Below are 56156 nucleotides of genomic sequence, written 5' to 3' on the forward strand. Positions count from 1 at the left end.
CTCACCTGGCCCGACCCCACCCCGCTCGACCGCTGGCACGGGTTGCACCACAAGACCCGCGCCCTCACCGCCCAGGCGAACGGCCGGCCGTTCGCCTGGGTCGACGACGAGATCACCGACGCCGACCGGACCTGGATCGCCGACCACCACCCCGGCCCCGCGCTGCCCCTCCACGTCGACCCGCGCACCGGCCTCACCGACGCCGACCTCACCACCCTCGGCGCATGGCTGCGAAAGGTCGCCTGACCCCCTCGCGTTACCGTGCGCCCCATGGTCTCCGTGCTGCTCGTCGAGGACGACCCCGTGGTGCGGTCGGCGGTCACCCGCGCGCTGACCGGGCTCGGGCACGCCGTGCTGCCGGTCGGCACCGCGCTGGAGGCGTTGCGCGCCATCACCGGCTCGTCGTTCGACCTGGTGGTGCTCGACCTCGGCCTGCCCGACGTGGACGGCGCGGACGCGTTGCGGATGATGCGCGGCCTGTGCGACGTGCCGGTGATCGTCGCCACCGCCCGCGACGACGAGACCGAGATCGTCCGCCTGCTCAACGCCGGCGCGGACGACTACCTGGTCAAGCCGTTCTCCAGCGAGCACCTGGCCGCCCGCCTCGCCGCGGTGCTCCGGCGGACCCGCAGGCAGGCGCCCGCCGAGCCGTTGCGGATCGGGCGGTTGACCGTAGACCTCGACCGGCGCGAGGCGCGGCTCGACGGGCGCGAGCTGAACCTGACGCGCAAGGAGTTCGACCTGCTCGCCTACCTCGCCGCGCGCGAGGGGCGGGTGGTGCCGCGCGCGGAGCTGCTGGCCAACCTGTGGAACCTGCCCGGCCGCCACGACGACCAGACGCTGGACGTCCACCTGTCCTGGCTGCGCCGCAAGCTCGGCGAGCGCGCCGCCCAACCCCGCTTCCTGCACACCGTGCGCGGGGTCGGGTTCAAGCTCACGGCGGCCGAGTGAGGAGGTCGCTCGCCCTGGTGTCGCTGGCGGTCACCTCGATGGTGGCGCTGGCCTTCCTGGTCCCGCTCGCCCTGGTGGTGCGCCAGCTCGCCGAGGACCGGGCACTGGCCGACGCCGAGCGGCAGGCCGGTGCCCTGGCGCCCGTGCTGGTGATCACCGCCGACCCGGCGGCCGTCGGGCAGGCCCTCACCTCCGGCGCGGGCCGGGTGGCGGTGCACCTGGCGGGCGGCGAGGTGGTCGGCGTGCCGATGGCCACCGACGAGCAGCTCAGGTCGGCCCGCGAGGACGGCCTGGCGTTCACCGGCGCCGTCCCCACCGGGCGGGTCCACCTCCAGCCGGTGTTGCTGGGGCAGGGGCGCGTCGCGGTGGTCGAGGCGTTCGTGCCCGAGGCGGAGCTGTCCCGGGGCGTGTGGCAGGCGTGGCTGGCGCTCAGCGGGGTGGCGGTCTCCCTCGTCCTGGCCTCGGTGCTGGTCGCCGACCGGCTGGGGGCCCGCGTGGTGCGCGCCGCCGCGGCCCTGGCCGACGGCGCCCGCCGGATGGGGCAGGGCGACCTGACCGCCCGCGTGCCGCCCTCCGGCCCGCCCGAGCTGGTGGACGCGGGCGGCGCGTTCAACCGCATGGCCGACCGGATCGGCCAGCTCGTGGCGGGCGAGCGGGAGCTGCTGGCCGACCTGTCCCACCGGCTGCGCACGCCGCTCACCGCGCTGCGCCTGGACTCCGAGACGCTGGGCCCCGACCCGGGCGCGAACCGCGTCCGCCAGGCCGTGCACGCGCTGGAGCGCGAGGTCAACGAGCTGATCCGGGCGGCCCGCCGCGAGCTGGACGACCCCGGTGGCAGCCGGTGCGACGCCGCGCAGGTGGTGCACGACCGGCTGGTGTTCTGGTCGGCGCTGGCCGACGACCAGCGGCGGCTGTGGAACCTGCGCGGCACCGAGCGCAGTGCGGTGGTCCCGCTGAGCCGCAGCGACCTGGCCGCCGCCATGGACGCGGTGCTGGGCAACGTCTTCCGGCACACCCCCGAGGGCACCGGGTTCGTGGTGGCGCTGTTCCACCAGCCCGACCGGGTGGTGGTCGTCATCGAGGACGAGGGGCCCGGTATCGAGGACCTGGAGGCGGCGCTGCGGCGGGGGAGCAGCGGCGCGGGCTCCACCGGCCTGGGACTGGACATCGCCCGCCGGGCCGCCGAGGCCACCGGCGGTTCGCTCGTGGTCGACCGGGGCCCGCTGGGCGGCACCCGGGTCCGCCTGCGGCTGCTGCTGGCCGACCGGACTTGATCACCGCGGCACCTTGTGCGCGCCTGATGGAAGCTTTAAATCTTCCTTAAATAAATGCCCGGTTGACATTTGTTCATTCGGCGATAGAGTTATTTTCGGAATGAGGGCAGACCGCAGCGCTCCCCTCCCTTGCCCGGTCCGCCCCGTTCCCCCTTCGGTGCGGCGGCCGCAGCGCTTACCCTGCGAAGAAGCGCTTGAGCGGCCGCCGCGCCCGAACATTTCCGCCGAATGCAGACGAGGTTTTCCCCGTGTCGCGCAAGAGCCGAGTGCTGCCCGTCGCCGCCATCCTCGCCGGCCTGGCCCTGACCGGGTGCGAACACCCGGACGGAATGGCCCTGGTCACCCTCGGCGCCACCGCGGCGGGCACCACCCCGCCCGCACCGGTCGACGCCCTGCCGGCCGGCACCACCACGACGACCGGAACGACCACGACCGGGGCCACGACCACGACCGCGGTCACGACGACGGCCACGACCACCACCGCCGCCGAGCCGACGGCCCGGTCCGAGGCGCAACCGCAGGCCCAACCGCCCCGGCCGCAGACCCAGGTCCAGCAGCCCGAGCAGCAGGCCCAGCCCGAACCGGCCGCCCCGACCAAGACCGACGTGGAGGTCGCCGAGGAGCGGGTGTTCGAGCTGACCAACGCCGAGCGGGCCGCGCAGGGCTGCCCCACGCTGGCCGCCGACGACCGGCTGGACGCGGCCGCCCGCGCGCACAGCGCCGACATGGCCGCGCAGAACTACTTCGACCACGTCTCCCGGGACGGCCGCTCGTTCGTCGACCGGGTCAAGGCGGCCGGCTACCCCAGCCCCGGCGCCGAGAACATCGCCGCCGGCCAGCGCACGCCCGAGGCCGTGGTGAAGGGGTGGATGGAGTCGCCGGGCCACCGCGCGAACATCCTCAACTGCAAGCTCAAGGCACTGGGCGTGGGCATGGCCCGCGGCGGCTCCTACGGCATCTACTGGACTCAGAACTTCGGCTGGTGATCCCGGCCGGCGGGCAGCTCGTCCAGGATCAGCACGGTGTGGCTGGAGGTCACGTCCGGCATGGTCTGCAACCGCGACAGCACCAGGTCGCGCAGGCTGTGCGCGTCCGGCGCCCGCACCAGCAGCACCAGGTCGTAGTCGCCGGAGACCAGGGCGCCGTGCCACACCTCGGGGATCTCCATCACCCGCTGCCGCACCGCCTTCCACGAGTGCTGGCTGATCTTGAGGTAGACGTAGGCGGAGATGCCGAAGCCGTAGCGCTCGGGGTCGACCACCGCCGCGTACCCGGTGAGCACGCCGTCCCGGTGCAGCCGCTCCACCCGCGAGTACGCCCCGGCGCGCGAGATGTGCAGCCGCTCGGCCAGCGCCCGCATGGACAGCCTGCCGTCCGCGCGCAGCTCCTCCACGATGCGCCGGTCCAGCTCGTCCAGGGGTGCCGATCGTCCAGCCTTCGCCGCCATGCGGCCGACCCTAACCCGTCCGCACGACCGTTCGTCCAGGAAAACGGCCGAGATCTGGATCATTGGCCGGTGTGACGCGGACCATGTCCCTCCATCCCGCCACCCCTGGGACGAGGAGGTACCGATGGCCCGCACCCGCGTGCCCGAGCGGACGTTGCTGCCCGGCGAGGAACCGCTCTCGCTGCTGCGCGAGGACGGCACACCGGTCGACGACGCGCCCCTGGCGATGCCCGACGACGACGTGCTCGTCGAGCTGCACCGGCGCATGGTCATCGGCCGCCGCTTCGACACCCAGGCCACCGCGCTGACCAGGCAGGGCAGGCTGGCCGTCTACCCGTCGTCGCGCGGCCAGGAGGCGTGCGAGGTCGGCGCGGTGCTGGCGCTGCGCGAGCAGGACTGGCTGTTCCCCACCTACCGCGACTCGGTCGCCCTGGTCACCAGGGGTGTGGACCCGGCCGGGACGCTCACCCTGCTCCAGGGCGGCTGGCACCTCGGCTACGACCCGTACGAGCACCGCGTCGGCCCGCAGTGCACCCCGCTGGCCACCAACACCCTGCACGCGGTCGGCTTCGCGCACGCGGCCCGGCTCAAGGGCGAGGACACCGCCGCGCTGGTGTTCGTCGGCGACGGCGCCACCTCCGAGGGCGACACGCACGAGGCGCTGAACTTCGCGGGCGTGTGGCGGGCACCGGTGGTGTTCCTGGTGCAGAACAACGGCTACGCGATCAGCGTGCCGATGTCCAAGCAGAACGCCGCGCCGTCGCTGGCCCACAAGGGCATCGGGTACGGCGTGCCGTCCGTGCTGGTGGACGGCAACGACGTGGCCGCCGTGTACGCGGTGGTGCGCGAGGCCCTGCACGCCGGCGGCCCGACGCTGATCGAGGCCCGCACCTACCGGATCGAGGCGCACACCAACGCCGACGACGCGTCCCGCTACCGGGACGCCGCCGAGGTCGCCGCCTGGCTCGACCGCGACCCGGTCGACCGGATCGAGACCTACCTGACCTCGCGCGGCCTGCTCGACCAGGCGCGCCGCGAGGCGGTGGCCGCCGAGGCCGAGCGGTTCGCCGCGTGGACGCGGGCGCAGCTGAACACCGACGTCGTGCCCGACCCCGACGAGCTGTTCGAGCACGTCTACGCGACCCGGCCCGCGCACCTGCGGGCCCAGGCCGCCTCGCTGCGGGAGGAACTGGCGTGACCACTGGCGCGACCACCGCCGTGTCCATGGCCGGCGCGCTGAACAGGGCGCTGGCCGACGCCCTGGAGGCCGACCCGACCGTGCTGGTGTTCGGCGAGGACGTGGGCCCGCTGGGCGGGGTGTTCCGGGTGACCGACGGCCTGGCCGCGCGGTTCGGCGACGCGCGCGTGTTCGACACGCCGCTGGCCGAGGCCGGCATCGTCGGCACCGCCATCGGCATGGCCATGAACGGCCTGCGGCCCGTGGTGGAGATGCAGTTCGACGCGTTCGCCTACCCGGCGTTCGAGCAGATCACCAGCCACCTGGCCAAGATGCGCAACCGCACCAGGGGGCGCGTCGGGCTGCCGGTGGTGATCCGGGTGCCCTACGGCGGCGGCATCGGCGGGGTCGAGCACCACTGCGACTCCTCCGAGGCGTACTACACGCACACGCCCGGCCTGCGGGTCGTCACGCCCGGCACCCCCGACGACGCCTACCGGCTGCTGCGCGACGCGATCGACTCGCCCGACCCGGTGATCTTCCTGGAGCCCAAGCGGCGCTACTGGACCAAGGGCGAGCTGAGCACCGACCCGTTCGCCTTCGACCGGGCGCTGGTGCGGCGACCCGGCCGCGACGTGACCCTGATCGCCTACGGCCCGATGGTCGCCACCGCCCTGGAGACCGCGGCGGCGGCCGAGGAGGAGGGCTGGGACGTCGAGGTGGTCGACCTGCGGACGCTGGCGCCGTTCGACGACGAGACCGTGTGCGCGTCGGTGGTCAAGACCGGCCGGGCCGTGGTGGTGCACGAGGCGCCCGGCTTCGGCGGGTACGGCGCGGAGGTCGCCGCCCGGGTCACCGAGCGGTGCTTCCACCACCTGCACGCGCCCGTGCTGCGGGTGACCGGGTTCGACATCCCGTACCCGCCGCCCAAGCTGGAGGAGCACCACCTGCCGTCGGTGGACCGCGTGCTGGACGCGATCGCCCGGCTGCAGTGGGACGACGAGGTGGTGGTCCACCGTGCCTGACTTCCGCCTGCCCGACCTGGGCGAGGGCCTCACCGAGGGCGAGATCGTCACCTGGCTGGTGTCCGTGGGCGACGCCGTGGCGATCGACCAGCCGGTGGTCGAGGTCGAGACGGCCAAGGCCGTGGTCGAGGTGCCCTGCCCCTACGAGGGCGTGGTCACCGCCCGCCACGGCGAACCGGGCGAGAAGCTCGCCGTCGGCTCGGTCCTCCTCTCCGTGACCTCTCCCACCACCACCCCCGACTCCCCTGAATCCCCCGACTCCTCGGAGTACTCCGGCAACGTCCTGATCGGCTACGGCACCTCCCACACCCCCCGCCGCCGACGCCCCCGCCGCACCCCCCACCCCGCGCGTGTCCTCCACTCCGACACCGCGAGTCCTCCACTCCAACACCGCGAGTCGACCGTTCCGGACCCCCGTGTCGAACCTCCGGCACCCCCGAGTTCCACGTTCACGACCGCTCCGGCGGTCATCTCGCCGATCGTGCGGCAGCTCGCCCGGGACAACGGGCTGGTCCTGGACCGGATCGAGGGCAGCGGGCCCGGTGGCGTGATCCGCCGGGCGGACGTCGAGCGCGAGCTGGCCAGGCGTGCCGCGGGTCCGGAGCCGGTCGCCGCGGAGTCGGCTGGTCCGGCACCGGCCACCCGTCGCATCCCGCTGCGCGGCCTGCGCGGCGCCGTGGCCGAGAAGCTGGCCACGTCGCGGCGCGAGATCCCCGAGGCCACCGTGTGGGTCGACGTCGACGCCACCGACTTCCTCGCCGCCCGCGCCGCGCTGCCCTCGGTGTCGCTGCTCGCCCTGCTGGCCCGGTTCACCGTGCTGGGCCTGAAGAAGTTCCCGGAGCTGAACTCCCGGGTCGAGGGCGACGAGGTCGTGGTCCTCGGCGAGGTGAACCTGGGCTTCGCCGCCCAGACCGACCGCGGCCTGGTGGTGCCCGTCGTCCACGGCGCGCACGCCCTGACCACCACCGAGCTGGCCACCGCCATCGCCGACCGCACCACCGCCGCCCGCGAGGGCAGGCTGTCGCCCGCCGCGCTCACCGGCGGCACCTTCACGGTCAACAACTACGGCGTGTTCGGCGTCGACGGCTCGGCCGCGATCATCAACCACCCGGAGGCGGCGATCCTCGGCATCGGCCGCATCATCGACCGGCCGTGGGCGGTGGGCGGTCAGCTCGCGGTGCGCAAGGTCGCCCAGCTCACCCTCGCCTTCGACCACCGCGTGTGCGACGGCGGCACGGCCGGCGGGTTCCTGCGGTTCGTCGCCGACTGCGTCGAATCCCCGATCACCGCCCTGGCCGACCTCTAGGTCGGCGGGATGACCTTCGGCGACGCGATGCGGCAGTGGCGGGAGTGGCAGCAGACCCCGTGGGGACGGCTCCGCTACACCCAGGCGGAGGTCAACCTGGCCCGCCACCTGCCGCCCGCTCCGTCGACCGTCCTGGACCTGGCGGGCGGCGACGGCGCGGACGCCCTGCGCCTCGCCCGGCGCGGCCACCGCGTGACCGTGGTCGACCGGTCGCCCGAGATGCCGGCCGAGGCGCGCCGGGCGTTCGCCGCCGAGGACCTGCCGCTGGAGGCGGTGCACGCCGACCTGTTCGACGAGCTGCCCGGCCGGTACGACGTGGTGCTGCTGCACAACGCCCTCCAGTACCTCGCCGACCCGGCCGCCGCCCTGCGCAAGGCGGTCTCGCACGTCGAACCCGGCGGCCTGCTGTCGGTGATCGCCATCAACCGCCACTCCGAACCCCTGCGGCCGGCCACGATGGGCTCGGACCCGGCCGCCGCGCTCGCAGCGCTGGACACCGACCAGGCCCGCACCGGCACGTTCGACCAGGCCCTCACCCTGTACTCGGCCGACCAGGTCCTGGCCTGGCTCGACGGCTGCGAACCGGTCGGCCACCACGGCATCCTCGCCACCACCGGCTACATCGCCGACAACGCCCGCAAGCACGACCCCGGGTTCTTCGCCGAGCTGGAACGCCTGGAGCTCGCCCTGGCCGACCGCGTGCCGTACCCGCCGGTCGCCCGCTTCCTCCACGTGGTGGCCCGCCGGGACGTAGGTTGACCGGTGTGAGCAAGCCCGACTACCCGGTCCGGACCCGACGCCTGGCCCTGCGCCCGTTCACCCTCGCCGACCTCGCCGCCGTGCACTCGTGGCAGTCGCGCGCCGACGTCAACCGCTACCTGTACGGCGAGGCCCGCACCCCCGAGGAGACCGCCGGGAGCCTGGTCAACAAGGCCGCCGTGACCTGGCCCGAGAAGGAGGGGCAGTACCTCTGCCTGGCCATCGAGAAGGACGGCGAGGTGATCGGCGAGTCGGTGCTCAAGTACCTCAGCCAGTACCACCGCCAGGGCGAGGTCGGCTACGTCCTCCACCCCGACCACCACGGCCACGGCTACGCCACCGAGGCCACCGCCGCGATGATCGACCTGGCCTTCGACCACCTGGGGCTGCACCGGGTCATCGCCTCGTGCGACGCGCTCAACGAGGCGTCGTGGCGGGTGATGGAGCGGTTGGGGATGCGCAAGGAGGCCCACTTCCGGCACAACGAGATCTTCAAGGGCGCGTGGGGCGACGAGTTGATCTACGCCGTCCTGGAGGACGAGTGGCGCCGGATGGCGGTAAACCGGGCGGCGGCGAACGGCGGATGATGGCTCGATGATCGAACGCTTCACCGTGGACAGCGGCGCGTACGAGCGCTGGTTGACCGACCACCAGGACCAGTACGTGATCAACGCCGAGCGCAGCCTGAACCCGGACAACCTGGTGCTGCACCGGGCGAGCTGCCCCGTCCTCGGGGGTGTGCCGGAGCAGGGCACGGGGTGGGTGGGCAGCGGGGTGAAGGTCGTCGGGACGCGGGCCGAGCTGGAGACCGCGCACCCGACCGCCCGGCCTTGTCGGTTGTGCCTATGACAGCACCGAGTTGAGGCCGTGGATGCCGAGCCTGGTCTGGTACGTCAGCTACGGGTCGAACATGCACGCCGACCGCTTCACCTGCTACCTGGCCGGCGGCACCCCGGTCGGCGCCCGGCGCCACCACCCCGGCTGTCGCGACACGACCCCACCGCGCGACACCCGGCCAATGCAAATCCCCGGCGGCGTCTACTTCGCCACCGAGTCACCGGTCTGGCTGGGCGGCCGCGCGTTCTACGACCCCGACCTGCCCGGCACGGCCGCCGTCCGCGCCTACCTGATCACGCCCTCCCAGTTCGCCGACGTCGCGGCCCAGGAGATGTACCGGGAGCCGGGCGCGGACCTCGACCTCACCGAAGTCCTCGCGCACGGCCGCGCCGGGCTGGGCGACGGCCGCTACGAGACCCTGCTGCACCTGGGCGACCACGACGGCCACCCGGCGCTCACCTTCACCGCCCCGTGGCACTCCCGGGAGGTGGAGCACACCAAGCCCTCGGGCCCCTACCTGAAGATGCTCGGCGACGGCCTGGCCGGGTCCCACGGCTGGTCGGTCCCCGACATCGCCGCCTACCTGGCCGCCGCCACGCCGTTCTGGACCGCCGAGGAGGTCGCGGAACTGCTCGAGGGCGGGCGGCCGGAGCCGCCCGCCCTCGGGGGGACCGGTCAGACCACCTCGTCGGCGACGGCCCAGAAGCCGTTCGGGGAGGTGATGTCCGGGCCGACCGGGCCCTGACCCCAGAAGTGGTCGTTGTAGTTCCACAGGTACTGGCCGTTGACGAGCTTCAGCGGGCCCATCGTGCGGGTGATCCGGCCGGCCGGCTCGTTGGCCAGCGACGCGGCCGCCCAGGCCCGCACCACGGTCAGGGCCGGGCCGGAGGCGCCGGGGAACAGGCGCTTGGCGAAGGTCAGCCCCAGGCCCTCCCCGGTGCCGCAGGCGGCGGTGGTGTGGAAGCCGTTGAGCAGGTGCAGGCCCGCGAACGCCTCGTCCCAGCGCTGGAAGTAGTCGGCGGTGCCGGTGACGTCCTGCAGCACGTTGCAGGACTCCAACTGCATCCACTCCAGGTCCCGGTTGCCCCACCGCGCGTCCTGGGGGGTGATCAGGCCGTCGTCGTGGTTGCCGTTGAACGTGAAGCCGCCGGGGCCGCCGTGGCCGCTGTACCACTGGATGTCCACGTCGTCGGTGTAGAGCGAGTCGTGGCCGCCCTTCGACGGGTCCTTGAAGTCGGACTCGTAGGCGCTGTTGCCGCGGAAGTCGAACTGGGTGGTCACGCCGTGCGCGGCGAGGGTGCTCTTGAACCCGTTGGCGCTCTTGTTGCTCGCCGTGCCGCAACCACCGGCGGTGACAGGGGTCTCGGTGCCCGCGTCGACGCGGGGGATGGTCAGCTGGCCGAACCCGCCGCCGCCGGGCGTGGTGACCGCGGTCGTGGTGCCGTCGCCGGCGAGTTCGGCGGTCCCGGTCGCGGCCAGCCCGTTGGCGTCGACGACCTGGAACACGACCCGCTCGGCGCTCGGCGCACCGTCCCGGCTGAACCGGGCGTAGCTGGTCCGCGCGCCCTCGGACTGCTCCTCGGTCAGCGCGGTGCTCGACGACGCCCAGCTCAGCTCGTAGGGCCCGGTGCCGCCGGAAACCTCGGCCGACGCCGTGACCACGCCCTGCGACAGCGTCACGGTGAACCGGCCGGACGGCCCGCTGCCCGCCACCGCGGGCACCTGCTGGAACACCTTGCCCGCGGCGCTGCCGGCGTGGCAGGTGTAGACGGGGTGGAGGGTGCGGACCGCGCCGCTGCCGCTCGCGTCCCGCGCCGTCAGCGCCGGGAACTGGTAGGCCAGCGTCGGCGGCTGCTCCTGGCGCGCGTCCGGGCCGAGCAGCGCGGCGCAGGCGCGGGTGGCCTCGTCGACGCCGATGATCGGCACCTCCGCGCCGCGCGACACCCGGCGCAGCCGGTTCGACAACTGGGTCACCTTCCCGTCCGGCCCCACCACCAGCCGCAGCCGCGCGCCCATGCCGGTGACCGGCAGCCCGCCCAGGGCGAGGTCGTAGGACACCACGGTGTCCAGCGGGTGCTTGGACCGCAGGCGCCCGTCGGCGTCGGCCAGCGACAGCACGTCGTGCGAGATCCTGGGCGTGGCGGTCAGGTCCGCGGACAGGCCGGTGAGCCGGACCAGCTCGTCGCCCCGGCGCAGCGCCTCGGCGTCGGACACCGGCCGGAGCGCTTCGAGCGCCACCGGGTCCAGCGCCTCGCCGACCGTCGCGTTGCCCGCCTCGTCCTGCCCGGTGCCGACCACCCGCGACGGCGCCGCGAGGAACCCCGTCGCGTCGACCTGCTCGAAGCCGCCGTCGGCCTGCAACCCGTCGGGGATGCCGAACGCGTCGGCGAGGCGTTGGCCCTCCGCCCGCGTCAACCCCTCCTGGGTCACCAGGTAGACCGGGAGCGAGGCCGCCCCGGCCGCCCCCGCCGCCGACTGCGTCACCGCCGCCGCGACCGACATCGTCACGGTGCACGCCAGCACCGCGCTCGTAGTCCTGCGCATCGTCCCTGCCCTTCGTCGTTCCCCTGTGGTGAACGGGGACGACGATGTCCGGGGCCGCCTGCACGGCGGTTGCACGGCGGCCACCACCCCCGTGCAACCGCCGTGCAACCGGTGTTCCCGAGGCTGTGCGGGTGCGACGGCAGGGGGTCGTCGCCGGGGAAGAGGGGGAGTTCATGCGCCTGTTTCGGATCGGGGTGCTCGCCGGGCTGGCCGCGGCGCAGGCCGTGCTGTGCACCGGCACGGCGCACGCCGCCGCGACGTCGGTCCTGGTGCGCGCGGGCCTGCTGGTCGTCCAGGCGGCGCCCGGGGTCGACAACCACGTCAGGGTCCTCGGCACCGGCTCGGTCATCCGCGTCTCGGACGTGGTCGGGCTGTCGCCGGGCCCGGGGTGCCTGCGCTCCACGGCGACGGAGGTGACCTGTTCGGTCACGGGGGTGTCGGCCGTGTGGGTCGACCTGGGCGACGGCGACGACTCCGGCTACTGGGACGGCGAGGCCGGGCTGACCATGCAGGGCGGGGCGGGCGACGACGTGCTCACCGGCGGCATGGGCGAGGACACCCTGGTGGGCGGGCCGGGCAAGGACATCCTCGTGGGGGGCATGGCGAAGGACGACCTGTCCGGCGGGACCGAGGACGACGAGCTGTACGGGCAGGAGGGCTCGGACGTCCTGCGCGGCGGCCCGGGAAACGACCACCTGGACGGCTGGGACATGCGGGACATGGCCGTCTACGACGACCACGTCGCGCGGGTGGGCGTGAACCTGTCCGGGACGGGCTACGCCGAGTCGGGGTTGACCCTCCTCCCGGAGCAGGGCGGGGAGTTGGGCGCGAACGGTCAGCTGGTCGAGGTCGACACCTACTACAACGTCATCGGCATCACGGGCGGCTCGGGGGACGACGTGCTCATCGGGATCAGCCCCGAGCCCCCGATCGGCGGGCCGGGCGACGACCTGTGCGACACCAACGCCTGGGACGGCATCGTCCTGGACAAGACGGCCTGCGCCTAGGCACAACGGGTGACGCGGCGCTGACCTGGAGGCACGATCCTCCCGCCGGTGCGGGAGGATCGTGCCGTGCACCCCGTTGCGGTTCAGGGCGAGGGCAGGAGCGCGACCGTGCGCCTGCTGGGGCCGGTGGAGGTCACCGGGCCGGGCGGGGTGCTGCGGCTGCCCGGTGCCCGGCCCCGCGCGGTGGTCGCGCTGCTCGGGCTGCGGGCGCCCGGCGTGGTGTCCCGGCCGGAACTGGTCGACGCGCTGTGGGGCGCGGACCCGCCGCCCACCGCGGTCAAGACGCTGCACAGCCACATCGCGCGGATCCGCCGGTCGCTGTCGGACCTCGGGTGCGGCGAGCTGCTGGTGACCAGGGAACCCGGCTACGCGCTCGACCTCGACCCGCCCGGCAGCGACCTCGCGGTGTTCGAGGGGCACGTCCGGGCCGGGCGGTGCGCGCTGCGCGACGGCGACGCCGCGGCGGCGGCCGGTGAGCTGCGCGCCGGGCTCGCGCTGTGGCGCGGGGACCCGCTCGCCGACTGCCCGGTGGCGGAGTGGGGGCACGCGGAGGTCGCCCGGCTGGACGAGGCCCGGGCGGCGGCCGCCGAGCTGCTGGTGGAGGCCGAGCTGGCGCTCGGCGAGCACGACGCCGCGGCGGGTGAGCTGGAGCGGTTGGTGCGGCGGTACCCGTTCCGGGAGCGGTGCTGGGAGTTCCTGGTGATCGCCCACCACCGGGGTGGGCGGCAGGGCGAGGCGCTGCGCGCCTACCGGCGGGCGCGGGAGGTGCTGCTCGACGAGCTGGGGCTGGAGCCCGGGCCGCGGCTGCGGCGGTTGGAAGCGGACGTGCTGGCCGGGGTGGCGGAGCTGGACCCGGCGACGGCGCCGCGCACCGGGTCCGGCCCCGCCACCCCGGCCGCGCCGGTCCTGTCCGCGCCGGCCACGCGCGTTCGAGGAGGGGACGCCGGGACCGCCTTGTCGGCCCGGGACGAGCGGTCCGCGATGGCGCAACCCGTCACACCCGGGTTCCCCCGGGGTGCCGCCCCCGTCCAAGGCGGCTGGACCGCCGTGGTGCCGGGCGGTCTCGTCGGGCGCGAGCGCGAGCACGCCGAGGTCCTGACCCTCCTGACGCGGTCGCGGCTGGTGACGCTGACCGGTCCCGGCGGCTGCGGCAAGACCAGCCTGGCGCTCAGCGTCACGGCCGCGCTCGCCGGGCACCGGCGGGTGGTGCCGGTCGACCTCACCCCCACCCGCGTCCCCGAGCTGGTCGCGGACGCGGTGGCCACCGCGGTCGGGGTGCCCGAGCAGCCGGGCGTCGACCGGGTGGACGGCCTGGTCGGGGCACTGGCCGCGGACTCCGCACTGATCCTGCTGGACAACTGCGAGCACCTCCTCCCGGCGTGCGTCGACCTCGTCGGCCGCCTGCTCGCGTCGTGCCCCGGCGTCGCGGTCCTGGTGACCAGCCGGGAGGCGCTGCGCGTCCCGGGCGAGGTCGCCTGCCCCGTGCCACCGCTGGCCGTGCCGGACCCGGACGTGCCGCGCTCGCTGGCCGAGCTGTCCGCCTACGACGCGGTGCGCCTGTTCCTCGACCGCGCCGCCGAGCACGGGCAGCGGTTCGGCGACGAGGACGCGGTGCCCATCGCGCGGCTCTGCGCGACCCTCGACGGCCTGCCGCTGGGCCTGGAGCTGGCCGCGGCGCGGACGCCGGTGCTCAGCCCGGCGCAGATCGCGCGGCGGCTGCGGGACCGGTTCGGGCTGCTCACCTACTCCGCGCGGACCGGGGCGCCCGCCCACCACCGCACGCTGCGGGCGGCCGTGGCGTGGAGCCACGACCTGCTCTCGCCGGACGAGGCGGCGCTGTTCGCCCGGCTCGGGGTGTTCGCCGGCGGGTTCGCGGTGGAGGCCGTCGAGGCCGTGTGGGAGGCGGACCGCGCGCTGGACGCGCTGACCGGGTTGCTGGCCAAGTCCCTGGTCCGGGTCCGGCGCGAGGAGGCGTGCCCGCGCTTCTCGGTCCTGGAGACGATCGCGGCCTACGCGGGCGAACGCCTCGCCGACGACCCGGCCGCCGAGGCCGAGGCCCGGGAGCGGCACGCCCGCCACTACGCGCGGCTCGCCGAGGAGGCGGCGGCGGACGGGACCGGCGTCCTGCTGCGCGACCTGCGCGTCGAGCACGAGAACCTGCGGCTGGCCGTGTCGTGGTTCGTCGAGGCCGCGGACCCGACCGCGGCGCTGGACCTGGCCGCGGCGCTGAGCAGGTACTGCCGCCTGCACGGCCGGTACCGGGACGGCAGGCGGTGGCTGGACCAGGCCCTCGCCGGGAGCGCGGGCGCGCCGCCCGGTCCGCGCAGCCGGGCGCTGGCCGGTGCCGCCTCGCTCGCGCTGTCCGAGTGCGACTACGCCCAGGCGTCCGCCCGCGCCGCCGAAGGGCTCGACCTCGCCGCGGCGACCGACGACCACTGGCTGGTCGGCCGGCTGCGGGTGCTGCTCGGCAACGTGGCGCGGGAGCGGGGCGAGTACGCCGAGGCGCTGCACCACTACCGGACCTGCCGGGACAGCTTCCGCGCCTGCGCGAACCGCTCGGGCATCGCCTACTCGCACCAGTTGGCCGGCGCGACCGCGTGGCTGGCGGGCGACCCGGACCCGGCCCGGGAGGAGCTGCGCGCGAGCCTGGCCGTGCTGCGCGAGCTGGACGACCGCCGCGGCGCGGCGTCCTCGCTGGCCTACCTCGGTGCGGTCGCCCTGGGCGACGGGCGGCTCGACGAGGCGCGCGAGCTGCTGGAGGAGGCGCTGGACGTGTTCGGGCAGTTCGACTTCAAGGAGGGTTTGGCCTGGGCGCTCAACCTGCTCGGCCTGGTCGAGCACCGCGCCGGCCGGCCCGGACAGGCGGACGAGCTGCTGCGGGCGAGCCTCGCCCTGCACCGCGAGCTGGGCGACCGCTGGCGGGAGGCCAGCGTGCTGGAGGCGCTGGCCGCCGTGGCGTGCGCCCTGGGCGAGGCCGACCGCGGTGCCGGGCTGGTGCACCGGGCCGAGGTGATCCGCGACGCCATCGGCGCGCCGGTGCCCGCGGTCGAACGGCCGGCGCTGGCCGAGACGCGGGCCGCGATCAGCGCGGCGGGGGCGTGACGGCGGCCGGACCCGCGAGCGCCGGGGCCGCCGGCTCGACCCCGTCGGGGATCTCGGTCGCTGCCGTGCCGGCTGACGGCTCGCCGGGGAACGCCGGCGTGGGATGGTGCGACAGGGGGTTCGCCGGGGTTGGATAACTTTACAAAAAGCTTTCGATAAAGCTAAGCTTGTCCGGTCGAAGGGGGTGCCGGTGACCGACCCGGTGGCGGACGTCGTCCGGTGGTGGGCGCGCGAGGCGCCGGAGCTGCCCGCGGAGACCATCGAGTTCACCAAGCGCGTGGCGCGGATGCACGCCCTGACCGACCGCGTCACGGTCGCCGTGCTGGTCGGGTTCGACCTCAGCCGGGCGGAGTACGACGTGCTCGGGACCCTGGTGACCGCGGGTGACGAGCGGTTGAGGCCCTCGGAGCTGTCGTCCCGGCTGCTGCTCACCACGGGCGGGCTGAGCAACGTGCTGCGGTCCTTGGAACGGCGCGGCTACGTGGCCCTGACCCCGGACCCGGCCGACGGCCGCAGCCGGCGCGTCTCGCTGACCCCCGAGGGCGCGACCGCCACCCGGCGGGTGGTCGGCGAGGTCGTCGCCGCGCAGCACGAACTGCTCGGCGGCGTCGACGCCGCCCGGATCGGGTCGGTGACGGAGAACCTGAGGGCCGTCCTGCGCCTGCTCGACACCCGTTGAGGCACTGCCCTCCCGACTCCCGGAGGTACGACATCACCCACCGGTTCACCATCACCGACGTCCACGTGTTCGCCGCCGACGGCACCTTCGGCCCGCCGACGTCGGTTGCCGTCGAGGACGGCGTGGTCGTCGATCGCGTCGACGGGGTGGAGGTCGACGGGCGGGGCGGGTACCTGCTCCCCGGCCTGATCGACACCCACGTGCACGTCGACCACCCCGACCAGCTCGCCGCCGGCCTCCGCTGGGGGGTGACGACCATGCTGGACATGGGCACCCGCCGGTGGGACGAGCTGCGCGCGCTCCGCGACGCCGACGACGACGCCCGCGCCGACCTGCGCGGCGCGTCCTCTCCCGCGTGCGCCCCCCGCGGCACGGCCGTGCGGAGGATGGGCCACCCCGCCTCCACCGCGGTCCGGGGCCCGCGGGACGCCGCCCGGTGGGTCGCCGAACGGCTGGCCCAGGACCCCGACTACCTCAAGGTCGTCCTGGAGGAGAGGCTGCCGTTCCGGCCGAAGCCGCTCGGCCCGGACACCGTCGCCGCCCTCGTGGCCCACGCGCACCGCGCGGGGAAGAAGGTCGTGGTGCACGCCGCGTCGAGCCGCGCCTACACCGTCGCGCTCGACGCGGGCGCGGACGTCATCACCCACGCGCCCATCGGGGACACCGTGACCGCCGACCTGGCCCGGCGGATCGCCGCCGCCGGCACGGCCGTGTCGCCGACCCTGGTGATGATGCGGACGATCCTGCGCACCCTCAAGCTCCCGTTCACGCCGCGGCGGTTGAACTTCGCCCACGCCGTCGCCTCCACCGCGGCCCTGCACCGGGCCGGGGCGACGATCGTCCTCGGCACGGACGCGAACGCGGACGACACCTCACCGGCCCGCGTCGCCCACGGGGTCTCCGCGCACGACGAACTCGCGCTGCTCGTCGACGCGGGGCTGAGCCCGTCCGAAGCGCTGCGCGCCGCGACCTCCCGCGCCGCCGCGGTGTTCGGGCTCGACGACCGCGGACTCATCGCCACCGGCAGGCGCGCGGACCTCCTGCTGGTCGCCCGCGACCCGACCCGGGACATCACCGCCACCCGCGACGTCGTCGGCGTGTGGAAGCGCGGTGTCGCCGCGCCCGTCCCGGGCCGCGCCTGACGGGGCGAGGGCGGCGACCCCGCCGCGGCACCAACCGGCCCCAACGCCACCGCGCGGTGTCGGACCACCGCCCACGTCACCGCCGTCAACACCTGCCTCCGCCACACCTGGAACACGCGCTAGTCCCGGTCGGGCACCGCGTCCAGGTTGCCGTCCTCGCCCACCACGCACGCGGCCGACTTCGCCGACGTCGCCAGGAACCGGCTCATGCACCGGCCGAACTGCTCGTGCCCGCGCGCGTTGGGGTGGAACGACTCCTGCAACGCGTGCTTGGCCCGCTCGGTGTCGTTCAACCCGTCGAAGTCCACGGTCAGCCGGGTGAACCACTCCTGCTCCGGCTCACCGCCGCCCGTGCACGCCTCGTGCCGCTCACCGGCCCGGGACAGGTCGAGGAACCGCGCGTCCACCGCGCCCGCGGCCCGGCGCAGCCCGGCGGACAGCTCGCTCACCGCCTGGTCCCGCACCCACTCCAGGTCACCGGTGCGCAGCGGGCAGCCCGCGAGGTTCTGCAGGTCGAACGGCAGGCCCGGGGCCACCGGCGCGGCGTAGGACTGGAGCACCAGGGTGTAGGAGCGGGGTGTGTAGCCCTCGTCCTGGAGCACCCGGCGGATGTCGCGCAGCGCCCGCTCGACCTTGGGCGCCATCCGGTCCACCCGGGACCGCCACTCGTCGGCCATGGCCTTCGAGCAGTCGGTGCGGCGCTCGATCCAGGCCCGCAGGCAGGCGCCCAGCACGTCGGCGAACCGGGGGTCGTCGTTGGCGCCGACGGCCACCACCACGGTGGTGACCCGGTACTGGCGCGCGATGTCGGCCAGCCGGCGCGCCTGGGAGCCCTCGGTGTTGCGGACCTGGTCGGTGATGCCGACCTGCTCGGCGTTGGCGCCCGAGCAGGCCAGGTTGAACACCCGGTCGACGCCCTCGACGCGCGTGTGGTGGACCGACGCCCCGGTGGACCGGTGGCACCAGTTGCCGTTCTCGCCGTCGGTGCCCGGCTCGTAGGAGCCGGCGCCCTCGCCGGACATGGTGCTGTCGCCCATGGCCACGATCGCGCGCGGCGCGTCGCGCGGCGGTCCGGGCAGGGGCGGGTAGGGGGAGTCGCTGACCACCAGCAGCAGGGCCAGCAGCGGGAGCACCAGGGCGACGGCCACGAGTCGACGCAACATCGGCCCCTATCCTACGGCGACCCGGCCCCCGGACAGGACGACGGTGCGGTCGGCCGCCCGGTGGACCTCGTCGTGGTGGGTGGCCACCAGCACGGCCGCGCCCTCGTCGGCCGCGCGCCGCAGCACCCGCACGGCCGCGGGCGTGCTGTGCCGGTCGAGGTGGGCCGTCGGCTCGTCGGCCAGCAGCACGGCGGGTGAGCAGATCGCGGCCCGCGCGAGGGCGGCGCGCTGCTGCTGCCCGAACGACACCTCGCCGGGGTAGCGGTCGGCCAGGTCGCCGATGCCCAGCTCCACCAGCAGCTCGGTCACCCGGTCCAGGTCGCCGCCGGCGCCGCCGTTCCCGGTGGGCAGGCCGAGCCGGATCGGCAGCGCCACGTTCTCGGCCAGCGTCAGCTCGCCCGCCAGGCCCAGCGCCTGCGGCAGCAGGGCGCACACCTTCCACGACGGCGGCGAGGTCAGCACCTCGCCGCACAGCTCGACCGCGCCCGCGTCGGGCCGGTCGAACCCGGCCAGCACGCTCAGCAGCGCGCTCTTGCCCGACCCGGACGGCCCGGACAGCGTCACCAGCTCACCGGCGGCCACCGCGAGGTCGACCCCGCGCAGCACCCGCACCGGTCCGCTGGGGTGCGCGAACGCCCGCTCCACCCCCACCGCGCGCAACACCGTCACGCCACCAGCCCCCCGTCCCGCAGGTCGAACCTCGTGTCCGCCAGGGCGACCAGCCGCGGGTCGTGCGAGGCGACCACCACCGGCACCCCGGCCGCGGCCAGCTCGCCCACCGTCTCCAGCACCAGGTCCGCCGAGGCCGCGTCCAGCTGCGAGGTCGGCTCGTCGGCCAGCACCACCGACGCGCCGCGCGCCAGCGCGCACCCGAACGCCAGCCGCTGCTGCTGCCCGCCGGACAGCGCCGGGACCCGCCACGTCGCCGTGCCCGGCAGGCCCAGCCGCGCCAGCAGCGCGTCGACCTCCACCGGCCGGCCCGCCGCCTGCGCCGCGGCCCGCAGGTTGTCGCCCACGTCCAGGTGCTCGACCAGGTTGTCGCCCGGGTTCTGGAACACCAGGGCCACCTCGCGCCGCCGCAGCGCCCGCCGCGCCCGGTTGGACAGCCGGGCGGTGCCCGCGCCGCGCAGCTCCACGCCGCCGGACGTGGGCCGCTCCACCAGGCTGAGCACCCGCAGCAGCGTCGACTTGCCCGACCCGGACGGGCCGGCCAGCACGGTGATCCCGGTCGCGGGCACCGCCAGCGACACGTCCGACACCGCGGTCACCTCGCCCGCGGGCGTGCGGTACCGGACGCCGACACCGGTCAACCGCAACACGTGTTCAGCCACGGATCAACTCCCCGATCCTCGCCGAGCGCACCGAGCGCACCGCGATCCACGCCGCCACCAGCACCACCAGCACACCGCCCACGACCGTGGCGCCCAGCAGCGGCACCGGGTCGGGTACCTGCGGACCGGGCGTGAGCCGCGGCGCGGGGTCCAGCCTGGGCACGGTGGCGCCGCTGCCCAGCGCGCTGGCGGTCGACCCGATCGCCACCGCGGCCGCGGCGAGCGCGCCCAGCTCCAGCAGGTGGCTGCGCAGCAGCGCGGCCGGGCGCAGGCCCATGCGGGTGCTGAAGGCGCCGGACACCGCGTTCTGCCGCCGCCGCACCTCCACCGCCAGCAGCAGCGCGATGGCCGCCACCACGGCGAGCACCGCGCCGATGGCCGTGACGAACCCGAAGGTCCACTGGATGGTCAGGAACGGCAGGCCCTGCACCGCCTTGGCCTTCTCGACCACGTTGCGGTACGGCACGCCCGCGTCCGCCAGCGCCCCGGTCAGCTCGCCCAGCGGCAGGTTCGACCACACGTACCAGGAGCCGACGTCGTCCCGGTCGGCGATCCGGTCCACCGGCACGACCCAGCCGGAGGTGCCGAGCTTGGGGAACGACGGCACGTGCGCGTCCGGGTTGAGCGGCGGCAGTCCGGGCAGGCTGATCTCGCGGCGGGGCGCGTCGCCCACCCGCAGCGGTCGGGTCAGCAGCGCGGGGTCCACCTCGAACGGGAACGCGCCGTCCCGGAACGTGCGCGGGTCCACCACCAGCGCGGTGCGGTCGTTCTGCTTGACGAAGCCGACCAGGGTGGCCCGGCCGCGCAGGGAGTCGGGCAGCTCGGTCAGCCCCGGGTCCACCTGGGCGACGCTGTTCGCGCCGGTGTACATGCCGGACTTGACCTCCAGCGCGGTCCGCTGGGACCCGGCGATGGCCGTGCCCACCGCGATGGTGCCGACGGCCAGCACGCCGACCAGCAGCACCCCGGTCACCGGGCCGGAGGCCGCGGCGAGCCGCCGGATCGCGAGCTGCGCGGCGGGCCGGGACCACAGCGACACCCGGTGCGAGGCGGCCAGCGCCCAGCGCGCCAGCCGGGCCGTCACCAGCGCCGCGGTGAGCACGACCAGCAGCGGGAACGCCAGCGCGGTCGCGTCGATGCGGGGCAGGTCGCCGATCTTCTCGGTGGTGGCCAGGCCGCTGTGCCGGACCCGGTCCCACGCCCACACCGCGAGCCCGGCGGTGCCCAGCTCCCACGGCAGGGCGGCCAGCACCCGGCGCACCCGGTCACCGCGCGCCGCCACCTGGAACAGCCGGTGCGCGCGCAGCGCGGCGGTGACCCCGGTGACCGCCAGGGCCAGCACGACCACCACCAGCACGGCCAGCGCCGCGGTCGTGGTGGTGCCCGGCGGCAGCGCCACCGACGGCGCGTAGACCGGCAGCAGCAGCCGCGCGACGCCCAGCCCGGCCACGCCGCCCACCACCAGCGGCAGGCCCAGTTCCAGCACCGCGCGCCCGCCCAGGGCCACCGGGCCGGCACCGCGCACCCACAGCAGGCGCAGCTCCCGGTGCCGCCGCTGCGCCCACTGCGCGGTCACCGTCGCGACGCCAGCCAGGCCGATGAGCAGGCTGATCAGGGTCAGGCCCAGGATCGCCGAGCGCACGTTGACCACCGTGCGCGCGGCGTTGTCCACCGGCAGCACCAGCGGCGAGACCACGCGGCCGAAGTCCTTGAGCGGTGCGATGCGCGCGGTGCCCGCGGTGAGCAGCGCCCGCGCCTCGTCCACGGTGCGCGGTTCCGCGGCGGGGAAGCGCACCGTGACGTCGGTGGGCCCGCCGACCTCCTCGGGCAGCGCGGCGAAGGACTCGAAGCTGGGCATCCACACCACCGCGGTGGACAGCTCGTCGCGGTCGAGCACGTTGGGCACCACGAAGTGGCGCTCCGAGCACCACCACGCGGGCAGCGGGTCGCGCACGTCCTCGTAGATCGCGGTCACCGGGGGCAGCCGCCCGCCCATGCCGCGCCCGCCCAGGCCGAGGCCGACGGTGTCGGCGATGCTCTTGGGCACCCACAGGCCGTCCTTGGCACCGCCTTCGAGGACTTTGAGGTGGTCGGTCGCACCGGGCCGGTAGCCGAACTTGGCGTAGGTCTGCGGCCCGCCGAAGTCGGTGCGCCGCTCCCTGGTGTAGGTGCCGATCAGCTTCGGGTGGTCCGGCACGGCGCCGTTGATCCCGGTGACCACCGCGGCGATGTCGCGGTGGTTGACAGCGCTCTCCACGGACGGGTGCAGCGCCTCCGCGCACAGCCGGTCCTGCTGGTAGTCCACCGCGGCGCTGCCGGAAGCCGCCGAGTGCATGACGGCGGCCGCGACGACGAAACCGATCAGCAGCGCGGTGACGAGGCTGACCAGGAGGGTCAGCGGGCTCGACAGCGCGGCGCGGGGGGCCGCTCTCCACGGGATCTGCACCAGCGGAGGTTAACCGGGGCGTTGGCGGTGCAGGGGGTGTTCGCGGGACTCGGGGCGGTCCCGGACAACGCCGGACAACGCCTGATCACCAGGTGTGTTGTCCGGGTCACGGCACGTTCACCGGACAACGGTCCGCGTTCCCGGGGCGGGGAGCAGGACGGCGGTGGCGAGACCGGCGCCGTCCTGCCCGCCGAGGTCACCTGCCGCGGCCGGTCTTGTCCTGCAGCTGGTCGATGAGCTGCGACGCCTCGACCTTGGTCAGGCCCTCCGGCACCTCCTCGCCGGCCTCCTGCGCCAGCGTGTGCAGGTAGGACTCCTGCGGCCCGGTCATCGGCTCGTCGCCCGTGGTCCAGTCCTCCGGGTCCTTCTCCGGCGTCCGGTTCACGTCGCGTCTCCCTTCGTTCGAACGCGAGTTCGAGGTACCCGCTGCGCGGACGGCCCAACCCACTCGTCCGTTCCGCCACCCCTGTTGACATCCCGGAGATGGTCTAGTCCAATTTCCCCACCTGGAGGCCGCCACCGCTGGGAGGGACGATGTCGCGCAGGGTTCTGTTCGCCAGGGTGGCGGCGGTGGCGGCGCTGGTGGTGGGAGCGGCGGTGGTGGGCTTCGCGCCCGCCTACGCCGCCTCGGTCACCGCGACGTTCGCCAAGACGTCGAGCTGGGACACCGGCTACACCGCGCAGTTCTCGATCCGGAACGAGACGAGCACCGCCGTCTCGGGCTGGCGGTTGGAGTTCGACCTGCCGTCGGGCACGTCGGTCGGCGCCTACTGGGACGCGTTGCAGACCAACGCGAGCGGGCACTACACGTTCACCAACCGCGACTACAACGGCAGCGTCGCGCCGGGCGCCTCGGTGACGTTCGGGTTCAACGCCACGGGTACCGCGAGCCCCGCCAACTGCCGCCTCAACGGCGCGCCGTGCACCGGGTCGACGACGACCACCACGACCACGACGACGACCACCACCACGACCACCACCACGACGACCACCGGGTCGACGACCACGACCACCACCACGCCACCGGTCGGCGGGCTGCCCAAGCGCGTCCTGGTCGGCTACCTGCACGCCAGCTTCGCCAACGGCTCCGGCTACATCCGCATGAAGGACGTCTCCGACGACTGGGACATCGTCAACCTGTCCTTCGCCGAACCCACCTCCGCCACCTCCGGCGAGCTGCGCTTCGCCCAGTGCCCGGTGGCCGAGTGCCCGAACGTCGAGTCCGAGGCCGAGTTCATCGCGGGCATCCGGGACAAGCAGGCCAAGGGCAAGAAGGTGCTGATCTCCATCGGCGGCGCCAACGGCCAGGTGCAGCTGACCACCGCGGCCGCGCGGGACGCGTTCGTGCGCTCGGCGTCGGCGATCATCGACAAGTACGGCCTCGACGGCCTGGACGTCGACTTCGAGGGCCACTCCCTGTCGCTCAACGCGGGCGACACCGACTTCCGCGCGCCCACCACCCCGGTGATCGTCAACCTGATCCAGGCGCTGAAGACCCTCAAGGCCCGCTACGGCAGCCGGTTCGTGCTCACCATGGCGCCGGAGACGTTCTTCGTCCAGGTCGGCTACCAGCACTACGGCGGCGGCAACGGCGCGGACCCGCGCGCGGGCGCGTACCTGCCGGTGATCCACGCGATGCGCGACGACCTGACGCTGCTGCACGTCCAGCACTACAACTCGGGCCCGATCACGGGCCTGGACAACCAGTACCACTTCATGGGCGGCCACGACTTCCACGTCAGCATGGCGGACATGGTGCTGGCCGGGTTCCCGGTGCGCGGTGACGCGACCAGGTTCTTCCCCGGCCTGCGGCAGGACCAGGTCGCCATCGGCCTGCCCGCGAGCGTCAACGCGGGCAACGGCTTCACCCAGGTCGCCGAGGTGCACAAGGCGCTGGACTGCCTGATGAAGGGCACCAACTGCGGCACGTACAAGCCCAGGGCGGTCTACCCGGACCTGCGCGGGCTGATGACGTGGTCGGTCAACTGGGACCGGTACAACGGGTTCGAGTTCTCCAAGTCCCACCGGGCCTACCTGCCCCGCTGAAACCGCGCCGGACCCGCCGGCGCGGCCCCACCCCGGGGCCGCGCCGGTGCCGCAGCGGGCGCGGGAGCGGTTCAACGGGATCGTGTGGTGGTTGCGCACCGGGTCGGGCCGGCGTGACGTGCCCCCCGGTGCGGGCCCTGGTCGGCCCCGTCGATCCCGTGCGCCACAGCCGGCGCGACACCGCTTCCAGAAGATCTCGCGGCTGCGCGACGAGCTGCCGGCCGGAACCGGGGACGGTGCCTGATGGCTGGTGTGATCGTGTACGAGCCCGACGACGACACGGACGTGGGGGGCCTGCCGTGGGCGATCACGTTCGCGGCGACGATCGCCGATCCGCGTGACGGGGAAGAGGTCGGCGCGGAGTGGCGCCGTCACCTGCTCCACCCCCGCCGGTACCGCCACCGTCACCGTGTCGGTCTCCCAGGTCTTCGCGGGTTCCCGCGCCCAGGGGATCGGCGGCACCGGGGCGTCGTGCGCGGACCAGCCCGCGCACTGGTCGGCATACGTGGCGGTGGTCGGCGTCTTCAGCATCGACAGGGCCGACCAGTCGGGCCGGGACTCGGACCCGGTCCGGCGCCACCCGCAACCGCGGGTTGTCCGCGGCCTGGTCGGGTGTGAGCACGAACGCCGACGGCAACCCGGCGGCGTCGACCGCGGCGTGGGTCCTGCTGCCCGGCCCAGGCGTTGAACCGCTCCCGCTCCCGCTGCGGCAACGGCCCGCCCGCCGCCACCGGCACACCCGGCCCGATCAACGCCCACTCGGCACCGGCCGGGCCGAACCGCGCCACACCCCTGTCCTGCCGGCCCCACCAGCACACCACCGGCCCCACCCAAACCCGAACCCCTAGGGCGCGGTGCGCGGCACCCGCCACCCGCTCAACCCCCGGTACCGGTGCGCGACCCCGCCGGGCAGCAGGTACTCGGCCAGCACGTTGCCGGTGCGGCGTTGCGGCAGGCCCATGTCGTGCATCAGCTCGTCCGCGCAGTGGATGTCGTAGGGCCCGAAGTCGTAGCCGCCGGAGCCCGGGAGCACCTGTTCCTGCCAGGCCAGGCGGTCGTCGACGGCCTCCCGCATCAGCGTGGGGCGCAGCTCGCCGTGGAAGTGCCGGGCGAGCCACTGCGCGCTCAGCTCCACGCCCATGATGTTGTTGAAGACCTGCCGGAACCCCACGAACCCCAGCCGGTCCACGCCGGGCGGCACGATGCCGCGGTAGAGGCGCAACCGCCCGGCGGGGTCGTGCACCCGCACCGCCGGGTCCAGGAACGGGAAGACCCTGCGGTGGCCGGTGGCGAACACGACCACGTCCGCGGCCAGCTCCTCGCCCGTGGCCAGCCGCAGCCCCCGGCCGGTGAAGCCCTCGACCGCGCTGACCCGGGCGGACAGCGTGCCGCGGCGCAGGGCCCGCACGTAGCCGCGCGGCACCACCCCGGCGTGCACCAGGTGGAAGGGGAGCGGGTGGGCCGGCCGCAGCCGCTTCGGCAGCCGGTAGAACCCCGACGAGATCAGCATGTCCTGGCTGATGAGCCACCACAGGACGCGTTTGGTCCGCGCGCTGAGGCGATCGACCCGGCGGACGCTGTTCGCGTCGTGGTAGAGGGGCAGGAGCGCTTCGCCGAGCCGGGTGAGCAGTATCCACTTGTAGCCGACCAGGCCGAGCAGGAGCCGTTCGGGGATCATCCAGTTCACCCGGCGCTGCACCAGCACGGCCGAGGACGCCTCGCGCGCGGCGCGGGTGGCCAGGTCCAGTGCGGACCTGCCGCCGCCCACGACCACCACCCGCCGCCCGGTGAACGCGCCGGCCCGCACCTCGTTGGAGTGCAGCGCGGTGCCGCGGAACGACTCGCGCCCCGGCAGGTCGGGCACGTTGGCGTGGTGGTGCGCCCCGCTGGCCACCACGACGTGGTCGAAGGTCTCCCGGCGCACCGGTGCCGCCTCGTCCCCGGCGGGCCGGAACCCGACCGACCAGCCGTGGGCGCCCACCCGCCCGGGCCCGTCCACCGGCCGCACGGAGACCACCTCCGTGCCGGGGCGGAGGCGGTCCAGCACGCCGAAGGTCCTGGCGTAGTCCTCCAGGTAGAGCTGGGTCTCCGGGGCACCGGCGAAGTGCAGGCGGTTGGGCAGGTCGGCGAACTCGAACAGGCGCGACGCGGCCTGGTTGGCCAGCCCGTCGTAGCAACCGCCCGGCGACCAGATCCCGCCGACCCACCGGTACTTGTCGATGACCGTGACGTCGAAGCCGTGCTCCAACAGCACCTTGGCGGTCACGATCCCCGCCGGTCCCGCCCCGATGACGCACGCCCGCATGGCTGCCACCCCCCTGGGGGACAGCATGCCGCACGGGCCCCGACTAGCACCCGATGCGCTTGGTGCCCAGCGCGATGTCGTCGTACCAGATGTCGTAGGAGCCCCCGTTCGGCTGGTAGAGCTGCCAGCCGATCTTGACCGTGTCGAACCGGGGGAACAGGAAGTCGACCTGGTTGCCGCCGTGGCTGCGGGTGGACACGGTCAGGTCCGGCGCGGCCGCGCCGTCGAACCACAGCTCGACCCGGTTGTCGGCGGCGTCCATCCGCCACTCGACGCACTGCCACCGGTCCGCCCGCGAGGGTGCCGACTCGCGCCAGTTCGTCCAGTCACCGGTCGGGCCGCCGTCCGCGCCGACGCCCCACAGGGCCCGGTCGAGGGTCGGCACGTACTGGCCGCCGAGGGGGCGGACGACCTCCGGGCCGTCGCCGGTGGTCTCCACGAGGGTGTAGTGCGCCCAGTCCGGCTCGGTCGGGAACCCGGCGACCTTGACCCGCACCCGGCCGTAGAAGCTGTTGCCGGGCGCGGCGAAGCCGTCGACCTTGAGGAACGCCCGGCCGTTGCCCTCGGTCCGCGCGTGCAGCACCTTCTGGCCGCGGCGGTCGCGCTCGACCTCCAGCGAGCCGTCGCGGGTGTCCACGCCCCACTTCAGGCTGGTGCCCGCGCCCGTGGGCACGCGCTGGAAGTCCTCGCAGAACAGCAGATCGGCCTTGGCGCACGTGGTGAGCCGCTGGGGCGCCGGGCCGGAGGCCGCGGCGACCGGCAGGGCGACGACCGACAGCAGGGCGGCGAGGACCGCCGAGGACAACCGCTTCCGCACGTCTGGCTCCTTCTGCGCTGAGGGGGCAGGGAAGGAACGTAGCCGTTCTGGGAACGCTCCCATACCTCCGCGCGGCGCAAAGCTCCTCGGCATCCGGAGGTAGTCAAGTTTGTCTAGTCGTGGCTAGGCTCTAGTCAAACTTGACCAGTGGAGGTTCGCATGTCCGTGACGCCCTACGTGATGGTCGACAGCGCCCGGCGGTTCGGGGAGTTCGTCCGGGACGCCTTCGGCGCCGAGGTGACCAACGTCGTGCCGCTGCCGACCGACCCGGAGCGGGTGGTGCACGCCGAGGCCCGGATCGGGGACGGGGTGCTGTTCTTCGCCGACTCCGGGGCCGACGGCTGCCGGTGCCTGCCCCCGCCCGCCGAACCGGTGCACGTCCAGCTGTGGGCGACCGTGCCCGACGCCGAGGGGACGTGGGCGCGGGCCGTCGCGGCGGGTGCCCGACCCGCCGTCGAGGTGACCGGTCAGGATGACGGCGGCAGGATGGGCGGCTTCGTCGACCCGTTCGGGACGCTGTGGTGGGTGAGCACGCCCGCCTGACGGGAGGGGTTCGCGGGATGTCGGCGGTTCGGCTGCTCGTGCTCGGCGCGGTGCGGCGGCGGGGGCGCGCCCACGGCTACCAGGTGCGGGCCGACCTGGAGTCGTGGGGCGCGCACGAGTGGTCCAACGCGGCCCCGGGGTCGGTCTACCACGCGTTGAAGGCCATGGCGGGCCAGGGGCTGCTGCTGGCCGGGGAGACCTCGCCCAGCGAGGCGGGCGGGCCGCCGCGCGTGGAGTACGAGCTGACCGGGGAGGGGGAGCGGGCCTACTTCGACCTGCTCCGCGCCGCGCTGACCAGCCGGGACCCGCGCCTGGACCTGCTCGCCGCCGCGGTCGGGCTGATCGAGGACCTGCCCCGGGCCGAGGCCGTCGAGCTGCTGCGCCGGCGGGTGCTGGTGATGGACGAGTGGCACGCGGCCGTCGCCGGGCACCTGCCGCCGGGCGCCGAACTGGACGAGTGGGGGCCGGTCGGCGAGGTGGTCGGCCTGTGGCTGCACACCGCCCGCAGCCGCGCCGAGTGGACCCACCGGTTGCTCCGGCGGCTGGAGGAGGGTGCCTACCGGATGGCGGGGGAGTGAGGCGCTTGGCGGGTGGCCGAGGCCGGGTGGGCGGGGCTGGGCCGGGCGGGTGGGGCCGGGCGGTTACTCGAACCGCGACGGGTCGCCTGCCCCGCGCCGGATCACCTCCGGCTCGCCCTGCGAGAAGTCCACGACGGTGGTCGGCTCGGTCCCGCAGTCACCCGAGTCCAGCACCGCGTCCACCACGTGGTCCAGCCGCTCCTTGATCTCCCACCCCTGCACCAGCGGCTCGTCCTGGTCGGGCAGCAGCAGCGTGCTCGACAGCAGCGGCTCGCCCAGCTCGGCCAGCAGCGCCTGGGCCACCGGGTGGTCGGGGATGCGCGCGCCCACGGTCTTCTTCTTCGGGTGCAGCAGGCGGCGCGGCACCTCGTTGGTCGCCGGCAGGATGAACGTGTAGCTGCCCGGCGTGGCCGCCTTGATCGCCCGGAACACCGCGTTGTCCACGTGCACGAACTGCCCGAGCTGCGCGAAGTCGCGGCACATGAGCGTGAAGTGGTGCTTGTCGTCGAGGTGGCGGATCTGCCGGATGCGGTCCAGCCCCTCCTTGTTGCCCAGCCGGCTGCCCAGCGCGTAGCAGGAGTCGGTCGGGTAGGCGACGAGCCCGTCCGCCTTGATCAGCGCGACCACCTGGTCGATGGCCCTGCGCTGCGGGTTGACCGGGTGCACGTCGAAGTACCTCGCCATGCCGGGAGCCTAGTCCCCCGAACGGCCGAGCCCGAGCCGCGGGTCCGGGCACGACGCCGGGCGACTCCCCACCACGGCGTGATCCCTCACCTTGGTGTCCGCCGGGACGCCGGGTTCGCGCCCCGTGACGGTCCACTCAGGGCCCTACCAAACCTCGTGCCCACTTTCGCGCGAAACAAATGCCCGGCGCGGTGATCAAGACTCTTCTCACTCTGCGACATCACCGACTAGGCCGTTAGGGTCCTCCGTTGGGCTTTGCCAGTGAATCGTACCGAGGGAACGCGACATGTTTTCGCTGATGAGTATTGTGCCGTTCTACTCAAAGTTTTTTAGTCGCCTTATCGGGCGACATTGGCTTGCCCGATCGGGGCTCGTCCTGTTGCTGGTCGTGGCGCTGGTCCCGTCGGCCGCCGCCTCCGACGAGCGCTACCCGCCGCGCGTCCAGGTGTTCGTCGCCAACAGCGGGTCCAACTCGGTCACCGTCTACGACACCCGGTTCGGCCAGGTGGTGGCCACGGTCCCGGTCGGGCCGGGGCCGGTCGGCGTGGGCGCGGCGCCGGGCACCGACCGGGTCTTCGTGACCAACGAGAAGGCCGACACCGTGTCGGTGATCAACGCGCGGACCTACGAGGTGGTGGCGACCGTGCCGGTGGGCAAGCACCCCTTCGGCGTGGCGGCCACCCCCACCCACGCCTACGTCACCAACTTCGGCTCGGACTCGGTGACCGTGTTCAACGTCGCCAACAACAAACCGGTCCGCGAGATCCCGGTCGGCCGCTTCCCGCACACCCCGGCGGTGAGCCCGGACGGCAAGCTGGTCTTCGTCACCAACAACGGCGGCCAGAACGTGACCGTCATCGACACCGACGACAACAAGCCGATCGGCACCATCCCGGTCGGCCTCTACCCGGCGGGCGTCGCCTTCAGCCCGGACGGCGAGCGCGCCTACGTGGCCAACACCGGTTCGAACACGGTGACCGTCATCGACGTCGACCGGGGCAAACCGGTCGAGACCACCGACGTCGGCCGGGCGCCGATCGGCGTCTCGGTCACCCCGGGCGGCCGGGTGCACGTGGCCAACGCGCTGGTGGACACGGTCTCGGTGCTCGGCCCGTCCGGCGACCCGGCCGGGCCGCAGGTCCCGGTGGGCGACCAGCCCGAGGGCGTGGCCGCCGCGCCGGACAACAGCTTCGTCTTCGTGACCAACGCCAAGGGCAACTCGATGTCGGTGATCGACGCGGTGACGGCGGCCGTGCTGGGCACCGTGCCCGTGGGCAACGAGCCCGAGGGGATCGCCGTCACGTCCTGACGCGCGGGTCGGTGAGCGGGATTCACGTACGGTGGGTGTCGACTGCGCCGTCCAGAGCGAGTCCGGAGCGAGGAGTGCGGATGCCCAACACCGGTCGGGTCCTGCGGACCGAGTGGATCACCCCGCGCATGGTCCGCGTGGTGCTCGGCGGCGACGGGCTGGCCGACTTCGCGACGGGCCCGCACACCGACAGCTACGTCAAGCTGCTGTTCCCGCGGGACGGCGTGACCTACCCGGAGCCGTTCGACATCGGGGTCGTCCGCGAGACCATGCCGCGCGAGCAGTGGCCCAGCACCCGCACCTACACCGTGCGCAGGTGGGACCCCGAGGCCCGCGAGCTGTGGATCGACTTCGTCGTGCACGGCGACTCGGGCCTGGCCGGCCCCTGGGCGGCCCGGGCGCGGCCCGGTGACCTCCTGCACTTCGCCGGCCCCGGCGGCGCCTACTCGCCCGACCCGGCCGCCGACTGGCACCTGATGGCCGGGGACGAGAGCGCCTGGCCCGCCATCGCGGCGGCCGTGGAGGCGCTGCCGCCGGGGGCGCGGGCCGTGGTCCTCGCCGAGGTCGGGGGCCCCGAGGACGAGCAGGCCGTGGCGACCGCGGGCGACGTGGAGCTGGTGTGGCTGCACCGGGGCGACCGGCCGCGCGGCCGACCGGTCGTCGAGGCGGTCGGCAAGCTGGACTTCCCGGACGGCCTGGTGCACGTGTTCGTGCACGGCGAGGCGAACATGGTCAAGGAGCTGCGCGGCCACCTGCGGCTGGACCGGGGCGTCCCGCGCGACCGGATGTCGATCTCCGGCTACTGGCGGCTGGGCGCGGACGAGGACGGCTGGCAGTCGTCCAAGCGGGAGTGGAACCAGCGGGTCGAGCAGGAGCAGGAGCGGGGCTAGCGCGCTCCGCCCAGCACCTCGTCCAGCCCCAGCGGCACGGCGGGCGGCAGCGGCCCGTCGGCCTGGCAGGCTTGGAGGAAGTAGGCCACCAGCCGGCGGGACGCCGCCCGCGTCACCTCCGCCGACCCGGTGCTGACGCCGCTGTTGGCCATCAGCAGCAGGACGAAGTCGTCGACCGTGAAGTCCGCGCGCAGCCTCCCGGTCGCCTGGGCGCGCCGCACCAGCTCGGCGAACGCGGCCTCGGCCCGGGCGCGCTCCTCGGTCACCGCCAGGGCGTCCGGGTGGGCGGCCAGGAACGCCGCGCCGAACCCGCGGTCGGCCGCGTGCATCGCGCACATCTCGGTGACCACCACGCAGAACCCGCGCCACGGGTCGGGGTCCTCCAGCCCCTCGTGCACGACCGCGGTGCACGAGGCGAACTGGTCCGCGAACACCTCGGTGACCAGCGCCTCCTTGGTGGGGAACCGCCGGTAGAGGGTGGCCGCGCCGACGCCCGCGCGCCGCGCGATCGTGGTCATCGGCACGTCCAGGCCCTCCGCCGCGAACGCCTCCCGCGCCGCCGCGAGCACCCGGTTGCGGTTGGCCAGGGCGTCGACGCGCAACCGGGTCGGTTCGCCGCTCATGACTCTCACTTTAGCGGAAGTGGATGACACCTTCCGCTTCTCCGGGTTAGAAGTGGAAGACAGGTTCCACTTACTGCGGAGGACGACGATGCGCGCAGCGCTCTACGACCGGTACGGCCCGCCCGAGGTGCTGTACGAGGGCACCGTGCCCGAACCCGAGGTCCCGCTGGGGCACGTGCTGGTCCGGGTGCACGCGACCAGCGTGAACGGCGGCGAGCGGCTGATGCGGTCCAGGTGGTTCGGGCCGTTGTTGGGCAGGCGGTTCCCCAAGCGCGTCGGTGTCGACCTGGCGGGCGAGGTGGTCCGCGGGCCGGGTTTCGCACCGGGCGCCCGGGTGTGGGGCTTGCTGCCGTACGGTCGGTTCGGCAGCGCCGCCGAGTTCGTGTCCGTCCACCCGCGACAGCTCGCCCCCAGCCCAGCCGGGCTGGACCTGGTCGAGGCCGCCGCCCTGCCGGCCGTCGGTACCACCGCCATCACCGCCCTGCGCGACAAGGCCCGGCTGCGGGCGGGGGAGCGGCTGCTCGTGCGCGGCGCGAGCGGTGGCGTCGGCAGCGTCGCGGTCCAGCTCGGCAAGGCGTACGGCGCGCACGTCACGGCGCTGGCGAGCGCGCGCAACCTCGACTTCGTCCGCTCGCTGGGCGCCGACGAGGCGGTCGACTACGCGGTGGACCCGGCTTCGCTGGGCCGGTTCGACGTCGTCCTGGACACCTACGGCGCCGGGGCGAGCGCTTACCGCCGGCTGCTCGCGCCCGGCGGCCGCATGGTCGGGATCGCGTTCCGGTCGGCCGGCGACATCGCCTACCTGCTGGCGTCCCAGGTGTTCGGGGCCCGGCGCGTCCGGTTCTTCAGCGGCAACCCCAAATCCGAGCTGTTCGCCGAGCTGACCGCGCTGGTCGAGCGCGGCGCCCTCCGGCCCGTGGTCGAGGCCGTGCACCCGCTCGCGCGGGTCGCCGACGCCCACCGCGCGGTGGAGGTCGGTGGCGTGCGGGGCAAGCACGTGATCCGGATCTGACCCGCCGGTGACCGGGTGATCACGGTCCGCGTCCGGTGGTAACGCGGCGTGCGAACGGCCGATGGGCATCAGGCGTACACCCGTTCGGCGTCTGGAGTGGGCAGTGGTCGAGAACTCTGCGTTCGGTTTGGTGATGTTGCCCGGTGAGGTCACCGTGACGGTGACCCGCGAGGAGCACCACCAGGGTCCGTTAAGCCGGTACGACGTGGTGCCGGGCGGTCAGCGCGGCGTGGCCGTGGAGCTGGGCTGGTGCACCATCGGCGCGGGCAAGTACCGCGGCGAGCCCGCGATCGAGGTCCGGCTGGACGGGGAGCGGGTCGGGGAGCTGACCCGCCTGATGTCCCAGCGCTACGCCGGGCTGGTCGGCCAGGTGACCGGGCAGGGCGGCAGGCCCGGGTGCGAGGCGGTGGTGCAGCGCGGCCCCAGGGGGCTGGAGGTCGTGCTGCGCCTGCCGCGCGACACCGGGGCGGTCCTGCCGGGGCCGCAGCCGACGGTCGCGTTCGCCCCCGCTCCGGCGCCCGCGGCGCCCGGGAAGTCGCGCCGTCCACTGTGGATCGCGGCGGGGATCGTGGTGATGTTCGCGTTCATCGGGGCGTTGGCGAACGACGACGAGCCGCCCGCGAACACGGCGGCCAACCTGAGCACCACGGCCGCCGCGACGACCACCACGACCCGGACGACCACCACGACGACCACGCCGCCGCCCACCACCACGACGACCACGACCACCACGACGACGACCACGCCGCCACCCCAGCCGGCTCCCCAGCCCCAGCCCCAGCCCCAGCCGCAACCTCAGCCTCAGCCTCAGCCCCAACCGCAGCCCCAGCCCCAGCCGGTGCCGCCGCCCGCCCCCAAGCCCGCGTGCGACCCCAACTACAGCGGCTGCGTGCCCATTGCCAGCGATGTCGACTGCGCGGGCGGCAGCGGTGACGGCCCGGCTTACGTCACCGGACCGGTCAACGTCATCGGCACCGACATCTACCGCCTGGACAACGACAAGGACGGCGTCGGCTGCGAGTAGGTCAGCCCACGGGCTCCTCGGCCGGCGCCGGCCGAGGAGCCAGCACGTCCGCGAACACCGCCGCCAGCACGCACAGCACCACGGGCACCGCGAACGCGACGTTGAGCGGGATCCAGTGGGTCAGGCCGCCGATCAGCGCGGGCCCGGCGAGCAGGCCCACGTAGCCGAGCCCGACGACCCGCGCCATCAGCGCCCCGGACGCCCTGGTGTCGAGGTTGCCCGCGGCGCTGAACAGCTGCGGCACGCCACCGGACAGGCCCAGGCCGAACAGCGCCCAGCCCACCAGTGCCAGCGGCAGCCACGGCGCGACCACCACCAGGGTCAGGCCGGCCGCGGCCAGCGCCGCGCCGTACCGCACGATCGCCACCGGGCCGATCAGCGCGGCGACCCGGTCGGTGGCGAACCGGCCCGCGGTCATCGCCACCGCGAACGCGCCGTAGGCGAACGCGGCGGTGCTCGTCGAGGTGCCCAGGACGTCCCGGGAGTGCAGCGCGGCCCAGTCGTTGGCCACGCCCTCGGCCAGCATCAGCGCGAACGCGATGGCGCCCAGCAGCCAGACCAGCTTGCGCGACGGCCGCACCGACGGCGCGGCCGACGTGCCCGCGGCACCGGTCCCGGGCTCGGGCCGGCCGTCGATCACGAACCGGGCGGCCAGCAGCGAGACCACCGCGCAGCCCGCGCCGCACGCGGTCAGCGACACCGCGGTCGGCACCCCGGCGGCCAGCGTGCCCGCGCCGACCAGGGCGGCCAGCGCGCCGCCGACCGACCACATGGCGTGGAAGGAGGCCATGATCGGCCGCGGGTAGGCGCGTTCCACCACCACGGCGTGCGAGTTCATCGCCACGTCGATCGTGCCGTTGCCGAAGCCGAAGAACAGCAGCGAGAGCGCCAGTGTCCACCACGAGCTCGCCAGGCCCGGCGTGCACACCGCCACGCCCAGCAGCACGCCCGCCGCGGGCAGCAGGCGCCGCTGGCCGAGGCGGTCGGCCAGCGGGCCGGCGACCTGCATGCCGACGAACGCGGCGCCGCCGAGCAGGAGCAGCAGCGCGCCCAGGGTGCTGTGCGAGATGCCGGTGGCGCGTTCGACGTTCGGGATGTGCACCACCCACAGGCCGACGGCGAACCCGTTGAGGGTGAAGTAGGTGAAGGTCGCGACGCGGGCGGCGCGCGGCAGGGGGTTGTTCATGCGGTGGTGCTCTCCTGTGCGGGTCGGGCGACGTGCACGAGCACGCCGCGCGCGGTCAGCGCGGCGCGCTGGTCCTCGGGGGCCGTGGGGTCGGTGACCACCACGTCGGGCCGGTCGGCCGGGCAGACGTGGGCCATGGCGGTGCGGTCCCACTTGGTGCCGTCGGCCAGCGCGACGACCCGGCGGGACACCGCGATCGCCTGCTGCTTGACCTCGGCGTCGGGCAGGTCGTGCGCGGTCAGCCCGCCGTCCAGGCTCAGCGCGCAGGGGCTGAGCACGGCGACGTCGAAGCGCAGGGCCCGCATCGAGGCCAGCGCCAGCGGGCCGACCAGGGCCAGCTCACCGGGGCGGGGCTCGCCGCCGGGCAGCAGCAGCCGCACGTTCGGCGCGTCGAGCAGTTCGCGCGTGGCGTGCAGGGACATCGGCATGACGGTGACGGTGCGGTCGCGCAGCAACCGCGCCAGCTCCACGGCCGTGGTGCCGCTGTCGAGCAGCACGGTCTCGCAGTCCCGGACCAGCTCCACCGCGGCGGCGGCGATCGCGCGCTTGGCGGCGACCGCGGCGGCGGCGCGCGCGGTGAAGGGGGGTTCGACGCCCGAGGGGGTCGCGGGCACCGCGCCGCCGTGCACCCGCCGCAGCACACCGCTCGCGGCGAGCAGGTCGAGGTCGCGGCGGATGGTCATCTCCGACGCCCCGGTCGCCGCGGCCAGCTCCGCCACGCCGACCTGGGTCGAGTCGCGGAGCCGGTCGACGATGACCCGGTGTCGTTCGGCGCTCTTCACCCCTGGAGTGTGACAAGAGGATGAGCGTTCGAACAAGTGAAATGTTAGAACGCTCATGAGGCGTGGTCGTGTGGGACGTGGAGCCGGAGTCCTCGGGGGCGACGGTGACGCCGACGCGATCGCCCGGTCCACCGGTGGACGCGGTGGCGCCGGGCTCGATCACCCTGCTGCACGGCGCGTACCCGGCGCGCGAGCCGACGAGGCGGGCGCGTTGATTCCGGTGTTCTTTGCAACCTCCCGGACCGCCCACGGCATTTATCGGGGTGTGGAGCCTACGAGGGGCAGGCCGGGTGTGACCGACGACACGGGGACGGGAGGGGTGTCATGAGCGGAAGAGCAGTGTGACCGACCACGATTTCCACGCCTACGTGACGGCGAGCGCCGCCATGCTCCGCCGCACCGCCCTGCGGCTCTGCGGGGACCGGCACCACGCCGACGACCTGACGCAGACCGCGCTGGCGAAGCTGTACGCGGTGTGGCCGCGGTTGGGGCGGGACGTGCAGTTGGACGCCTACGCGCGCAAGGTGCTGCTGCGGACGGTGATCGACGAGGCGCAGCGGCCGTTCCGGCGGTACGAGGCCGCGGTGGAGGTGCTGCCGCCGGTGGGCGTGTCGGCGGCTCGGGTGGAGGACGTGCTCGACGTGCGGGCCGCGCTGGTGCGGTTGCCGCCGGGGCAGCGGCGGGCCGTGGTGCTGCGGTACTGCGTGGATTTGAGCTTGGCGGAGACCGCGCGGTTGATGGGGTGTACGGAGGGGACGGTGAAGAGCCAGGCGGCCAAGGGGCTGGCGGCGCTGCGCGGGATGTTGGCGCCGGGGCGGGTTGCGGCGTGACGGTGGCGGGGTGACGGTGGCGGGGTGACGGTGGCGGGGTGACGGTGGCGGGGTGATGTGGCCGGGTGACGAGGGCGGTGTGGCGGTGATGAGGGTGTGGTGACGGGGTCCGGCGCAGCACACCGCGCGGCTCTCCGCCCCGACCTGGGCCAGCGCGCACTACGCGGCTCTCCGCTCGCCCGGGTCCGGCCCACTTCGCACAGTTCCTCACCCGACCGGGTCCGGCGCGCCCCGCGCAGCTCCCACCCGACCGGGTCCGGCGCGCCCCGCGCAACACCCCGCCCGCCCCGGTTCGGCGCGCCCCGCGCAACACCCCGCCCGCCCCGGTTCGGCGCGCACCACGCGGCTCCCCACCCGACCCAGTCCGGCGCACCCCGCGCAACACCCACCCCGCCACCGCACCCCGTCGTGCGGCCGGGGCTCGGGAGCCGTGTGACGGGCCGCACCAGGTGTGTGCCGCCCCTCCACCCCCCAACCACCGGTTGGTCTGAACGGGGCCTGGCAAGGGGCGTTCGGCGCTCCTTATCGTTCAGGCGGGTCTGGGAGCGCTCCCAGACAGTTCACGGGAGAGGCATTCTCGATGAGGAGAGTTCTCGCCGGTGCGCTCGCGACCTCGGTGGTGGCCGGGTTGGTCGCGATCGCGCAGGTCGGTTCGGGCGCCGCCGCGGCGGACGACCCGGTGGTGGTCGTCAACAGCACCTTCGAGGACGGCACGGCCCAGGGCTGGGCGCCGCGCGGCGGTGAAACGCTCTCGGTGAGCGCCGACGCGGCCCACAGCGGCACGCGGGGCCTCGCCGTCAGCGGTCGCACGCAGAACTGGGAGGGGCCGACGCTCGACCTGCTCGACGAGGTCGACAAGGGCACCCGCTACGAGCTGTCGGTCTGGGTCCGGCTCCCGGCGGGACAGGCGCCCACGCAGGCGCGCCTGTCCGTGGAGCGCCGCACCGGCGGCACCCCGTCCTACGACCAGGTGGTCGGCACCACCGACGTCACCGCGGACGCCTGGGTGAACCTCAAGGGCAGCTACACGCTCGCCACCGACGTCGAGTTCCTCACCGCCTACGTGGAGCTGACCAGCACCACCGGAGCGCTGCACGTGGACGACTTCACCCTCTCCTACACGCCGCTGCCCCCGATCCAGACCGACATCCCCGCGGTCAAGGACGTGCTGGGCGAGCACTTCGACGCCGTCGGCGCGGCGGTCGAGCCCGCGCAGCTCCTCGGCAACCACGGGCAGCTGCTCGCCAGGCACTTCAACTCCATCACCCCGGGCAACCAGCTCAAGTGGGACGCCACCGAGCCGACCGAGGGCGCGTTCCGCTTCACCGACGCCGACACCCTGGTCAACTGGGCCAAGGCCAACGGCATGGCCGTGCGCGGCCACACCCTGGTCTGGCACCAGCAGACCCCCGCGTGGGTGTTCAAGGACGCCGCGGGCGCGGACATGACCGCCACGCCGGAGAACAAGGCGCTGCTGCTGGCCCGCCTGGAGGCCCACATCCGCGCCGTGGTCGGCCGCTACGGCGCCGACATCGGCACGTGGGACGTGGTGAACGAGGTCATCGACGAGAACCAGGCCGACGGCCTGCGCCGCAGCAGGTGGTTCGAGATCACGGGCCTGGACTACCTGCGCACGGCGTTCCGCGTGGCCCGCGAGGTGGCGCCGGGCGCGGTGCTGGTGATCAACGACTACAACACCAACGTCCCGGCCAAGCGCGACAAGCTCTACGACCTGGTCGCGCGGCTGCGCTCCGAGGGCGTGCCGGTCGACGCGGTCGGGCACCAGATGCACGTCAACGTGCAGTGGCCGTCGGTCGCCGAGACCGAGGCGATGATCACCAAGTTCGCGCCGCTGGGCGTGGACCAGCAGATCACCGAGATGGACGTGTCCATCTACACCGACAACAGCCAGTCCTACCCCACGCCGCCGCGCGAGGTGCTGCTGGAGCAGGGCTACCGGTACCGCGACCTGTTCGAGGTGTTCGAGCGGCACGCCGCGTCGATCAGCTCGGTGACCCTGTGGGGCCTGGCCGACGACAACACGTGGCTGGACAGCTTCCCGGTGACCCGCAAGGACCACCCGCTGCTGTTCGACACCCGCCTGCAGGCCAAGGACGCCTACTGGGGCGTGGTGGACCCCAGCCGGATCGGCGGCCCCACCACGACCACCACGACCACCACAACGACGACGACGACGACCACCACCACCACCACCGAGCCCCCGCCCGCGACCTGCGCCGTCTCCTACGACATCGCGGGCCAGTGGCAGAACGGCTTCCAGGGCTCGGTCCGCATCACCAACCGCGGCACCGCCCCCCTCACCGCCTGGACGCTCACCTGGCACTACGGCAACGGCCAGCGGATCACCCAGCTGTGGAACGGCACCTTCCGCCAGTCCGGCCCGGAGGTCTCCGTGGGCAACGCGGCGTGGAACCCGGTGATCCCGGCGGGCGGCTCGACCTCGTTCGGCTTCCTGGGCAGCTGGACGGGCACCAACACCAAGCCGACCGCCTTCACCCTCAACGGCCTGGCCTGCCGGCTCGGCTAGGTCGTGTTTCAAAGGTGCTGACCGGCGGTGTGTCGGTGGCCGGAACGTGGCGAGGTCTCCGGTAGGTGGGTGAGCGACCAAGCAAACCCGAACACCGGAGACCTCGTGGCCGGCGTAGCGGCAGCGGGGCGGGCCGATCTGACCGACGCGCAGTGGGCGCTGTTGCAGCCGCTGTTACCTGTGGGTCGCAAGCCGGGCCGTCCGCCGAAGTGGAGCAGGCGTCAGTTGATCGACGGCATCCGGTGGCGGGTGCGCGTCGGTGCCCCGTGGCGCGACGTCCCGCCCGACCACGGGCCCTGGCAGACCGTCTACGGGTTGTTCCGCCGCTGGCAGCGGGCCGGCGTCTGGCGACACATCCTGACCGCGTTACAGGCCCGCGCCGATGCCGACGGGCTGATCGTGTGGGACGTGTCGGTCGACTCCACAATCATGCGGGCGCACCAGCACGCGGCGGGTGCGCGGAAAAGGGGGATCTGCGGGTCGAACCGCCCGACACCGACACGGGCGGGACGGAGCCGAACGATCACGGGTTGGGGCGGTCGCGGGGCGGCTGGACCAGCAAGCTGCACCTGGCCTGCGAGCAGGGCCGGCGGCCTGGTCACCGCCGGTCAGCGCGGTGACAGCCCGCAATTCGTCCCGGTGGTCGAACAGATCGCGGTGCCCTGGCACGGCGGCGGACGGGCCAGGGGCCGGCCGGACGGGTCCTGGCGGACGAGGCCAACCGCGCCTATCTGCGCGACCGCAGGATCAAGGCGACCATCGACCAGCCCGCGACCAGGCCGCCCACCGCAGGGCCAAAGGCTCCGCGGGTGGACGGCCACCCACCATCGACAGGGAGATCTACAAGCAGCGCCATGCCGTCGAGTGCGGCATCAACCTGCTCAAGCAGCACCGGGCGGTGGCCACCCGCTACGACAAACTCGCCCTCCGCTACCGGGCCACCATCGACATCGCCGCCATCAACACCTGGCTGCGCCACATCTGAAACACGACCTGGCGGTCCTGTCGGAGCGCACCCGGGGCGACCTCGGGTGTGCTCCGGCACTGCCCGGTCCGCAGTAGTGCGGCTCGGCGTGCGGGCGAACGGGTGACTTCATCCTCTCTTCGTCGCGCAGGCGGAAACCAGCGGAGGATGCTGTGCCCGTCGCCGCGGGCCGTGCGCGGGTGGTCCCCGCCGGCGACCCCTCGTGGGGGAGCCCGTACCGCCGGCCGTGCGAAGGGGGACCGTGCTCGACGCTCGCAACCACCAGGGCAAGTTCGGTGCGGACTACGTCCGGGTCCTGGCCTCGGCCGCGGGTTTGACGTGGTCCGAGGACGACGTGGACCTCGACGGGGTCGACCTGTGCATCAAGCTGCCCGGGCGCACCCCGCGCGGCTTCTCGCCGCGGATCGACGTCCAGGTCAAGACGGTGTCCCGGCTCCAGACGCGCCGGGGCGTGGTCGACTTCGACGGCCTGGACCACGTCCAGTTCAACAAGCTCGCGGGTCCGGGGTTCACCGTCCCGCGCTACCTCTTCGTCGTGCACGTCCCGCCGCACGCGGCCGAGTACGCCGACCTCAGGACCGCGGGCCTGCTGCTCCGCCACATCGGCTACTACCTCTCGCTGAGCGATCGGGAACCCCTGCCCGCGCCGACCCGGGCGCGGCGCATCCGGGTCAAGGTGCCGCTGAGCAACGTGCTGACCGCGGTGAGCCTGCGCGCGCTGGTGACCGATGGCGCCGTGGGCGCGGCGGCCCGATGACGGGGCCACCGCACGTCCGGCAGGCGACCGACTACTTGAGCGCGCGCGGGTGGGCGCCCACCGACCGCTGGCGCGGTGGCACCGTGTGGTCCTGGCGCGACTTCGACGTCCTGGTGCCGCCGGGCGACGACCTGGCGGACACCCCGCGACGGATGCGGGACCTGGTGGAGTGCGTGGCGGACGCCGAGGGGCGGACGCCGCGCGCGGTCGAGCGCGACATGGCGGTGCCCGCCGTGGACGTCGTGTCCTATCGGCTGCGGGGCAGCGGGATCGCTCTGCCCGCGGGCGTCCGCGCCGTCCGCGCGGTCCGCGACCTCGTCGCGACGTGCGCCAGGGACGTGCTGGGCGATCCCGCGGGCAGCCGGGCGCCCGCCGAGGTGCCCGCCCTGCTGGACCGGGCGCTGCTCTCGCTGGACGAAAGCGTGTTCGGCGTCGAGGTCCTGCTGCCCGTGGACGACGTGCCCGAGCCGCTGGGCCGCCTGACGGCGCTGCGGGTGCTGCGCGTCTGCGCGGTGGTGCGGCAGGCGGTGGTCGCCGCGGACGAGGTGGCGTTCGACGAGGTCTTCCGACAGGGCGTCGGCCGGGACGTCTGCGCCACCCTGGCCGACCTGGCCGGACCGCACCGCGCGGAGCCGTTCGAACTGGGCTTCCGCTGGTCGGTGCTGCGGCCCGTCGAAGGGGGAGCGACCACCGTCGAGTTCCCCGGGGGCGCCGGTGAACGCGTGTGGGCGGCGAGCAGGCGGGGGCCCGCCGGTGCACCGGTCGCGGCCGTCGTGGAGGGACCGGTGACCGGCCTGGCCGACGACGAGCACGGCGAGCGGTGGCGCATCCAGGTGCGCGGCACCCCGGTCGTCGACGGGATCGCCACCGGGCGGGAGCGGCTGGTCCCGGTGCGGTTGGACGGCGAGCGGGCCTACGGGGCGGCCCTGGAGGCGCACCGCACGGGACGGACCGTGCGGGTCTCGGGCTCGACGCACCGCACGGGCAAGGACATCGCGGTCGACCCCGGCGGGTTCACCGTGGTCGAGGACGTGGACGGGTGAGCGGAGAGGAACGGGCATGTCCGACGAACGGTTGACCCCGCGTGAACGCGCCGCCCTGCTCGTCCTCATGGCCGAGGCCCGGGAGCTGACCAATGCCCAGCTCCACGAGGTCGCGGGCTTCAAACTGGAGGGCGACTTGCGGCTGCGCCTCAATAAGCTCGGCCTGGTCACCAGCACCCTGGTGGGCCGCTCCTACGTGCACGAGCTCACCGACCAGGGCGCGGTGCGGTGCGCGGCCGAGCTGTCCGCCGAACGCCCGGCGCGGGCGGGTGCCGCGGGTGGCGCGCTCCAGGCCGTGCTCGCCGGGCTGCGTCGCCACCTCGACGACACCGGCGGTGCCCTCGCCGACCTCTTCCCGCCGAACGTCGTCGGGCGCGTGGCGGCCGCCTACGCGGCGCTGGCCCGCCGCCGGGGCGACGCCGTCGGCCTCGCCGACCTGCGGGAACGGCTCGACGACGTGCCGCGGGAGGACTTCGACCGGGCGGTGGGCGCGATGGCCCGCCGCGACGGGGTGCACCTGTGGGCCGAACCGGACCAGAAGGCGCTGACCGAGCGGGACCACCGGGCCGCGGTGGTGCTCGGCGGCACCCCGCGCCACCTGCTGGTGGTCGAGGCGCCGTGATGGACCCGGCGGCGGTGGGCCCGGGAGGGACGCACTCGGAGGGGATGGACCCGGAGCAGCGCAACGCCCTGAACGAGGTCCAGTTCAACTCGGTCCTCGCGCCCGACGACGTGTGGAGCCGGTTGGACCACCACGTCGACGGCCTCCACGTGGAGGCGGTGAGGCACCTGGAGCGGGCCGTGGCGACCGCGGCGCGCAAACCGGGCGCCAACCCGCTGGGCGTGGTGCTCCAGGGCGAGCGCGGTGTCGGCAAGACCCACATGCTCGGGTGGCTGCGGCAGCGCGTGCAGCGGGAGGGCGGGGCGTTCTTCCTGCTCAAGACGCTGGACAAGCGCTCGTTCTGGGAGGGCGCCGTGCAGGGCGTGCTGGGCAGCAAGCTGCTCACCCGCGACGGCGGCCAGCTCACCACCCTGCTCGACCGCCTCGCCGATCGCACCGGGTGCCCCGGGGAGGTGCGCATGCGGCTGCGGGGGACGCTGCCGGTGCGCAGGCAGGACGTCGACCTGCTGGTGGAACGGCTGCGCGAACTCGCGCCGGAGGTCGTGTCCAACTGCCAGGACACGCTGCGCGCCCTCGTCCTCCACCGGGCCGCCAGGGACGAGGTGAACCGGGTCGGGCACGGTTTCCTGGTGCTGGAGGACGGCATCACCGAGGCGGAGCGGGAGCAGTGGGGCTTCCGCGCCCGCGGCCGGCCGGCCCAGCTCGTGTTCGGCGACCTGTCGCGCGTCTTCGCGCTCACCGGCCCCGTGGTGGTGGCGGTCGACCAGGTCGACGGCGTGTTCAGCCAGGCTCCCGGCGAATCGGACCGGCACGCCCTGGCCGACGGCCTGGCCCACGGCCTGATGGCGCTGCGCGAGGAGGCCACCCGGACCGTGATCGTGGTCGCGTGCCTGCCCAGGACGTGGCGGCTGGTCGCCGACCACGGGGTCAACTCGGCCGGCGACCGGTTCCGGGTGCTCACCCTGTCGACGGCGATGCCCGGACCGGCCGTGGCGACCGCGATCGTGGAACGCCACCTCGGCGGCCTGTACGACGAGGTCGGCTTCACCCCGCCCCACCCGACCTGGCCGGTGCTGCCGTCGGCCTTCGAGGACCCGGAGGTGGCCCACTGCACGGCCCGCCGCCTGCTCCAGCGCGTGGAGCGGCACGTGGAGGAGTGCCTGCGGCTGGGCGAGGTGCGCGAGCTGGCCGACTTCGGCGAACCCCAGCCGGTCACCACCGCGGTCCCCACCACCGGGCCGGACGTCCTCGGCGCGCTCGACGAGGAGTTCGCCCGCCTCCGCGCGGCGGCCGACGTGGTGCGGCCGCTCGACCCGGCCGCCGAGGGCGAACGGATGCCCGCCCTGCTCGGCGCGGCCCTGCGGTGCTACGTGCTGGAACGGGGTGGCGCCGGGCAGGACCTGGCGGTCGACCCGCCGTCGGGCGTCGTGCCCGTGCTCCACGCCCGGTTGCGGCGCACGCTGGACGAGGAGGGGGAAGGGGAGGAGCACTGGAGCTTCCGGGCGATCGCCCACTCCCACCACAGCTCGGTGCTGCCCCGGTTGCAGTCGGCGTGCCTGGACGCGGAGCTGTGGCAGGAAGGCGGCAGACGGCACCTGGTGGTGCTGCGCAACATCCCGTTCTCGGCGGGGCCGAAGACCGTGGCGGCGCTGGCCGAGTTCGAGGCCGCGGGCGGGGTGTCGCTGCCGGTGTCGCAGGACGACCTGCGCACCTTCGAGGCCCTGGAGCTGATGCTGGCCCGGGCGCCGGAGGGGTTGCTCGGGTGGCTGGCGGCCCGGCTGCCCGCGAGCAGGTCCGGGCTCCTGCGGCGGGTCCTCCCCGCGCCGGTGCCCGAGGTCCCCCCTGTGCCGGAGCCCGTTCCCGCGCCCGTGGAGCCCTCCGCGCCGCGGTGGCCGGAGGCGGAGCCGGGCGACGACCGGTCCGGCCGGAACGAGGACGGGGTCCCCGCCATCACCCTGGGCGTGAACGCGGACAACGGGCGGCCGTTCACCATCCCGGTGGCGCTGCTGCGCAAGCACACCGCGGTCTTCGCCGGCACCGGGTCGGGCAAGACCGTCCTGCTCCGCCGCCTGGTCGAGGAGGTGGCGCTGCACGGGGTGTCGTCGGTCCTGATCGACACCAACAACGACCTGGCGCGCCTGGGCGACCCGTGGCCGTCGCCGCCGGTCGAGTGGGGCGGAGGAGACGCCGAGCGCGCCCGCCGCTACTTCGCCGACACCGACGTGGTGGTCTGGACGCCGTCCCGCGAGACCGGCCGACCGCTGGTGCTGACCCCGCTGCCGGACTTCGGCGGGGTGGTCGACGACCCGGACGAGTTCCGCACCGCGATCGACGCCGCGGTCGCGGGGCTCGTGCCGCGCGCGGGGCTGTCCGGCCGCAAGCTCGACACCGGCAAGGCCGTGCTCACCGAGGCGCTGGCGCACTTCGCGCGGCGCGGCGGGAGCGACCTCAAGGCCCTGGTGGCGTTCCTGGGTGACCTGCCCGAGGGCGTCAGCACGATCCGGGACTCGGCGAAGCTGGCCGCCGACATCGCCGAGGGCCTGAAGGCAGCCATGATCAACGACCCGGTCTTCGGCGGGCTCGGGGACCGCCTCGACCCGGGCGTGCTGCTCACCCCGCCGCCCGGCAGGCGGGCCAGGGTGTCGGTGATCAGCTGCGTCGGCCTGCCCAACGACGACCAGCGCCAGACCTTCGTCAACCAGCTCCAGCTCGCGCTGTTCGCCTGGGTCCGGCGCAACCCGGCGGGCGACCGGCCGCTGGGTGGCCTGCTCGTGCTGGACGAGGCCCAGACGTTCGTCCCGGCGCGCGGCACGCCCGCGTCCCGGCAGAGCACCCTGATGCTGGCCACCCAGGCGCGGAAGTACGGGCTCGGCATGGTCTACGCGACGCAGGCGCCGAAGGCGTTGCACAACCAGGTCACCGGCAACGCGGCGACGCAGTTCTTCGGCCTGCTCAACGCCTCGGCGCAGATCGATGCCGCGAAGGCGCTGGCGCGGGCCAAGGGCGGCCGGGTGGACGACATCTCCCGCCTGCCCGCCGGCCGGTTCTACGGCGCGACCGAGGGTACCGGCTTCGCGAAGCTCCGGCTGCCGATGTGCCTGAGCCACCACCCGCCCAGCGCGCTCACCGAGGACGAGGTCCTGCGGCGGGCGCGCGACGGCCGGGATCAGTCGGCGTTGGCGCCGTAGACGATGTCGACGTACTCGCGGTGCCGCTCGATGTACCCCTTGATGAACGGGCACTGCGGCAGCACCCGCAGCCCCCACTCCCGGGCCTGGTCCAGCGCGGCCCGGGCCAGGGCGCTGCCCACGCCCCTGCCCTCGAACGCCGGGTCGACCTCGGTGTGGGTGAACACGATCAGCTCCGGGGTGCGCAGGTACTCGGCCCGGCCCGCCGGCGCGCCGTCCACCACCGCGGCGAAGTACTTCTCCTCGGGCACGTCGTGCACCTCGATGGCCATCGCTACCTCCCGGTCGATCGGAGTCGAGAACGTAGCACCGGCGGCCGCGAGGTTTTCACGCGGAGTGACGAGGGTAATCGGCCGGTGACCACGACGGGGTAGCGAAGGGGGACCGACATGCGCATCCGCCTCGTGCTGGTGGCCGCGCTCTGCACCGCGGCGGGCGGCATCGCGGGCTGCGGCGGCGGGACGGACACCGCCGCGCCCGAGTCGACCACGACCTCCGAGTCCGCGGTCACCAACCGGCTGGTCGGGGTGCTCGCCACGGTCGACGACGCCGACACCGCCTTCACCTACGAGCCCGAGGCCGCGCCGGTCGGCGCCGAGCTGGAGCTGGAGGTCAGCGAGGGCGAGGGCACCACCACCGTGCGCCTGGACGCCGACCGGCTCCAGCCCGACCGCGGCTACGCCGTGCACGCCCACACCGACCCGTGCGGGAAGACCGGTGCCGACGCCGGGCCCCACTACCAGCACCAGGTCGACCCGAACGCGACGCCGGACAAGCCCTCGACCGACCCGGCCTACGCCAACCCCCGGAACGAGATCTGGCTCGACCTGAAGACCGACGGCCAGGGCAACGGCTCCGCCGAGACCACCGTGCCGTTCGACTTCGGCGACCGCGTGCCCGCCTCGATCGTGCTGCACGAGAAGCCCACCACGGCCACCGAACCGGGTCAGGCGGGCACCGCGGGCGGCCGGCTCGCCTGCTTCACCGCCCCGTTCCGCGACTGAGGCGCGCATGAGGTGGTTGCTCGTCCTCGCCCTGGTGCTGGCGGGGTGCGGACTGCCCCGTGACGTGGAGGGCACCCTGGACCGCGTCCGGGCCGGGGTGCTGCGCGCCGGCGTCACCGACAACCCGCCGTGGACGCGGGCGTGGGACGAGGCGCCCGCCGGGGTGGAGGTGGAGCTGGTGGAGCGGTTCGCCGCGGGGCTGGGTGCCCGCGTCGAGTGGCGCCCGGGCTCGGAGTCGACGCTGATGACCGCGCTGGAGGGCCGCGAGCTGGACCTGGTGGTCGGCGGGCTGGAGGAGCAGTCGCCGTGGGTCGAGCAGGCTTCGCTGACCCGCCCGTACGCCGAGCGGCACGTGTGGGCGCTGCCGCTGGGCGAGAACGCCTGGCAGGTCGAGGTGGAGGAGTTCCTGGCGACCCTGCCGGACGGCGAGGTCGAGCGGCTGCTGGACCGCGCATGAGGGTGGGCGACCGCTTCGAGCTGCCGCCGGACAAGGCGGCGCTGCACCGGCGCGCGGTGCGGCTGGAGTGGTGGACGCTCGCCTTCTTCGCCGCCGCCGTCGCGCTGCTCGCGGTCACCCTCGGGCAGTCGCAGGCGATGAAGGCCGCCTGGATCGAGGACATGCTCGGCCTGGTGCCGCCCGCCGCGTTCCTGGTCGCCGCCCGCTACCGCAACCGGCCGCCGGACGAGCGGTTCCCCTACGGCTACCACCGGTCGGTGAGCGTGGCGTTCCTGGCGGGCTCGCTGGCGCTGCTGGGCCTGGGCGGCTACGTCGTGTACGACTCGCTGTCCCGCCTGCTGGCCGGCGAGCGCCCGCCGATCGGGCTGGTCGAGGTGTTCGGCGTCCGCTTCTGGTCGGGCTGGCTGATGATCGCCGCGCTGCTGGCCACCATGGTGCCCGCCATCCTGCTGGGCCGGGTCAAGATCGGGATCGCCCGGCGGCTGCACGACAAGGTCCTCTACGCGGACGCCGAGATGAACCGCGCCGACTGGCTCACCGCGGCCGCCGCGGTGCTGGGCGTGCTCGGCATCGGCTTCGGCCTGTGGTGGGCCGACGCGGTGGCCGCGCTGGTGATCGGCGGCGACATCGTCCGCGACGGCGCGCGCACCACGCGGGACGCGGTGGCGAACCTGATGGACAGCAGGCCGCGGGTGGTCGGCGGGCGCGAGCCGCACCCGCTGCCGGACCGGCTGCTGGCCGCCGTGCTCGACCAGGACTGGGTGGCCGACGCGTGGCTGCGCGTGCGCGAGGAGGGCCACGTGTTCGTGGGTGAGCTGCTGGTCGTGCCGACGACCGACGAGGGGCTGCCGGAGCGGTTGGAGCAACTGGGGAAGTGGGCGCGGGACTTCGACTGGCGCGTGCACGACCTGGTCGTCGCCCCGGTCACCCGCATCGACCGCTGAACCCGGTGGCGCCCGCCCGGCGGACCCGGTCCCGACGAACGGCGTGGACCGGATTCGCCGGGCGGTGCGGTCGTCCGGGCCCGGACGGGCGCCACCGGGCGTGGTTCAGCGCCTGCCCAGCAGCATGGCCAGGTCCACCGCGTTCGCCATCGCCTCGGTGCCCGCGTCGTTGGGGTGCAGGTGGTCGCCGCTGTCGTAGGCCGGGTCCAGCGTGGCCGGGTCCCCCGGTACGGCGGTCGCGGCGGCGAAGTCCACCACGCCGTCGAACTCGCCGGACGTGCGGATCCAGTCGTTGAGCTCGCGCCAGGTGGCCTCGCGCTCCCCGGTCCAGATGAACGAGCCCTTGAACGGCAGCACGGTGCCGCCGTAGACCGCGACGCCCGCCGCCCGCGCCTGCCTGATCACCTCGCGGTGCCCGGCGATCAGGTCGGCCGCCGACGCGCTGTAGCCGATGTCGTTGACCGCCAGCAGCATGATCACGGCCTCCACGCCGGTCTGCGACAGCACGTCGCGCTGCACCCGGGTGACCCCGGCGACGCCCCAGTACGGCTCGTCGCGGTCGGCGATCAGCCGGTTGCCGCCCAGGCCCGCGTTCACCACCGACAGCGTCCGGCCCGGCACCGCGTCCAGCCGCCTGGCCAGGAAGTCCGGCCAGCGGCGGTTGGCGTTGCCGGTGGTGCTGGCGGTGTCGGTGATCGAGTCGCCGAACGCCACGACCGCGCCCTTCACCCGGCCCGCGGGCGCCACGTCCACCCCGTCGACCACCATCCAGCACGGCGTGTCGGCGAACCCGCCCGACAGCGCGCCGGTCCGGTCGCCCGCGGCGAGGTAGTTGCCCTGGGCGGTGAACGGGTGGTTGGTCAGCGGTCCGGTCGCCTCCGGCAGGTACGCGCTCACCAGCAGCGTGGACAGCGCCGCCACGTCGAGGCGCACCGGGTCGCTGAAGACCTCCCGGCCCACGGGCACGGTCACCTCGCGGCGACCGCCGAACGTCACCGCGCGCAAGGTGCCGGGCACGGCCGCGTCGCCGGCCGCCTGCACCGCGACGGAGGTGCGGCCCACCTTCAGCGGCTTGGTGCCGAAGGCGTTGGTCAGGCGCACCCGCGCGAACCGGCCGCCCGCGCTGGTGAACACGACGTTGCGCACGGTCTGGTCGGCCAGGCCCTCGCCGGCCGGGCACGAGTTCCACGGGACCGCGCTGCCGACCACGGGGCTCGCCGCCCACGCGGCCACCCAGCCCCGGGCGTGGGCGCCGGGTTGCGCGGCGGTGGCGGATTGCGCGCCGGTGGCGGGTTGCGCGGCGGTGGCGGATTGCGCGCCGGCGGCGGGTTGCGCGCTGGCGGCGGGTTGCGCGGCGGTGGCGGCCACCAGCGCCGCGATCAGGGCCAACTTCCCCGCGTGTCCTGCCATGACGGTCTCCTCGCCGGTCGTCGTTGGTGGCGTGGCCGACGCTGGCAGCGGTGGGTTAACCGGTCAAGCCAGTCACGACGAGCGGCGTCGAAGATGCGACGAGTGGTTGCGGCTTAACGTTCAGTATCGTGTGGCGATGCCAGCGGGATGCGGGCGCGGGCTTCGGGCAGGTCGGCGGCGGACCAGGAGACCAGCAGGTCGAGCACGCCGTCGTGGGGCGCCTCCAGGACGAAGTGCTGCGTCGTGCGGTAGGACCAGAAGCCCCCGGTGGCCTCGGCGTCCGTGAGGGTCGCCCGCACCGCCTCGTCGCCCCGGACGACCGCCAGGACCGGCTCGCCCCGGTGCGGCCGGTCGGCCGGTGGGCGCTCGGCGGGGTCGCGCCGCGCCGCCTTCCCGGCCTCGTCGCGCGCGACGCCCGTCAGGGTCGCCGACAGCAGGCCCGGTTCCACCGCGGCCAGGCGGGTCAGCACCAGCGCCGCGTCCCCGACGCGGTGCAGCACCTGCGGCGGCGCCACGCCGACCCCGGTCTCGATGGCGACGAAACCGGGGTGAGGGGCGGTGCGGGAGGTCAACCGCTCGGCCGTGGGCACGCCGGTGACCGGGGCGTCCCAGATCGACCTGGTGGCGCGTTCGACGGTGGCGCGGGACGGCAGCGGCAGGTGCACGACGGTTTCCGGGAAGCCGATCTCCGGCCAGGCGAACACCAGCGAGACGCGGTCGAACGCGGGCGGGAGCAGGAAGGTCAGGCGGTACTCGCTCCCGGTGTTGTCGTTGCGGGTGGAATTGATCCACGGGTACGCCCACCGCGCCCGCCCGGTGTCCTCCAGCACGCCCAGGCGCAGGTCCAGGCCCTCGTCCGTGTCGGGCAGCAGCACGCGCGCCGCGACCGCCGGACCGCCCCGGCCCGCGCGGATGTCCCGCTGCCGCTGCGTGGCGTCCCGCGGGTCCGGCGGCCGGCGGGCGAGCAGCTCCAGTTCCAGCCCCGACGGGCGGGACGCGCACCGCAGCACGCCCACGACCAGTTCCGGTCGCCCGATCAGCAGGCCGCCCGGGTGGGCGACGGCGCCGAGCGTTTCGATCAGTTCCCGGTCCACGGGTCCAGCTTCCTCGGGGCGGCAAGTAGTTTGGGCGGGGTGAGCGGGCGGTCGTGGTTCGGGGTCCTCCGGCTCGTGCTGCTCGTGGTGCTGGTCGCGGCGTGCGCGGTCGGGGTCGCCACCGGTGTCGTACCCGGGGTGGCCGAGCTGCGCGGTCGGGTCGACGCCGCCGGGCCGCTGGCACCGGTGGTGTTCGTCGCGCTGTGCGCGGCCGGGTCGTCGGTGCTGGTGCCCAAGCCGGTGCTCAGCGTGCTCGGCGGGGTGCTGTTCGGGCCGTGGGTCGGCGCCGGGGTGGTGGTCGTGGGCGTGACGCTGGGCGCGGTGGTGAGCTTCCTCGTGGCGCGCGGGCTCGGGCGGGACGTGGTCCGGCCGCGCGACGGCCGGTTCGCGCGGGTGGACCGGCTGCTCGAACGGCACGGGTTCGGCGCGGTGGTGGCGTTGCGGCTGCTGCCCTTGGTGCCGTTCGGGCTGGTCAACTACGTCGCCGGGCTGACCGGGCTGCGGGTGGGCGCGTTCGTGGCCGGCACCGCGGTCGGGGTGCTGCCCGCCACCGCCGTCTACACGACCACCGGGGCGTCGCTGACCACGATGACGGTCGGGCAGTGGCTGCTGGCGGGCGCGGCGATGGCGCTGCCGGCGGTGGCGGGGTTCGCGGTGCTGCGGGTCAGGCGGGCGCGGTGACCGTGCCTTGGGGCGGCCGTGGGACGGGTGGACCGGGTCAGAGGAGCGCGGTGACCGCCTCGACCACGGCCGGGCCGTCGAGCAGCACCCGGTCGTTGTGGTCGGCCCCGGGCACCTCCACCGCCCGCCCGCCGGCCGCCGCGGCGACCGCGCGGCTCTGCTCCGGCGGGACGACCGAGTCGGCCGAGCCGTAGACGACCGTCACCGGCGCGGTGGTGCGGGCCACGTGCTCGGCGGTCGGGAAGCGGTCCAGCAGCAGCCACCGCACCGGCAGGAACGGGTAGTGCCGCCGGCCCACCGCGGCCAGGTCGGTGAACGGCGAGCGCAGCACCAGCCCGGCCGGCGGGTGCGCCGCGGCCAGTTCGGCGGCCACCGCCGAACCCAGGCTCTCGCCGAAGTACAGCAGCGGCAGGTCGGTCTCGGCGAGCAGGAAGTCCCGGGCGGCGCGGGCGTCGAGGGCCAGCCCCCGCTCGGTGGGCGCGCCCGGGTTGCCGCCGTAACCCCGGTAGTCCGCCAGCAGCACCGACAGGCCGCGGGCGGTGAGGGCGGCGGCCAGCGGGGCGCGCAGCGAGCGGTTGCCCGCGTTGCCGGGGGTCACCAGCACGGCGGCCCTCGCGCCGGGCGCGGGGAAGTACCAGGCGGACAGGCGCAGGCCGTCGGCGGTGGTGAGGGTCACGTCGCGACCGCCGGGCAGCACGTCGGCCGCCGGCGGCACCGGGCCGCCCGCGGGCAGGAAGACCAGTTTCCGTTGGAACGCGAACGCGCCGCCCAGCACCACGGCCACGATGGTGGCCGCCGCGGCGAGGCCGAGCAACACCCGTCTGCGCATGTCGCCATCATCGGGGTCGGCGCCGGGCACCGTGAGTTAGGTTGTCGCCATGGTGATCGCGGGTTCCGCCGCCGACGTGGAGCCCAGGTGGGCCGAATGGCGCAGGCCGCTGCCCAGCCGCGCCCAGCAGCGGCGCGACTGGTGGCTGGGGCTGGGCACGGTGGTCGGCGGGCTCGCGACGACCGCGCTGGTCAACAGCATCGGCGCGCAGGCGTTCAGCGAGCCGCCCCCGTTCGGCGAGCAGCTGTTCTGGAACGCGGTGGTCACCGCGCCGCTGGTGGTGCGCCGCCGGTACCCGCTGGCCGTGCTGCTGGTGGTGGCCGCGCTGTTCATCGCGGCCCAGGTCCGGCAGACCGGGGACAGCGTGGTGCCGTCCGTGGCGTTGTTCCTCGCCCTGCACAGCGCGGGTGCCTGGGAGCGCAACCGGGTGGTCGCGCGGTGGTCGCGGATCGCGGTCATCGTGGTGATGTTCGCCTGGCTCGGCTTCGGGCTGGTGAAGTTCCTCGTCGGACCGCCGCACGCGTTCAAGGACGCCGCCGGTCCGCTGGACCCCGTGCTGGCGTCGGTGCTCTACCAGCTCGCGCTCAACCTCGCGTTCTTCCTGTCGGCGTACTTCCTGGGCGAGCAGGCGTGGGTGTCCGCGCGTCGGCAGGCCGAGTTGGAGCACCAGGCGGAGCGGCTGCACCGGTCCCAGGAGCAGAACACGCGGGGCGCGATCGTCGCCGAGCGCCTGCGCATCGCCCGCGACCTGCACGACGTGGTGGCGCACCACGTGTCGGTGATGGGCATCCAGGCCGGGGCCGCCCGCCGGGTGCTCGACACCGACCGCGAGCTGGCCCGGTCGGCGTTGCTCATGGTCGAGCAGACGGCGCGGGACTCGGTGGGGGAGCTGCGCGGCCTGCTGGGGCTGCTGCGGGCGGGCGCCCCGAACGAGGAGAAGCCCGACGGCGAGCTGGCCGCCCTGGAGCGGCTGCCCGACCTCGTGGCCACGGCCCGGTCGGCGGGCCTGGAGGTCGAGCACAGCACGTACGGCGAGCCGCGCCCGGTGCCCGACGGGGTGGCGCTGTCGGCCTACCGGGTCGCGCAGGAGGCGCTGACCAACGTCGTCAAGCACGCGGGCGCGCGGAAGGTCGACGTCCGGGTCCGCTACCTCGAACGCGCGCTGGAGGTCGAGGTCGCCGACGACGGGCGCGGCGGACCGGCGTTCGGGGAGGCCGCCGGCGGGTTCGGGTTGGTGGGCATGCGCGAGCGCATCGCCGTCCACGGTGGATCGCTCGAAGCCCGCCCGCGCCGGGACGGCGGCTACCTGGTGCGCGCCACCCTGCCCACCGCACAGGAGGAGTCGTGACCGGTAGACCGCTGCGCGTCGTGCTCGCCGACGACCAGGACCTGGTGCGCGCCGGGTTCCGGGTCATCCTCGGGACGGAGGAGGGCATCGAGGTCGTCGGCGAGGCCGGGGACGGCGAGCGGGCCGTCGAGCTGGTCGAGCGGCTGCGGCCCGACGTGGTGCTCATGGACGTCCAGATGCCGCGCCTGGACGGGCTGGAGGCCACCCGGCGCATCCTCGGGAAGGTCGGCGAGTCGGTCAAGGTGGTCATCCTGACCACGTTCGACCGCGAGGACTACCTGTTCGAGGCGTTGCGGGCGGGGGCGAGCGGGTTCCTGCTGAAGAACGCCTCGCCGGAGGACCTGGTCGAGTCGGTGCGGGTGGTCGCCCGCGGTGACGCGCTGCTGTCGCCGGAGGTGACCCGGCGGGTCATCGCGCGCTTCCACGGCGCCGCCGCGCCCGCGACCGCCCACCGGCCGCCCGAGCTGACCGACCGCGAGTACGAGGTGCTGGTGGAGATGGCGCGCGGCGCGGGCAACGCCGAGATCGCGCGGGCGCTGCACCTCGGGGAGACCACGGTCAAGACCCACGTCTCCCGCGTGCTCAACAAGCTGGGGCTGCGCGACCGCACCCACGCCGTGGTCTTCGCCTACGAGCACGGCATCGTCCGCCCCGGCGACCCCCGCGCCTGACCCCCTCCACCGCGCGTGTCCTCCGCTCCCGCACCGCGTGTCCTCCGCTCCGACATCGCGTGTCCTCCGCTCCCGCACCGCGTGTCCTCCGCTCCCGCACCGCGTGTCCTCCGCTCCGACATCGCGTGTCCTCCGCTCCCGCACCGCGTGTCCTCCGCTCGGACACCGCGGGTAGATCGCGAGGAGGACCCCCGGGGTGGGTCCCGCGGAGGACGCGGAACGGCCACCGCGGCCCATAACCTCATGATCGTGTTGACAGTGAAGGCGATCAGCCGGAGCTTCGGCGACCACCGGGTGCTCCACGACGTGACGTTCGACGTCCGCCCCGGCCGGATGACCGGGTTCCTCGGCGCCAACGGCTCCGGCAAGACCACGACCATGCGCATCGTCCTCGGCGTGCTCGCCCCGCACGGCGGCGAGGTGACCTGGAACGGCGAACCGCTCACCGCCGCCACCCGCCCCCGCTTCGGCTACATGCCCGAGGAACGCGGCCTGTACCCGAAGATGGGCGTCGCGGACCAGGTGACGTGGCTCGGCCGCCTGCACGGCCTGGACCGCGCCACCGCCCGCGCCAACACCGAGCGGCTGCTGGACCGGCTCGACCTCGCCGACCGCGCGGGCGACCAGCTGGAGTCGCTGTCGCTGGGCAACCAGCAGCGCGTGCAGATCGCCGCCGCGCTGGTGCACGAGCCCGAGGTGCTGGTGCTGGACGAACCGTTCTCCGGGCTGGACCCGATCGCGGTGGAGGTGGTGCTCGGCGTGCTGCGCGAACGCGCGGCGGCCGGCGTGCCCGTGCTGTTCTCCAGCCACCAGCTCGCGCTGGTCGAACAGCTCTGCGACGACGTGGTGATCATCTCGCGGGGACAGGTCACCGCCAGCGGCACGCGGCAGGAGCTGCGCACCCGGTACGGCACCCGCCGGCACGAGCTGGTGGTGGCCTCCGACGCGGGGTGGGTGCGCGACCTGCCGGGGGTCCGGGTGGTCGAGCTGGACGGGCCGCGGGTGGTGTTCGAGCTCGACGGCGCCGACGACCAGGACGTGCTGCGCGCCGCCGTGGAACGGGGGCCGGTCCGCGCCTTCACGCCCGTGGTGCCGACGCTCGACGAGATCTTCAAGGAGGCGGTGTGAACGCGTCGTTCGCCGCGGCGACCAGGTTGGTCGCCGAGCGGGAGATGAAGGTCTTCCTGCGCACCAAGGGTTTCTGGATCGGCTTCGCCCTGATGCTGGTGGGCCTGTTCGCGCTGACCGTGCTGCCGGTGGTGTTCGGCGGTGGTGCCACGAAGGTCGCCGCGGTCGGTGGCCAAGCCGTCGACGCCTTGCGGGACAAGGGCTTCGAGGTGCGCGAGGTCACCGACCGCGCCGCCGCGGAGGAGCTGGTCCGGGCGGAGGAGGTGGAGGCCGCCGTCGTGTCGGACGGGGGTGTCCGGGTGGTCGCGCTGACCGATGAGCCGGACGAGGTGCTGGCCGCGCTGGCCACCGCGCCGCCGGTCGACCTGCTGGAGCCGGCCGAGGTGAACTCCGGGCGGCGGTCCGCGGTCATCTTCGTCTTCGCCCTCGTCTTCTTCATGTTCGGGATGGGCGGGGCGGCCATCGCCCAGAGCACGGTGACCGAGAAGCAGACGCGGATCGTGGAGATCCTGGTGTCGACGATCCCGGTGCGGGCGCTGCTGGCGGGGAAGATCATCGGTCACACGCTGTTGATGCTGGGGCAGTTGCTGGTGCTCGCCCTGGCCGCGCCCATCGCGCTGCGCCTGGG

Annotated in this window: 55 protein-coding genes (2 of these 55 running past the window's edge); 38 read left to right on the plus strand and 17 right to left on the minus strand. The window is 74.4% G+C overall.

Features of this window, described 5'->3' with window-relative positions:
- From EKG83_RS19570 to EKG83_RS19585, 4 genes are all read left to right on the plus strand, one after another.
- A protein-coding gene (locus tag EKG83_RS19570) for an HAD domain-containing protein (RefSeq protein WP_033433073.1) crosses the window boundary here: on the plus strand, positions 1-246 show its 3' portion. Its footprint begins 234 nt before the window's first position; the window shows 246 of its 480 coding nt (coding positions 235-480); its start codon lies beyond the left edge, outside the window; it ends in the stop codon at positions 244-246.
- A 24-nt stretch (positions 247-270) separates the two neighbouring features.
- Positions 271-951, plus strand: coding sequence for a response regulator transcription factor (locus EKG83_RS19575; RefSeq protein ID WP_153278230.1), 681 nt, complete (start codon positions 271-273; stop codon positions 949-951).
- Complete coding sequence (locus tag EKG83_RS19580) at positions 948-2225, plus strand: HAMP domain-containing sensor histidine kinase (RefSeq protein ID WP_033433136.1); 1278 nt, start codon at positions 948-950, stop codon at positions 2223-2225. The genes EKG83_RS19575 and EKG83_RS19580 overlap by 4 nt, the downstream gene beginning before the upstream one ends.
- A 248-nt stretch (positions 2226-2473) precedes the next feature.
- A complete protein-coding gene (locus tag EKG83_RS19585) occupies positions 2474-3211 on the plus strand; it encodes a CAP domain-containing protein (RefSeq protein ID WP_033433074.1) in 738 nt (245 codons plus the stop codon).
- Here EKG83_RS19585 and EKG83_RS19590 read toward each other — a convergent pair.
- A complete protein-coding gene (locus EKG83_RS19590) occupies positions 3193-3672 on the minus strand; it encodes an Lrp/AsnC family transcriptional regulator (protein ID WP_033433075.1) in 480 nt (159 codons plus the stop codon). The two genes, EKG83_RS19585 and EKG83_RS19590, sit on opposite strands and share 19 nt — an antisense overlap.
- A 124-nt stretch (positions 3673-3796) precedes the next feature.
- Between EKG83_RS19590 and EKG83_RS19595 the strand changes: the two genes are divergently transcribed.
- Genes EKG83_RS19595 through EKG83_RS19625 form a run of 7 tightly spaced genes read left to right on the plus strand, consistent with a single transcriptional unit; the run spans position 3797 to position 9521 of the window.
- Entirely contained in the window at positions 3797-4870 is a 1074-nt protein-coding gene (locus EKG83_RS19595) for a thiamine pyrophosphate-dependent dehydrogenase E1 component subunit alpha (protein ID WP_033433076.1), read from the plus strand.
- A gap of 26 nt (positions 4871-4896) precedes the next feature.
- Positions 4897-5874 (plus strand): alpha-ketoacid dehydrogenase subunit beta, encoded by a 978-nt coding sequence (locus EKG83_RS19600; protein WP_033433137.1) that lies wholly within the window; start codon positions 4897-4899, stop codon positions 5872-5874.
- Positions 5867-7180, plus strand: coding sequence for a dihydrolipoamide acetyltransferase family protein (locus tag EKG83_RS19605; RefSeq protein ID WP_033433077.1), 1314 nt, complete (start codon positions 5867-5869; stop codon positions 7178-7180). The genes EKG83_RS19600 and EKG83_RS19605 overlap by 8 nt, the downstream gene beginning before the upstream one ends.
- 9 nt (positions 7181-7189) lie before the next feature.
- Complete coding sequence (locus EKG83_RS19610; protein ID WP_033433078.1) at positions 7190-7939, plus strand: methyltransferase domain-containing protein; 750 nt, start codon at positions 7190-7192, stop codon at positions 7937-7939.
- Between the two features lie 5 nt (positions 7940-7944).
- Positions 7945-8526 (plus strand): GNAT family N-acetyltransferase, encoded by a 582-nt coding sequence (locus EKG83_RS19615; protein ID WP_033433079.1) that lies wholly within the window; start codon positions 7945-7947, stop codon positions 8524-8526.
- 7 nt (positions 8527-8533) lie between these two features.
- Complete coding sequence (locus EKG83_RS19620) at positions 8534-8788, plus strand: hypothetical protein (RefSeq protein WP_051766385.1); 255 nt, start codon at positions 8534-8536, stop codon at positions 8786-8788.
- A 22-nt stretch (positions 8789-8810) separates the two neighbouring features.
- Complete coding sequence (locus tag EKG83_RS19625) at positions 8811-9521, plus strand: hypothetical protein (protein WP_063741401.1); 711 nt, start codon at positions 8811-8813, stop codon at positions 9519-9521.
- Here EKG83_RS19625 and EKG83_RS19630 read toward each other — a convergent pair.
- On the minus strand, positions 9452-11320 hold the full coding sequence (locus EKG83_RS19630) for a DUF6345 domain-containing protein (protein ID WP_153278231.1): 1869 nt from the start codon (positions 11318-11320) through the stop codon (positions 9452-9454). The two genes, EKG83_RS19625 and EKG83_RS19630, sit on opposite strands and share 70 nt — an antisense overlap.
- A gap of 173 nt (positions 11321-11493) precedes the next feature.
- Between EKG83_RS19630 and EKG83_RS19635 the strand changes: the two genes are divergently transcribed.
- The 4 genes from EKG83_RS19635 to EKG83_RS19650 all read left to right on the plus strand — a co-directional run bounded on the left by EKG83_RS19635 (position 11494) and on the right by EKG83_RS19650 (position 17250).
- Positions 11494-12327, plus strand: a complete 834-nt coding sequence (locus EKG83_RS19635; RefSeq protein ID WP_153278232.1) for a calcium-binding protein — start codon at positions 11494-11496, stop codon at positions 12325-12327.
- A 66-nt stretch (positions 12328-12393) separates the two neighbouring features.
- A complete protein-coding gene (locus tag EKG83_RS19640; protein WP_153278233.1) occupies positions 12394-15429 on the plus strand; it encodes an AfsR/SARP family transcriptional regulator in 3036 nt (1011 codons plus the stop codon).
- Between the two features lie 190 nt (positions 15430-15619).
- On the plus strand, positions 15620-16108 hold the full coding sequence (locus tag EKG83_RS19645) for a MarR family winged helix-turn-helix transcriptional regulator (protein ID WP_170191894.1): 489 nt from the start codon (positions 15620-15622) through the stop codon (positions 16106-16108).
- Entirely contained in the window at positions 16105-17250 is a 1146-nt protein-coding gene (locus EKG83_RS19650; protein ID WP_051766388.1) for an amidohydrolase family protein, read from the plus strand. Before EKG83_RS19645 ends, EKG83_RS19650 begins: the two co-directional genes overlap by 4 nt.
- Positions 17251-17369: 119 nt before the next feature.
- Here EKG83_RS19650 and EKG83_RS19655 read toward each other — a convergent pair whose 3' ends face one another.
- The 5 genes from EKG83_RS19655 to EKG83_RS19675 form a co-directional block, all read right to left on the minus strand.
- Positions 17370-18413 (minus strand): GDSL-type esterase/lipase family protein, encoded by a 1044-nt coding sequence (locus EKG83_RS19655; protein ID WP_033433082.1) that lies wholly within the window; start codon positions 18411-18413, stop codon positions 17370-17372.
- 6 nt (positions 18414-18419) lie between these two features.
- Positions 18420-19082: an ATP-binding cassette domain-containing protein gene (locus tag EKG83_RS19660; RefSeq protein ID WP_033433083.1), complete on the minus strand. Its 663-nt coding sequence runs from the start codon at positions 19080-19082 to the stop codon at positions 18420-18422.
- Positions 19079-19744 (minus strand): ABC transporter ATP-binding protein, encoded by a 666-nt coding sequence (locus EKG83_RS19665; protein WP_033433084.1) that lies wholly within the window; start codon positions 19742-19744, stop codon positions 19079-19081. Before EKG83_RS19665 ends, EKG83_RS19660 begins: the two co-directional genes overlap by 4 nt.
- A complete protein-coding gene (locus tag EKG83_RS19670; RefSeq protein WP_051766389.1) occupies positions 19737-22190 on the minus strand; it encodes an FtsX-like permease family protein in 2454 nt (817 codons plus the stop codon). Before EKG83_RS19670 ends, EKG83_RS19665 begins: the two co-directional genes overlap by 8 nt.
- A 196-nt stretch (positions 22191-22386) precedes the next feature.
- On the minus strand, positions 22387-22521 hold the full coding sequence (locus tag EKG83_RS19675) for a DUF3072 domain-containing protein (protein ID WP_084716792.1): 135 nt from the start codon (positions 22519-22521) through the stop codon (positions 22387-22389).
- Positions 22522-22724: 203 nt separating this feature from the next.
- Here EKG83_RS19675 and EKG83_RS19680 point away from each other — a divergent pair, with 203 nt between their 5' ends.
- Positions 22725-24236: a chitinase gene (locus EKG83_RS19680; protein WP_033433086.1), complete on the plus strand. Its 1512-nt coding sequence runs from the start codon at positions 22725-22727 to the stop codon at positions 24234-24236.
- An 844-nt stretch (positions 24237-25080) separates the two neighbouring features.
- Here the strand turns inward: EKG83_RS19680 and EKG83_RS19685 are convergent.
- Both EKG83_RS19685 and EKG83_RS19690 read right to left on the minus strand, forming a co-directional pair.
- On the minus strand, positions 25081-26541 hold the full coding sequence (locus EKG83_RS19685) for a flavin-containing monooxygenase (RefSeq protein ID WP_033433088.1): 1461 nt from the start codon (positions 26539-26541) through the stop codon (positions 25081-25083).
- 43 nt (positions 26542-26584) lie between these two features.
- Positions 26585-27358: a hypothetical protein gene (locus tag EKG83_RS19690; RefSeq protein ID WP_033433089.1), complete on the minus strand. Its 774-nt coding sequence runs from the start codon at positions 27356-27358 to the stop codon at positions 26585-26587.
- Between the two features lie 159 nt (positions 27359-27517).
- On the opposite strand from EKG83_RS19690, the gene EKG83_RS19695 reads away from it, so the two are divergent.
- Both EKG83_RS19695 and EKG83_RS19700 read left to right on the plus strand, forming a co-directional pair.
- Positions 27518-27901 carry a VOC family protein gene (locus EKG83_RS19695; protein ID WP_033433090.1) on the plus strand — a complete coding sequence of 128 codons (384 nt, stop codon included), beginning with the start codon at positions 27518-27520 and terminating at the stop codon, positions 27899-27901.
- A 17-nt stretch (positions 27902-27918) separates the two neighbouring features.
- Positions 27919-28479: a PadR family transcriptional regulator gene (locus tag EKG83_RS19700; RefSeq protein ID WP_033433091.1), complete on the plus strand. Its 561-nt coding sequence runs from the start codon at positions 27919-27921 to the stop codon at positions 28477-28479.
- A gap of 63 nt (positions 28480-28542) precedes the next feature.
- Here EKG83_RS19700 and EKG83_RS19705 read toward each other — a convergent pair whose 3' ends face one another.
- Positions 28543-29163, minus strand: a complete 621-nt coding sequence (locus EKG83_RS19705) for an L-threonylcarbamoyladenylate synthase (protein WP_033433092.1) — start codon at positions 29161-29163, stop codon at positions 28543-28545.
- Positions 29164-29551: 388 nt separating this feature from the next.
- Here EKG83_RS19705 and EKG83_RS19710 point away from each other — a divergent pair, with 388 nt between their 5' ends.
- Both EKG83_RS19710 and EKG83_RS19715 read left to right on the plus strand, forming a co-directional pair.
- Positions 29552-30472: a YVTN family beta-propeller repeat protein gene (locus tag EKG83_RS19710; protein WP_228122708.1), complete on the plus strand. Its 921-nt coding sequence runs from the start codon at positions 29552-29554 to the stop codon at positions 30470-30472.
- Positions 30473-30552: 80 nt separating this feature from the next.
- Positions 30553-31362, plus strand: a complete 810-nt coding sequence (locus tag EKG83_RS19715) for a siderophore-interacting protein (protein WP_033433093.1) — start codon at positions 30553-30555, stop codon at positions 31360-31362.
- On the opposite strand, the gene EKG83_RS19720 is transcribed toward EKG83_RS19715, so the two are convergent.
- Positions 31359-31985 (minus strand): TetR/AcrR family transcriptional regulator, encoded by a 627-nt coding sequence (locus tag EKG83_RS19720; RefSeq protein WP_033433094.1) that lies wholly within the window; start codon positions 31983-31985, stop codon positions 31359-31361. The two genes, EKG83_RS19715 and EKG83_RS19720, sit on opposite strands and share 4 nt — an antisense overlap.
- A gap of 88 nt (positions 31986-32073) precedes the next feature.
- Here EKG83_RS19720 and EKG83_RS19725 point away from each other — a divergent pair, with 88 nt between their 5' ends.
- Together EKG83_RS19725 and EKG83_RS46950 are read left to right on the plus strand one after the other, a co-directional pair.
- Complete coding sequence (locus EKG83_RS19725) at positions 32074-32997, plus strand: NAD(P)-dependent alcohol dehydrogenase (protein ID WP_033433095.1); 924 nt, start codon at positions 32074-32076, stop codon at positions 32995-32997.
- Positions 32998-33202: 205 nt separating this feature from the next.
- Positions 33203-34021 carry a hypothetical protein gene (locus EKG83_RS46950; protein WP_194283104.1) on the plus strand — a complete coding sequence of 273 codons (819 nt, stop codon included), beginning with the start codon at positions 33203-33205 and terminating at the stop codon, positions 34019-34021.
- A 1-nt stretch (position 34022) separates the two neighbouring features.
- Here the strand turns inward: EKG83_RS46950 and EKG83_RS19740 are convergent, their stop codons facing one another.
- Both EKG83_RS19740 and EKG83_RS19745 read right to left on the minus strand, forming a co-directional pair.
- Positions 34023-35207 carry an MFS transporter gene (locus EKG83_RS19740; protein WP_033433096.1) on the minus strand — a complete coding sequence of 395 codons (1185 nt, stop codon included), beginning with the start codon at positions 35205-35207 and terminating at the stop codon, positions 34023-34025.
- The gene (locus EKG83_RS19745) at positions 35204-35989 is read right to left on the minus strand and encodes a DeoR/GlpR family DNA-binding transcription regulator (protein ID WP_033433097.1); all 786 of its coding nucleotides are present in this window, start codon (positions 35987-35989) and stop codon (positions 35204-35206) included. Before EKG83_RS19745 ends, EKG83_RS19740 begins: the two co-directional genes overlap by 4 nt.
- Positions 35990-36051: 62 nt before the next feature.
- On the opposite strand from EKG83_RS19745, the gene EKG83_RS19750 reads away from it, so the two are divergent.
- The 8 genes from EKG83_RS19750 (at position 36052) to EKG83_RS19785 (ending at position 45962) form a co-directional block, all read left to right on the plus strand.
- Entirely contained in the window at positions 36052-36204 is a 153-nt protein-coding gene (locus EKG83_RS19750; protein WP_153278235.1) for a polysaccharide deacetylase family protein, read from the plus strand.
- A 126-nt stretch (positions 36205-36330) separates the two neighbouring features.
- Entirely contained in the window at positions 36331-36819 is a 489-nt protein-coding gene (locus tag EKG83_RS19755) for a SigE family RNA polymerase sigma factor (protein ID WP_228122709.1), read from the plus strand.
- A gap of 580 nt (positions 36820-37399) precedes the next feature.
- A complete protein-coding gene (locus EKG83_RS19760) occupies positions 37400-39367 on the plus strand; it encodes an endo-1,4-beta-xylanase (RefSeq protein ID WP_033433098.1) in 1968 nt (655 codons plus the stop codon).
- Positions 39368-39547: 180 nt separating this feature from the next.
- On the plus strand, positions 39548-40429 hold the full coding sequence (locus EKG83_RS19765; RefSeq protein WP_407690783.1) for a transposase: 882 nt from the start codon (positions 39548-39550) through the stop codon (positions 40427-40429).
- A gap of 164 nt (positions 40430-40593) precedes the next feature.
- Complete coding sequence (locus tag EKG83_RS19770; protein ID WP_033433099.1) at positions 40594-41109, plus strand: DUF4365 domain-containing protein; 516 nt, start codon at positions 40594-40596, stop codon at positions 41107-41109.
- A complete protein-coding gene (locus EKG83_RS19775) occupies positions 41106-42152 on the plus strand; it encodes a hypothetical protein (protein ID WP_051766390.1) in 1047 nt (348 codons plus the stop codon). The genes EKG83_RS19770 and EKG83_RS19775 overlap by 4 nt, the downstream gene beginning before the upstream one ends.
- 16 nt (positions 42153-42168) lie before the next feature.
- Complete coding sequence (locus EKG83_RS19780; RefSeq protein WP_033433100.1) at positions 42169-42774, plus strand: hypothetical protein; 606 nt, start codon at positions 42169-42171, stop codon at positions 42772-42774.
- A 44-nt stretch (positions 42775-42818) separates the two neighbouring features.
- Positions 42819-45962 (plus strand): ATP-binding protein, encoded by a 3144-nt coding sequence (locus EKG83_RS19785; protein ID WP_033433149.1) that lies wholly within the window; start codon positions 42819-42821, stop codon positions 45960-45962.
- On the opposite strand, the gene EKG83_RS19790 is transcribed toward EKG83_RS19785, so the two are convergent.
- Positions 45941-46234 (minus strand): GNAT family N-acetyltransferase, encoded by a 294-nt coding sequence (locus EKG83_RS19790; RefSeq protein ID WP_033433101.1) that lies wholly within the window; start codon positions 46232-46234, stop codon positions 45941-45943. The genes EKG83_RS19785 and EKG83_RS19790 overlap by 22 nt on opposite strands.
- Before the next feature lie 117 nt (positions 46235-46351).
- On the opposite strand from EKG83_RS19790, the gene EKG83_RS19795 reads away from it, so the two are divergent.
- From EKG83_RS19795 to EKG83_RS19805, 3 genes are read left to right on the plus strand one after another with little or no spacing between them, the layout of a single operon-like run.
- Entirely contained in the window at positions 46352-46966 is a 615-nt protein-coding gene (locus tag EKG83_RS19795) for a superoxide dismutase family protein (RefSeq protein WP_051766391.1), read from the plus strand.
- 7 nt (positions 46967-46973) lie between these two features.
- Complete coding sequence (locus EKG83_RS19800; RefSeq protein ID WP_033433102.1) at positions 46974-47423, plus strand: transporter substrate-binding domain-containing protein; 450 nt, start codon at positions 46974-46976, stop codon at positions 47421-47423.
- Positions 47420-48367, plus strand: coding sequence for a cation diffusion facilitator family transporter (locus tag EKG83_RS19805; protein ID WP_033433103.1), 948 nt, complete (start codon positions 47420-47422; stop codon positions 48365-48367). Before EKG83_RS19800 ends, EKG83_RS19805 begins: the two co-directional genes overlap by 4 nt.
- 105 nt (positions 48368-48472) lie before the next feature.
- On the opposite strand, the gene EKG83_RS19810 is transcribed toward EKG83_RS19805, so the two are convergent.
- Together EKG83_RS19810 and EKG83_RS46955 are read right to left on the minus strand one after the other, a co-directional pair.
- Positions 48473-49777 carry an SGNH/GDSL hydrolase family protein gene (locus tag EKG83_RS19810; protein WP_033433104.1) on the minus strand — a complete coding sequence of 435 codons (1305 nt, stop codon included), beginning with the start codon at positions 49775-49777 and terminating at the stop codon, positions 48473-48475.
- Positions 49778-49890: 113 nt separating this feature from the next.
- Positions 49891-50871, minus strand: a complete 981-nt coding sequence (locus EKG83_RS46955) for a hypothetical protein (RefSeq protein WP_051766393.1) — start codon at positions 50869-50871, stop codon at positions 49891-49893.
- Positions 50872-50910: 39 nt separating this feature from the next.
- On the opposite strand from EKG83_RS46955, the gene EKG83_RS46960 reads away from it, so the two are divergent.
- Positions 50911-51552, plus strand: a complete 642-nt coding sequence (locus tag EKG83_RS46960) for a TVP38/TMEM64 family protein (protein ID WP_051766394.1) — start codon at positions 50911-50913, stop codon at positions 51550-51552.
- Between the two features lie 37 nt (positions 51553-51589).
- Here EKG83_RS46960 and EKG83_RS19825 read toward each other — a convergent pair whose 3' ends face one another.
- Positions 51590-52381: an alpha/beta hydrolase gene (locus tag EKG83_RS19825; protein WP_033433106.1), complete on the minus strand. Its 792-nt coding sequence runs from the start codon at positions 52379-52381 to the stop codon at positions 51590-51592.
- Positions 52382-52430: 49 nt separating this feature from the next.
- Here EKG83_RS19825 and EKG83_RS19830 point away from each other — a divergent pair, with 49 nt between their 5' ends.
- From EKG83_RS19830 to EKG83_RS19845, 4 genes are all read left to right on the plus strand, one after another.
- Positions 52431-53729: a sensor histidine kinase gene (locus EKG83_RS19830; protein ID WP_051766395.1), complete on the plus strand. Its 1299-nt coding sequence runs from the start codon at positions 52431-52433 to the stop codon at positions 53727-53729.
- Positions 53726-54400, plus strand: a complete 675-nt coding sequence (locus EKG83_RS19835) for a response regulator (protein WP_033433107.1) — start codon at positions 53726-53728, stop codon at positions 54398-54400. Before EKG83_RS19830 ends, EKG83_RS19835 begins: the two co-directional genes overlap by 4 nt.
- Positions 54401-54649: 249 nt before the next feature.
- The gene (locus tag EKG83_RS19840) at positions 54650-55528 is read left to right on the plus strand and encodes an ABC transporter ATP-binding protein (protein ID WP_033433153.1); all 879 of its coding nucleotides are present in this window, start codon (positions 54650-54652) and stop codon (positions 55526-55528) included.
- Positions 55529-55572: 44 nt separating this feature from the next.
- Positions 55573-56156, plus strand: partial view of an ABC transporter permease gene (locus tag EKG83_RS19845; RefSeq protein ID WP_051766408.1) — the 5' portion only. Its footprint extends 433 nt past the window's final position; the window shows 584 of its 1017 coding nt (coding positions 1-584); it begins with the start codon at positions 55573-55575; the stop codon falls past the right edge of the window.

Source organism: Saccharothrix syringae, assembly GCF_009498035.1.
GTDB lineage: Bacteria > Actinomycetota > Actinomycetes > Mycobacteriales > Pseudonocardiaceae > Actinosynnema > Actinosynnema syringae.

Coding starts and splice junctions, on each gene's coding strand:
- EKG83_RS19790 (WP_033433101.1), bottom strand. CDS start 46,234: ATGGCCATCGAGGTGCACGACGTGCCCGAGGAGAAGTACTTCGCCGCG.
- EKG83_RS19785 (WP_033433149.1), top strand. CDS start 42,819: ATGGACCCGGAGCAGCGCAACGCCCTGAACGAGGTCCAGTTCAACTCG.
- EKG83_RS19780 (WP_033433100.1), top strand. CDS start 42,169: ATGTCCGACGAACGGTTGACCCCGCGTGAACGCGCCGCCCTGCTCGTC.
- EKG83_RS19760 (WP_033433098.1), top strand. CDS start 37,400: ATGAGGAGAGTTCTCGCCGGTGCGCTCGCGACCTCGGTGGTGGCCGGG.
- EKG83_RS19800 (WP_033433102.1), top strand. CDS start 46,974: ATGAGGTGGTTGCTCGTCCTCGCCCTGGTGCTGGCGGGGTGCGGACTG.
- EKG83_RS19575 (WP_153278230.1), top strand. CDS start 271: ATGGTCTCCGTGCTGCTCGTCGAGGACGACCCCGTGGTGCGGTCGGCG.
- EKG83_RS19720 (WP_033433094.1), bottom strand. CDS start 31,985: ATGAGCGGCGAACCGACCCGGTTGCGCGTCGACGCCCTGGCCAACCGC.
- EKG83_RS19740 (WP_033433096.1), bottom strand. CDS start 35,207: ATGAACAACCCCCTGCCGCGCGCCGCCCGCGTCGCGACCTTCACCTAC.
- EKG83_RS19655 (WP_033433082.1), bottom strand. CDS start 18,413: ATGTTGCGTCGACTCGTGGCCGTCGCCCTGGTGCTCCCGCTGCTGGCC.
- EKG83_RS19795 (WP_051766391.1), top strand. CDS start 46,352: ATGCGCATCCGCCTCGTGCTGGTGGCCGCGCTCTGCACCGCGGCGGGC.
- EKG83_RS19810 (WP_033433104.1), bottom strand. CDS start 49,777: ATGGCAGGACACGCGGGGAAGTTGGCCCTGATCGCGGCGCTGGTGGCC.
- EKG83_RS19610 (WP_033433078.1), top strand. CDS start 7,190: ATGACCTTCGGCGACGCGATGCGGCAGTGGCGGGAGTGGCAGCAGACC.
- EKG83_RS19805 (WP_033433103.1), top strand. CDS start 47,420: ATGAGGGTGGGCGACCGCTTCGAGCTGCCGCCGGACAAGGCGGCGCTG.
- EKG83_RS19705 (WP_033433092.1), bottom strand. CDS start 29,163: ATGGCGAGGTACTTCGACGTGCACCCGGTCAACCCGCAGCGCAGGGCC.
- EKG83_RS19830 (WP_051766395.1), top strand. CDS start 52,431: ATGGTGATCGCGGGTTCCGCCGCCGACGTGGAGCCCAGGTGGGCCGAA.
- EKG83_RS19680 (WP_033433086.1), top strand. CDS start 22,725: ATGTCGCGCAGGGTTCTGTTCGCCAGGGTGGCGGCGGTGGCGGCGCTG.
- EKG83_RS19685 (WP_033433088.1), bottom strand. CDS start 26,541: ATGCGGGCGTGCGTCATCGGGGCGGGACCGGCGGGGATCGTGACCGCC.
- EKG83_RS19600 (WP_033433137.1), top strand. CDS start 4,897: ATGGCCGGCGCGCTGAACAGGGCGCTGGCCGACGCCCTGGAGGCCGAC.
- EKG83_RS19715 (WP_033433093.1), top strand. CDS start 30,553: ATGCCCAACACCGGTCGGGTCCTGCGGACCGAGTGGATCACCCCGCGC.
- EKG83_RS19675 (WP_084716792.1), bottom strand. CDS start 22,521: ATGACCGGGCCGCAGGAGTCCTACCTGCACACGCTGGCGCAGGAGGCC.
- EKG83_RS19620 (WP_051766385.1), top strand. CDS start 8,534: ATGATCGAACGCTTCACCGTGGACAGCGGCGCGTACGAGCGCTGGTTG.
- EKG83_RS19635 (WP_153278232.1), top strand. CDS start 11,494: ATGCGCCTGTTTCGGATCGGGGTGCTCGCCGGGCTGGCCGCGGCGCAG.
- EKG83_RS19825 (WP_033433106.1), bottom strand. CDS start 52,381: ATGCGCAGACGGGTGTTGCTCGGCCTCGCCGCGGCGGCCACCATCGTG.
- EKG83_RS19625 (WP_063741401.1), top strand. CDS start 8,811: ATGCCGAGCCTGGTCTGGTACGTCAGCTACGGGTCGAACATGCACGCC.
- EKG83_RS19590 (WP_033433075.1), bottom strand. CDS start 3,672: ATGGCGGCGAAGGCTGGACGATCGGCACCCCTGGACGAGCTGGACCGG.
- EKG83_RS19700 (WP_033433091.1), top strand. CDS start 27,919: ATGTCGGCGGTTCGGCTGCTCGTGCTCGGCGCGGTGCGGCGGCGGGGG.
- EKG83_RS19695 (WP_033433090.1), top strand. CDS start 27,518: ATGTCCGTGACGCCCTACGTGATGGTCGACAGCGCCCGGCGGTTCGGG.
- EKG83_RS19725 (WP_033433095.1), top strand. CDS start 32,074: ATGCGCGCAGCGCTCTACGACCGGTACGGCCCGCCCGAGGTGCTGTAC.
- EKG83_RS19595 (WP_033433076.1), top strand. CDS start 3,797: ATGGCCCGCACCCGCGTGCCCGAGCGGACGTTGCTGCCCGGCGAGGAA.
- EKG83_RS19630 (WP_153278231.1), bottom strand. CDS start 11,320: ATGCGCAGGACTACGAGCGCGGTGCTGGCGTGCACCGTGACGATGTCG.
- EKG83_RS19775 (WP_051766390.1), top strand. CDS start 41,106: ATGACGGGGCCACCGCACGTCCGGCAGGCGACCGACTACTTGAGCGCG.